The organism is Dyadobacter linearis (assembly GCF_907165045.1).
GTDB classification, from domain to species: domain Bacteria; phylum Bacteroidota; class Bacteroidia; order Cytophagales; family Spirosomataceae; genus Dyadobacter; species Dyadobacter linearis.
Window position 1 is genome coordinate 1,208,994 of sequence record NZ_CAJRAU010000001.1, and the last position, 57,671, is coordinate 1,266,664.

The window sequence follows — 57,671 nt, forward strand, 5'->3', positions numbered from 1 at the left end:
CGCTGGGTGGTTTGCGCCGCACTGACCAAGCTCAACGAACTTTGGCCAAACCCAAAATATGTGGCGCGCATTGAGCAGTGGCTCGGCGAACATATTGATATTGACGCGGACGGACAGTACAATGAAAAAAGTACATTCATTTATTCTTCACTTTCAGACAGGATCCTGATCACCGTGGCGAAGGGAATGAACAAACCGGAGCTGCTGGATAATGTGCGCAAGAACCTGAATATGACGATGTATTATGTGCACCCGAACGGAGAAGTGGTCACCGACGCTTCCGGGCGCCAGGATAAGGCGGTAATAGGAACAATGGAAAACTATTATTATCCCTACCGCTATCTCGCTATTAAGGACAAAAACCCGCAATACGCTGCGATGTGCAGGATGATAGAGAAAACAGCCGGAGATAAAACGGGCTCATTCATCGACTATTTCCTGAATGATCCTTCACTTTGGGCAGAGTTGCCGGCAGAAAAGCCCTTTCCGGTAAGTTATGTCAAAACGTTCCCGAATTCGGGTCTGGTGCGGATCAGGCGAAACAATCGTGATAGCACGTTGATCGCCAATAATCCGGTGTTTTTCACTTTTATGAAAGGCAATGCAGTTTTGCAGGGAGTGCGATTTGCCTCTTCATTTTTTGGAAAAGGTCAGTTTCAATCTGAGAAAGTAAATGAAAAAGGAAATACCTGGGAATTGATCCAGAAACTCGATGGCCCCTATTACCAGCCTTATCCCAAAGAATCAATCGCCCCTGATGGTGATTGGGAAAAAATGCCGAAAACCTACCGCCCGCAAAGTGAGATCCAGCTTTTGGAAACTAAGGTGACCATTTTGGAAACTGAAGACGGAATGGCGATTGAAATCACGACCAATGGAACAGAGCGCGTACCTGCTGCGCTTGAACTGATATTCCGACCCGGCGGCGAGTTGCAGGGAGTAACAAAGATCGAAAACACGAAAGATGCGTGGCTTCTTAAAGAAGGTACCGGGACTTATCGTTTCAACGATGATGTGATATCGTTCGGGCCGGGGCTGGCTTTGCATAAAAATATAGCATTAAGGGGCGCACTGCCGATTATGGAAGCTCCGACGGTTTTTATCACAGGCTTTACCCCTTTCAAACATGTGATTCGTTTCCGATAAATATCACTTCAACTCATCTATTAAAAACCTGAAAAACAGCTACTTTATGTGATCGATATTCATTAAATTTGATTACGCGCCTCTCCCCTTTCCATACAGTTCCGGATTTTAAATTCTCTTGCTATGTTGAAAAGGACTTCTATATTCCTTCTGGTGCTTTTTTCACAGATCTGTCTGGCTAATCACCTGCTTATTCCGATGGATAAGTCACAAACCAATCACCTGAAAGCGTACGGACTTGCGTATATTTTGCTGAAAGGGGATATCGACGTAGAGTGGCTGCTGAATTATCGCGGAGGCAGTTTCAAAGTCCAGTACAGCAAGTCGATTGAAAACGAATGCAAGCTGCGGGCGATATCTTATGAGATCATTTCGGAAGCCGCAAGTGCGCAGTTGATCAACGAGATCAGCAATCCGAATATCAATATGGATGTGGTCAAACTGCATAAAGCGGCCAAAATTGCAGTATACTCTCCTATTAAGATCAGCCCCGCCGAGTTTGAAAATACCGACGCAGTTTTGCTGGTTTTGAAATATGCTGAGATTCCGTTTGATGTAATTTACGACGAAGAAATACTGAAAGGTGAGTTGCCGAAATACGACTGGTTGCATTTGCACCACGAGGATTTTACGGGGCAGTTTGGCAAGAACCTCCGGCGGACTTCACAGGAGGATATCAAAGCGCAGGAAGCGATCGCCAACCGGTTTGGCTTTACAAAAGTACCGCAGATGAAACTGGCGGTTGCCAAAGCGATCAAGGAGTTTTGTGCGGGTGGCGGTTTTCTATTCGCAATGTGCTCCGGCGCGGAAACTTTTGATATTGCCCTGGCGGCGGAGGGTATTGATATTGTAGATAACCTTGATGGCGACGGCGTTGATCCGAATGCACAGTCGAAGCTGGATTTCGAAAAAACCTTTGCATTCCATAATTTCAAATTGCAGCTGGACGAATATGAGGGAATGAATTTTTCCGATATTAATTCCTCGGCAGGCAGGTACCGCGGCTGGGGCGAGAGCGACGTGTACTTTTCACTTTTTGATTTTTCTGCTAAATGGGATGTGATCCCGGCAATGCTGGTGCAGAACCACGAAAATCTGATCCGGGAGTTCTTTGGACAGACTACCGCATTTTCCAAGAATACTGTCAAGCCCAGCTCGCTGATCATGGGAACCAGCAGCTCCTCAGACCGTTATATATATGGAGAACTTGGCCGGGGACAATGGACGTTTTACGGCGGCCACGACCCGGAAGGCCGCGGAGGCGGAGGCCGCAGAATGCCTACCGACTTAAATTTATACCCGAATTCGCCGGGTTATCGGTTGATATTGAACAATATACTGTTTCCTTCGGCGAGGAAGAAGAAACGTAAGACTTGAAAAGTGGAAGGTTGGCTTTTCCTCGATTTTAATAGCTTTGTCAAAAACAACATACTATGCAAACGGTAATTAAAGACATTAACCAACTAGATCTAAACGGTACCTACACATATGCAGATTACCTGCTATGGCAGTTTGAAGAACGTTTAGAGCTTATCAAAGGCAAGATATTCAAGATGTCGCCCGCACCCTCCCGGACGCATCAGACGATTTCAGCAAAATTTCATCTCGCAATCGGAGGCTTTTTCAAGGCCCATTATTGCCAGGTATTTTATGCTCCCTTTGACGTTCGCTTACCTAGTAAAAATCAGGATGTTTCGAACGGGAAAATTTACACTGTTGTACAGCCTGACCTTTGTGTTATTTGCGATGAAGCTAAATTAGACGAGAGAGGCTGTCTGGGCGCGCCGGATCTGATTATAGAGATATTGTCGCCAGGCAACTCTCGCAAGGAAATGGATAACAAATTTTCTCTTTATGAAGAATGTGGTGTCCGTGAGTACTGGCTGGTTGAGCCTGCTGAAAATGCGGTTTTTGTATATATTTTAAATGAGGAAGGTAAATATATCGGTCTTCAACCCGCCATATCACAGCTAACCTCCACCATCTTTCCAGACCTCAAAATCGACCTGGAAGAGGTTTTCAGATAATCATAACCTGGCTAGCCGTGCAACTACTTTGCGGTCAATGCTGTTCTTGCCGGTATCATAACCTACCTGCCGGTCAACAAGCTTGCCTTCCGAATCGAGCAGAATCCACACTGGGATTGATTGGAGATTATACTTTTTATCCAGCTTGATCCGCGAAGAATCGGCAAGTGCCAAAAATTGCGACCAGGGCATATTTTCCTTTTCCAATGCTTTCTGCCAGGCGTTTTCGTCGTCGTCGATGGAGATACTGACGATATTCAGCTTGTCTTTGTATTTGCTTTCCAGCGTTTTTATCTGCGGGATCTCTTGTCTGCACGGGCCGCACCAGCTAGCCCAGAAAACTACCAGCTTATGTTTTTTGTCAGAATTTAAAACGCTGGAAGTAAGACTATTGTCCGGCTTTTTCAAAACAATATTTGAGGGAAAAGCCGGACTTGTGGTAGCGAATTTTAAATAGGAAACCAGACTTGAATGCGCATGTGATGTTTTCAGATCCTCGTCAAATAGTGCGAGCAACGTTGCTAATTCTGATTCTGCCAGCGCAGATTTGCTCCGATTGAGCAGAGCCAGCAATTCGATGGAATTTGAATATTTTTTAACAAGATCCCTATTATAGGTCCTGTTTTTCTCCGTCTGTTCAGGAGTTGCCTTGAATGCGAGGTGCTTAAAGGCAACCTCGGTTTCTAAATTCGGCTTTTCAATCAATAGTCTGACTTTCTCGTTTTTACTGGCTACAAAATCCGGGGCGGCTTTGAATTTCATTTCTCCCCGCATCATGTAGAAAATGCTTTCGACAGTCTTGTCGAAATACGGATTTTTGATCCCGATTAAGCGATAGGGTTCTTTGGCATTGCCTGTTGCATAAACTATACTCGATGGAAATGCACGGAATTCCTTCACCGCACTCTTAGAAAAAGCGAATTTCCCATTTTTCACAACCGCAGAGTCCATGAACTGGCGGGTATGTACATTACCGAGATAGAGTTTTTTTCCTTCTAAAAATGAGTCGGAGGTAGCGAGGTCGCCTGTGATTGTGACTTTGTCGTCAGTAGATTTGGCGCAGCCTCCGAGGATGACGAGTGCAAGCAATAAAGCGAGTGACCACGATTTTGCGCGAGCGGGATTAGTTGCTGATGTTTCCATATGAGAAGTAGATTAAGGTGAATCAATCCATGCAATACCCCTCAAATATAACAAAAGTTACAAAAAACAAACTTAATTTTATATAAAATAAAATTATATATACTCAACAATCAGCTTGCCTGCATATTCAGAGGCGCCTGGGCCTCCTACTAAGTCTTTCAATTTCAAATAATCCTGAACCTGTGTGTCATGTTTTGCTCCACCGGGCAATATCGCCCGCAGCTCTTCTACGAGCAGTTTTTCATTCAGATCTGACTGGATTAATTCCCGTACGACTTCTTTTTCCATGATCAGGTTAACTAATGAAATGAAGGGAACCCTGATCAGTCTTTTGGCTATTGCGTAGGAAAAACCGCTTGTCTTGTAGCAAACCACCTCAGGCACCTGAAAAAGTGCCGTTTCCAATGTGGCAGTGCCCGAAGTTACCAATGCAGCCGCAGCGACGTGAAGCAGATCGTAAGTACTTTCATACACAACTATCGATTTACCCGAAACATCCACATTTGCGTATAGCGATTCGGGCAAATTTTTTACACCAGCTATCACAAACTGATATTCAGGGAAATGCGGCTGAGCTTTCAGCATAATATCCAGCATACTCACAATTTCCTGATGCCGGCTACCGGGCAGTAATGCGATAACAGGCCGGCCTTCTTCCAGATTATTCTTTTTTCTAAAATCAGGATCCGGAGTAAAGCTGGTAATTGCGTCCATTAACGGATTACCTACGTAATCGACCTTGTAATCGAATTTTTTGTAAAAATCGATCTCGAATGGAAAGATCACGAACATGTGATCTACATTCTGTTTGATCTTCCAGGCGCGTTTCTGGTTCCAGGCCCACACTTTTGGGGAGATATAATAGAAGACTTTGATCCCTTTTTGTTTGGCGAAGGCAGCGATACGCAGGTTGAAGCCGGGGTAGTCGATCAGGACCAATGCGTCCGGTTGATATTGGAGAATATCCGCCTTGCATTTTTTCAAAAACCCGGAGATCTTGTGGAGGTTCATCGCTACTTCCAGGAACCCCATGAAAGCAGTGTCTTTATAGTGGGTAACGAGGTCTAATCCTTCGGCCTGCATTAAATCTCCACCCCAACCCCGAAAAACAGCGTCTTTATCGTTTGCCCTAATCCCTTTGATAAGATTGGAGCCGTGTAAGTCGCCCGAACGCTCTCCGGCAATTATGTAGTATTTCAATGATTGAGTTATTGAATGACCGAATGAATGAATTAGTGAATGAGTGAATCCTCCCTTTCCTCCTTTCTCCCTTTCCTCCCTAACTCCTACTCCCCGTAGTACTCGACAAAGTTCTTGGGGGTCTCAATCAATTTAATATAATGCAGCCGGGAGTTTGGTGCTACATTCTCGATAGCAGGGGCAAGTATTTTCCAGATTTCAGTCACAAAAATTTCGCAGGAAGCCATTTTACCTGCCATGAAATCTACGTCCAGGTTCAGGTTCTTGTGATCTACTTTATCTACAATCTTTTCCTTCACAATATCGCCTAGCACTTTGAGGTCGATCACGAACCCGGTGTCGGGATCGGGCTTGCCTTTTACAGTCACAATCAGCTCAAAATTGTGCCCGTGCCAATTATTATTTGCACAAGGGCCAAACACTTCCTGGTTCTTCTCTTCTGACCATGCCGGATTAAAAAGCCGGTGAGCTGCGTTGAAATGCTCTTTTCTGGTTACGTAAATCATAAAACTTCTTTGCACTTGGGGAATCGGATGCAAAATTACATTTTGTATCCGTAGTTTTGCAGTTCAACAAGCGTATCAGTAAAAAGAATCCTTTTAACATACATTCTTCCCATGATTATCGTAACAGGTGCAGCCGGATTTATCGGTAGCGGATTGATTAGCCGCCTCAATCAGGACGGCTTTCAGAGCATTATCGCAGTGGATGATTTTTCGAAAATTGAAAAAGCAGAAAACCTGGAAGGTAAGACTATCAAGGAAAAAGTGGAGAGGATTTCGCTGTTTGAATGGATCGACGCCAACAGCCGTGATATTGAGTTTATATTCCACATTGGTGCCCGTACTGATACGACGGAATTTGACAAAGAAATTTTCGATGAACTGAATGTCAACTATTCCAAGTCGATTTGGGAGAAGTGTGTAGCCTATCAGATTCCGTTGGTATATGCTTCGTCAGCAGCCACTTATGGATTGGGTGAGAATGGATACGATGACGATGAATCAACATTAGATCAACTGAAACCGCTGAATCCGTACGGAGATTCTAAAAATGAATTTGATATCTGGGCATTAAAGCAGGAAAAGAAGCCTTTTTTCTGGGCTGGACTTAAATTTTTCAACGTATACGGTCCAAATGAATACCATAAAGGCAGAATGGCCTCGGTTATCATGCATGCATTTAATCAGATTAAGGCTACGGAGAAAATGAAACTTTTCCGGTCCCATAACCCCGAATTTAAGGATGGAGAGCAAATGCGCGATTTCATATACGTAAAAGACCTGATCGACGTCTGTATTTTCTTCATGCACCACCGCAAAAATTCAGGTATCTACAACCTGGGAAGCGGACAGGCGCGTACTTTTAAAGATCTGGTGACCAACACGTTTGTTGCGATGGACAAAACACCGGACATTTCGTATATCGATACGCCGGAAGATATCCGCGACAAGTACCAGTATTTCACCGAAGCAAATATGAGCAAACTACGCGCGATCGGCTACGATCGTCCATTCAGTACGCTGGAAGAAGGTGTTTCTGATTACGTGAAGAACTATCTGGCATCCGGGAGTTATTTGTAAGTTGTTTTACCCCTAAATCCCCTGAAGGGGACTTTTGCGATTCTGCAAAGTCCCCATCAGGGGATTTAGGGGCCTGGCAGGATAAGTCCACATTTTTGCGTATTTTTGGCCCCCGATTAAACTCAATAACACTTCTCTGTGTTACCTAATTACCAAACACAGCGTGATAAATTTAAGACTATGAGCAAAGAAGATGAATTGTTGGAGGAAATCACCAGTTCGGAATATAAATATGGATTTGTAACTGATATTGAGGCGGATGAGGCTCCTCCGGGGCTGAACGATGATATTGTCAGGTTCATTTCTGCGAAGAAAAACGAACCTGAATGGATGCTTGCTTGGCGTTTGAAAGCTTATCATTTATGGCTCACAATGGCGGAACCCAAGTGGCCTAATGTTCATTATCCAAAAATCGATTTTCAGGCAATTAAATATTATTCGGCGCCTAAAAAGAAAAAACAGGTTGACAGTCTGGATGACATTGATCCGGAATTGCGCGACACTTTTGAACGTCTTGGGATATCTCTCAACGAACAGAAAAGACTTTCAGGCGTTTCAATCGCCGTAGATGCGGTGATGGATTCTGAATCCGTTTTCACAACGTTTAAAGAATCGTTGAAAGAAAAAGGAATTATTTTCTGCTCCATCAGCGAGGCTATTCGTGAACATCCGGCATTGGTTCAAAAATATTTAGGATCGGTTGTTCCGCCAAAGGACAACTATTATGCTGCATTGAATTCAGCTGTATTCTCCGATGGGTCATTTGTGTATATTCCAAAAGGTGTTCGCTGCCCGATGGAACTTTCCACTTACTTCCGTATTAATGCGGCCGGAACTGGGCAGTTTGAACGTACACTCATCATTGGCGACGACGATAGCCACGTGAGCTACCTCGAAGGTTGTACTGCTCCAATGCGCGATGAAAATCAGTTGCACGCTGCGGTAGTTGAGATTTTTGCACACGAAAATGCGAATGTCAAATATTCGACCGTTCAGAACTGGTACCCGGGTGATAAGGATGGAAAAGGTGGCATTTATAACTTCGTAACCAAACGCGGACTTTGCGACGGTCGGGGTTCTAAAATATCGTGGACACAGGTTGAAACTGGTTCTGCGATTACGTGGAAATATCCGTCTGTGATCCTGAAAGGTGATAATTCGATCGGTGAGTTCTATTCAGTAGCTGTGACCAACAATATGCAGCAAGCTGATACCGGCACGAAAATGATCCACATCGGTAAAAACACCAAAAGCCGGATCGTTTCAAAAGGTATATCTGCCGGTAAAAGTCAGAACTCTTACCGCGGATTGGTACAGGTTTTCAAAAGAGCTGAAAAAGCGCGTAACTTCTCGCAATGTGATTCCCTGTTGCTGGGAGACAAATGCGGGGCGCATACATTCCCTTATATTGAGGTCAACAATCCTTCGGCCACAGTAGAGCACGAAGCGACGACTTCGAAAATCGGCGAGGATATCCTTTTTTACTGTAATCAGCGCGGTATTCCTACCGAGCAGGCGGTTGCATTGATCGTTAACGGTTACGCCAAAGAAGTTCTTAACCAGCTTCCGATGGAGTTTGCAGTTGAAGCGCAAAAGCTACTGGAAATCAGCTTGGAAGGAAGCGTAGGGTAACCATAAAGTCCGGAAATTTCTGCATTAATACACAAAAAGCCTTTGATCTATCATAGGCTTTTTGTATTTTATTGACCTTTCTAAATACAATACATCAACAAGTACCCTTTACATGACGCATGTTCCGCAACTAATTGTAGACCTCTCTCTAATACTCACGATGGCGGGTATCATTACCCTCATTTTCAAAAAGTTGAAGCAGCCGATCGTGTTGGGTTATATTTTGGCCGGATTACTTGTAGGTCCTAATTTTCACCTTTTCCCAACCATCACCGATATTAAAACCATCGAGATCTGGGCGGAGATCGGGGTGATTTTCTTGCTGTTCAATTTGGGTCTTGAATTTAGTTTTAAAAAGCTTGTCAAAGTCGGGAATACAGCCGCTATAACTGGTCTTTTCGAAGTTACCATGATGCTGATCACCGGTTTTGTGACCGGCCAGCTGATGGGATGGAGCAAGATAGACAGCCTTTTTCTAGGAGGTATTATTGCGATTTCGTCCACTACAATCATATTTCGCGCATTTGACGAACTGGGCATGAAAACCCAGAAGTTCACCCGTGTTGTATTAGGTATCCTCGTAATTGAAGACCTCACAGCGGTATTGCTGATGGTTCTGCTGTCCACATTGTCTATCAGTCAGCAATTTGCTGGCTACGAGCTTCTGCAATCCATATTAAAGCTATTCTTCTTTCTCACGATCTGGTTTCTGGGCGGCATATTCGTTTTCCCCACGCTGCTACGGAAGTACCGGAATTTAATGAATGATGAAAGTGTATTGATCACCTCCGTGGCACTTTGCTTTGGAATGGTCTTCCTGGTTACGCAGGCCGGGTTTTCTGCTGCATTGGGTGCGTTTATAATGGGATCGATATTGGCAGAAACCACGCACGCAGAAAAGATCGAGCATTTGCTGAAACCCTTGAAAGATCTGTTCGGCGCGGTATTCTTTATATCTGTAGGAATGCTGATCAACCCAGGACTGCTGGTTCAATACGCAATTCCGACGATGATTTTGGTTTTTGTTGTGATTTTGGGTAAAACCATGTTTGTCACGATGGGCGCGGTGATCTCGGGGCAGCCTCTCAAAAAATCAATGCAATCTGGAATGAGCCTTTCTCAGATCGGCGAATTCTCCTTCATTATCGCGACGCTGGGCGTTTCACTCAACGTAACGAGCGACTTTCTCTACCCTATTGCAGTCGGCGTGTCGGTGATCACCACATTTACAACGCCTTATATGATGAGGGCTTCCGAACCATTTTACAACTGGTTTGACCGGAAATTACCGGAAAAATGGAGGCACTATTTAAACCGTTACAGCACAAGTACTGAAACGATCACGCAAACCACGCACTGGCAGGAAATATTGAAATCCTATGCGCAAACTGTTGTCTTGAATTCGGTGGTGGTTATAGGGATCATATTAGCCGCTTCCCGCCAGCTTGCCGATCAGCTGCACAGGCTGGTACCTGAAAACTACATCACCAATTCGGTACTTTTCGGGATCACCTTTCTGCTGATTTCACCATTTTTATGGGCACTTATTTTCAAAAGATCTAACCGAAAAGCATATTCGGCAATCTGGCTGAGCCGAAAATTCAGTCGCGGGCCGTTGCTATTGCTGGAACTGTCTCGCGTACTTGTTGCTATCCTGCTAATGGGCTTTCTGCTGAGCTCGTTTTTTGCGACACCTACTGCATTGGCTATCGCCGGTGGTATTATGATGTTAGGTTTTGCTATATTTTACAGAAGGTTGCAACTGTTTTACAGCAAAATTGAAGACCGGTTTTTGCAAAATCTCAATGCGCGGCAATTGGAAGGCAGCGGAAAATCTAAGAGGATATTGCTTCCCTGGGACGCACATTTCGCCTTCCTGGAAGTTAGCGCCGATTCCAGTTTAATAGGCAAAACGTTGCAAGAACTAAAAATCAGGGAAAATTTCGGTATTAATGTGGTGTTGATCGAAAGGGGTAGCAAAACGATCTATTTACCCAAACCTACCGAAGTCCTATATCCCTGCGACCGCATTGAGGTCATCGGGACGGATGATCAGCTTGATATGTTCCGCGGACATGTGGAGATCAGCACGGGCGGAGACGTTTACCTGGCGAATGAAGATACTATTGTATTGGAGCGGATCGAGGTAAAAAATGAGTATAATATCAGGGGGAAAAATATTAGAAACAGCGGGATACGTGAAAAAACCCGGGGTATGATCGTCGGTTTGGAACGTAATGGCGAGCGAATTTTAAACCCTGATTCGTCAATGATCATTGAAAATCAGGATGTACTCTGGATCGCCGGAGACCGTGAACTGATCAAAGAATTTGTAAACACCAAAAGCAGCAGCGAGGAGACAATATCGCCCGTTAATTCCTGAGCAAACCTTGCAGTCCGCCGGTGTGAACAGCCACTATTGTTGAACCTTCCGGAAAATGCCCCTTACCGATCATATCAAAGAGTCCGTAGAACATTTTGCCCGTATATAACTGCTCCAACTGAATACCGAACCTGGTCTTAAAATCAACAATAAAATCGAGAAGCTCAGCATTGTATTTAGCATAACCTCCGAAATGGTATCCGGTTTGCAAATCTAATGTGCCTGTTTTTGCCGTTTCCCGGGTCAAATCCATAATATCGGCTTTCAGAAAGTCGCCTCCTTTTAGAGCTGAAAATGCCACTACATTAGCACCAGCTGATAGTAGACCTGCCGTAGTTCCACCCGTACCTGCTGCTACGCCATAATAAACCGGCGAAGTCGGCAGCTGTACTTCTACTTCTGCCACTAATTCCGCAACTCCCGGCAGCGCCAGTGTGGTTGTTCCACCTTCCGGGATGATGTAGGGAGATCCAAACCTGCTTTCAAGCGCAGACAAATATTCGGCAGAATCCCGTAACCTGTATTCTTCCCTGGAAACGAAATGCAGCCTCATTCCTTTTTGTCTGCAAAATTGCAAAGTCGCGCTTTCTTGCGCCGGCTTCTCTCCTCTTACTACACCTATTGTTTTTAAACCCAATTCCTTCCCCGCAGCTGCCAGCGCATATAAATGATTGGAATAAGCGCCTCCAAATGTTAGTACCGTGTCCTTTTTACACGCCAAAACATCCTGCAATACATATTTAAGCTTCCTCCATTTGTTGCCCGAAACCTCCGGGTGAATCAGGTCGTCGCGTTTCACAAAGAGTCGCACAGCTGCTTTTTCAAACAATTGATCGTGCAGTTCCTGCAAAGGTGTGGGCGGAGAAGGAAGAAGTAAATCCACTAAAATTGGTAATTTTGTTGCTTTCCAATCGAATGCAAATGTCCGAAGACCTTATTGAAATTACGTCAGACGAAGACGACCTTTTTGAACATTACCGGATTGTAGCCGACAAAGGTCAGGGTTTGATCAGGCTTGACAAATATCTGAGCCTTCATGTAGCAAATGCATCCAGGACAAAAATACAAAATGGGATCGAAGCGGAAGCTGTCAGGGTAAACGGACTTCCTACCAAAGCGAGTTACAAAGTCAAGCCACTGGATGTAGTCACGCTCGCGTTGCCCCAGCCGCCGCGCGACACGGAGATCCTGCCTGAAAATCTTCCATTAAATATCATTTACGAAGACGACGTCCTGCTGATTGTAAATAAACCAACAGGAATGGTCGTGCACCCAGCCTTTGGCAACTGGACAGGGACATTGATCAATGGGTTAGTCTACCATTTTCAGCAGCTGCCTACCGGCCGTAATGGCGAAGGAAGGCCGGGGTTGGTTCACAGGATCGATAAGGATACGTCTGGATTACTGGTGATTGCGAAAACGGAATTTGCTATGTCGTTTCTGGCTAAGCAATTTTCGGATCACACCATCGAGCGAACTTATTACGCGCTGATCTGGGGTGAGCCCAAGGAGCCGGAAGGTACTATCGCCAGCTTCATTGGCCGCAGCGCCCGCGACAGGCGCGTGATGGACGTATTGCCTGAGGGCATCCATGGAAAGCACGCTGTGACCCATTATCAGGTTATAAAAAGCCTGCGTTATGTGTCGTTGATCAAATGCAACCTGGAAACGGGGCGGACGCATCAGATTCGGGTTCATATGCAGCATCTTGGCCATCCTATTTTCAATGATCCGACTTATGGGGGAAATAAAATTCTGCGGAGTGTATCAAGCGGAAATTATAAGAATATGGTTGAAAGTTGCTTTGAGCTGCTGCCCGGCCAGGCATTGCACGCGAAATCGCTCGGCTTTATTCACCCCACTTCCAGACAGTGGGTGCAGTTTGACTCTAATCTGCCCGAGAATTTTCAGGCAATCGTCGAAAAGTGGGAAAACTATTTAAACTACACCTAGAAACAGGTAAATTTTTGATTCGAAGTTGTTTTTAATAAAAAGCGATATGATATGACGGTTTCAACCAGGCACGGAAGGGAAGATGATATTCCAGCAATTTTTGAATTGGTAAAAGAATTGGCAGTATACGAAAGGGCATTGAATCAGGTTTCCAACAATGTGGAAAAAATGACCAGGGACTATCATGAAAAATTGTATGATTTTTTTGTAGCCGAATCTGATTCCAAAATCATTGGCTTATCTCTGTACTATTTCCGCTATTCCACCTGGAAAGGCAAGCGGTTGTATATGGAGGATATTATTGTAACCGAATCAATGCGTGGAAACGGAATCGGTAAGATTTTGTTCGACGCTACTGTGAGTGCTGCCAAAGAAACAGGCTGCACCGGAATGCTCTGGCAGGTTCTGGATTGGAATACCTCGGCAGTAGGCTTCTACCGCAAGTATGGTACCAACTTCGACAATGAATGGATTAATTGCAGTCTGGATTTCTGACAGGCTACGCTTTTCATTTGAAGAAAAATCCTATTTAAGCAGATCGGGCCGCCGCTCTCTGGTTCTCTCAACAGCCTGCTCGTAACGCCATTCTTCAATTTTGGCTTCATGTCCTGACATGAGAATGTCAGGCACTTTGCTGCCCTCGTAATCTGCGGGCCGGGTGTAAACAGGCGGTGCGAGTAAATTATCTTGAAAAGAATCTGTGAGCGCAGAAGTTTCATCATTCAACACGCCAGGTAATAGTCTGATAATAGCGTCAGCGAGCACGGCCGCGGCCAGTTCGCCGCCAGAAAGCACATAATCCCCGATACTAATCTCTTTGGTAACAAAAAGGTCTCTCACACGCTGGTCTACGCCTTTATAATGCCCGCAAAGCAAGATCAGATTACCTTTTAATGAAAGCTGGTTTACCGCACGTTGCTGCAAGAGTTCCCCGTCCGGAGTCAGATAGATGATCTCGTCATAGTTTCTTTCAGCTTGCAGCGCCTGAATGCATCGCGCGATGGGCTCGATCTGCATAACCATTCCCGCACCGCCCCCGAAAGCATAATCGTCAATCGTACGGTGTTTGTTCGTAGAGTAGTCCCGAATATCGTGCACATTCACTTCCACAAAACCACCTTGTTGCGCTCTTTTTAGGATAGAATGCGCAAAAAAGCTTTCAAGCAGGTTGGGGACACAAGTTAATATATCAATCCGCATCGTCAGGTGTATTAGCTGCTGAATCCTTGTCCAGATATACATCCAGCAAGCCTTCGGGCAGGTTAACCAGCAATTGCTTGTTCAGTTTGTCCGCCTTTAAAACGATTTCAACTGCTGTCGGAATCAGTATTTCAGTACCTTGATAATCCATCGCGATCAAATCTTGTCCGTTCAGCGAATATACTTCGCGGATAATACCAAGTTCACCGATAGTCTGATCCACGACTGTATACCCTTTGATCTCGTGGTAATAGAAATCTTCCTCTCCAAGTGGTTCCAGGTTTTCCAGCGGCAGATAGAGCGAACTTCCTACCAAAGCCTGAGCCTTCGCCATTGTATCCACATCTTCAAAAGAAACAATAGCATTGCTTTGCTTTTGAAGGTTGATGTCTTGGATAAAGTACGGAACCAGCTCTCCTTTTATTTCAACATAAACAGATTCCAGTCCATCATAATCATCGGGATAATCCACATCCAGAAAAATGACTACGTTACCCGCCGTGCCGTGGGTCCTGACGATATATCCCAGTAAAAAACAATTATCCTGTGTCATGGATAATAAAGAAATAAGGATGAATATAAAAAAGTATGAGTCTGCACGGAATTACCGACAGACCCATCAAAAGCATTGAAGCAATAATTATTCCGCAGATTTTTCCGGAGTTGTAGCAGCAGGTGCTTCGGTTTCGGTTGCAGCTTCGGGTGCTGTTTCAGCTTCCGTTGCAGTTTCAACTTCCGGTGCAGTTTCAGTTGCGTCAGAAACTTCTCCTGCAACTTCGTCCTGTACTTCTTCAACCTCTTCAACTTCACTAACCGGCTCAACAGGAGGCGCATTTTTCTTAGCAATCGCTTCTGCACGAGTTTGGCTCACTTTACGTTCTGCATCCAGTTTCGCCTGCTTTTCAGCATTTTGTTTCTGAGACATTGAATCAGCCGCGGTAGCTTTACGGTCTGTTTTAGATCCCTTCCACTCTTCGAAACGTGTATCTGCAACTTCTTGTGTGATTGCACCTTTCAACACACCAACTTGCAAGTGTTTACGTAACAAAACACCTTCGTGTTGCAAAATTGAACGTGCTGTGTCAGTTGGCTGAGCTCCTTTCAAAAGCCAGTCAACCGCTTTGTCCGATTCCAAAACGATGGAAGCAGGATTTGTACCTGGGTTGTAGATACCCAATTTTTCGATGAAGCGACCATCACGTGGTGCTCTGGCATCTGCTACTACGATATCGTAGATCGCTTTCTTTTTGCGTCCACGACGCGCTAACCTAATTTTAACTGCCATTTTGAATTTGTTATAGCGGGAACTCGTCCCTTGATTAAACAGGGTGCAAATGTAAGAAATTATCTCCATTTTTAATATGGAGGCATAAAAAAAGGGAAGACATTGCTGTCTTCCCTTTGTATTTTTTTCCCTCCGGACTACCTGCGGAAACCAGCAGGATATGTAGAGCGGATCGAGTTGTTTGGCAATATTTTGATTTCAACACGACGGTTAGACTGCAAGCCTTCCACTGTTGTATTCTCTGCGATCGGGCGATATTCACCGTAGTATTCAGCGATGATACGGCTTGGATCTGTCAGACCTGCACGAACCAGGAATCTTTTCGCTGCATCAACCCTGCGACGTGAAAGTGAAACGTTATAGCTATCAGAAGCACGTGCATCTGTATGACCTACAAGTACGATACGGCAGTTAGTACGCATGTTCAACAGCTCAACTACTTTGCTCAATGTTTCTTTCGAAGGATTGCGGATAATTGCTTTGTCAGTGTCAAATTCGATGTTACTGAACAATGCTTCGCACTCGTCTTTCGGCAGGTTGTTTTTGATAGCGTCTCTGATGATCTTATCGATATCCAATGCAACACCACCACCTGAAACAATGCTACCAGCAGGAGTATTAGGTTCTTTGTCGAACAAATCTGCCACACCGTCACCATCAGTATCTGTGTAAAGACGCGGATCAACCGGCTTAGGCATGTTCGCTTTTGCGATTGAATCTGCATCTTCCATAGTTGGGTTGTATGGAACAGGTATCAATTGCTGAGGATTTGCCCAGCGTAGGTGATAACGTCCGCTGGCTGCATCGTATTTACCGCCTTTTGCTCTTACTGCATTTTTACCCAGTTTATAAGTTAATGCAAGAGAAAGCATTCCGTAAGCATCGTTTCTTGAATCTCCTTTTGCAAACGTCCAGATACCATCTTGTTTCACGTAGTCACTCAAACCACCGACAGTAGCATCTAGTTTTTCGGTATTTACAAAGTTATGCGTGTAATCAAGGCCAAGATCAAATCTAGGAGTCAGCTCATAATGCAAAGTAAAACCAGCTGGAACAACCCATTCACGAGTGTACACAGAACCATTACGCTCCCATTTACCTGCTGTTTTAGAACTGTTCTCGGTATTGGTTGAGAAGCTACTTGAAACACCAGTTGTAATATTAGTATAATCTACATCCGTGTGATAATAGATGATACCTGCACCCAAATGAGCGTCAAACTTCCATCTTCTCAGCTTGTTATAACCTAACAGAAGACGACTTACATTCATTGTACCATCCAATGTTACCTGAACAAATGACGGGCTGTTGAATGTAGCACTATAAGTATGATTTGTAATAGAGCTCAGGTGATTGTCTTTCGCTCCCTGCAGACGTCCGTTGTATCCTACAATCTGCACACCGAAAATAGGCGATAACTGCTTATTAATCGAAAGGCCCCAGCCACCGGTGAGTTCTTCTCTATCCCCGCGCTTGAAGCCACTGTATTGCGATAAATCTCCGAAGAATTTGGTAATCCCTCCATATCCGGTAATGGACCAGGTATTCATTTTATTGGGTCCATCATACGTTCGATTTTGAGCGAACGTATCAAAACTCAGCAGGGACAAACAAAGGAAAACAAAGTAAAGATTCTTTTTCTTCATGGGAAACACGCGTTATGTGATTCAATATTGCACTGTAAAATAAACTCAAAAACAAGAAAAAAGGGTAAGCCTATAAGCCGGATTCTGTTCCTTTTGAGCATCTAAACACCCAAAAGACTCCTACCATTTATCCAAAATTCAGGTCACCCTGAATCTCTAACGATCTACCCGTGTCAGCGTTTCGAAAAACGGAAGCGAGTAGCCTCACTAACCAACACCTATTTGATCTTTCAGCCCGTAAGGTTTACCCTGCCCCGTCTGTCACCAGCCGGGCGGTGGGCTCTTACTCCACCGTTTCACCCTTACCTCGGTATATAAAAAACATGCCAAGGCGGTATCATTTCTGTGGCACTGGCTGTCAACAGGCCGTTTCCAATCTGTTGCCTTCCCGTTAGGAAGTACGGTACTCTATGCTGCCCGGACTTTCCTCTTCGATAAAATTACCGCAGCGGTAGGACAGCTCACTCCTTTCCTCTGACCACAAAGCTAACAAATACTTTCTTTTGATTAGCAGTCAATATACTATAAAAAGTAAAAATTTATGGTACAGATACGCATTATTCCATTGGTTTTCTGTCAGATTCCCTTCATTCCGTCGACCTTCAAATTCACTTTTCCGTGTGCAAAAACGACTGAATATAAATGTTTTGGAGTAAGATAAACTTTGTCCGGCTGAATGTCCGAAAGCGTTCCTTTTAGTGTGACTCCGTCTGTAACCTTGTAGTTACCAAGCGCTTTCTGAATTGTCTTTTTCGCTTCGGTGATTTGGTCGCCTACCGGAAAAGTCATTTTCTTCTCCATCATCCTGCTGAACTGCCCCTGCAATAACCAGCCCGCCGTACGTACAATCGTATTTCTGGTTTCGAGGTCATAATCAAGACCTTTTAAAGACAACTGCTGGGTCAACGGATCATAATAAGGTATGCCTTTTAGATAAATATAACCCGAAATGCTACCGGCAAGCCCCGCTTTGATCACCAGCTTGTCATTCTGACCATACAATTCAACAGAAGTAACATTGACTTTATATTGTCCACCTAGAAATGAAAAAGTCTCCCCGGCCATTTTCGCAGTAGCGAGCCGGCCCGCATCCTCATAGGAAACCAGACTAATCAACCCTACCTTAAAATCGTCCGTTACTTTTGGGGTTATCTGTAAGTCAGGCAGTTTTTGAACCGCAGTTACGGTTGGTTTGCTAGCGGAGGTGATTGTTTGGGTATACCCTTTAATACCAAGTACCGCCCGAATCACACCGTTTTTTGCCAGTAGCGGCGTCATTACCACGCTGGTTGGAACTACTACGAGCCAGGTATCATATTCTTCAGCAAGCATAACCGGCTGCCGCACAATGTTCCAGGCCAGTTCAGCATTCTTTTTCAGTTCAAGATTATTGGCTACTTCCTGGTCAATCGCTTCCGTGATCTTGTCAAAATTTTTATTCAGCATCCGGCTCGCCATACTTTTAATAGGAATATTCAGCCCTGCCACCTTCACGCTCGGGTCGGAGATCCAATCATAACTATCTACGTAAGTTTCCGATTTAACCTGCCAGTTTGGAGAAATCCCGATTTTGGAAATCAGTCGAATACGGATTGAGAACTCGGTATCTTTATAACCCGACATCGTAATACCAAGCGGACTGATTTTGTAGCCCGCGCTAACCCAGATCTTTAATGGGACTTCAAAAAGAAAAGAAGAATCAATCGCCACTACACGGATCGGGCTGATCTTCCAAACCTTCGCTTTCAGGTTATCATTATCCTCGTCTTCGTAACTGTTGTCCTCATAAATCAGCCCCTTGATTTTCGCATTGATCTGATTCTCAATTTCCTTCACCGATAATTCGATCGGCACATTCATCACCGACAAATGCTTCTCATTCTGAATTGCCTTATCCGAATACATATATTCTTCCATAGGTGCTTGAGGGGAGGTACTTTTAGGTCGGCACTGCCACTGGCTACAGACAATGGCTGCCAGACAAAAAACATATAATATCCTGGCCAGCAGGTTACTTGATTTTGACGAGGGTCGCACCGTATCCGAATTTGTCTTTTAACGCATCTTTAAAATAAGCCACATGCTTGTTCTTGCTCAGCCGCCGGTGCAATTCATTTTTTAGCGCCCCGCTACCCGCTCCGTGAATGAATGTAATTTCCTCCATTCCATTTGCAATCGCATTTTCAAGATTAGCTTCAAATGCGCTAAGCTGAGTTTTTACAATATTTTCATTAGAAATCCCGGCGGTATCGATCACCAGTTTTTCAATATGCAGATCAACCACCTCATTCGGTTTTTCCAGCTTCAAAGGTTCTGCGCCTGCTCCTCTCAGCATACTCTCTTTCAATGCAGCCGAAAGTTCTGTGTCTGGAAGTACCGGTTCTTTTTTCAGATTTTCTTCGTCGAGCTGATAAATAAATGCTTCCTTTTCCAGTACAGGCGCTTTTCTCTTGCTTTTGTAAAAAGATTGGGCGCGGCACTTTATTTTTTTGGTTAAAGATTGAGGAAACAAATGCTTTCCTTCCCTGAAATACAAAACATTCAGCTCAAAAACAGGCCACTCTTCAAAATCCTTCATCAAAACCTCAGCGAGTTTCTGCGACTGTCGAGGCTGCAAAGTACCCGCGCCCAGCCCGGTTTGCACCTGATTTTGAATGGACGAAGCCGTGAAAGGCAGGATCCAGTCGGTATTGTTAATAATATGTACCGTCAGTGATTTATCATTAATTGATACAAATGCGAGGTAAATACCTTTCTCGGCAAATGGTGCATTGCGCGGAACGATCACGTCTGACTTGGCTGTAACCTTTCCTGTATCCGGCCCCTTTTGCATCCTTTGCGACTCGACGGGCGAAATAGTAACTACTTCGTTGCGCAGCACAGGAATCCTGAAACCATCTTCAATTTCAATTTCAACTACATTTCCCGGTAAAAAAGCATAAATAATGCCTTCTTCCCGCCCATGTACTAGTCTTACTTTATCTCCAATATTCATATTTAAATGATTTATAAACCAGTTCTTCCGGGCTTTCAAAAATAGAAAGGTTTGAATCCCACGCCGTTTCTGCTGAATTGCAGTGCCGGAGCAGGTATCTTCAAAGAATTGGCCAGGAAGCCGATAGTACGAACAAATTTATTCTTGGTTTTGATCTTCGTCAGGTCAATATCGACTGACAAGTAATATTGCCGGTAAGGCCGGTAGCCCATTTTCTTACTCTGACCTACTTCGGCCGAAACCATGTTATGTATCCCGTAACCTACTGAAAAGCAAAGCCACTCCGGCCAGCTACTACCCGGAAAAAACGATTTCGGGCTCGCGGATAACCAATAGGTTTGTCCATTATAATCTTTCAGCCACCGCTCCGACCAGCTTTTCCCAAGCAACTCAGGCCGCACCCGGGCCAGCGAAGTTGCATGAAATGAAAATTTAGGATGGATGCGTACTTCGTCCCACAATGCAACCTGCCCGAGGTACAGTGCCGACCCGGCGATATTCCCGATCATATCGCCGGGTGAAAATCCGTAATCTGGTGAAAATCCGTCGAGGATTTCAATAGGAGTTTGAAAAATAATCCCTGAAACTGCGCCGTAGATGAGCATTTGCTTCTTGGATATCCCCGTTTTCTTATAAAGTGCGGCAGTATGTCTTGCGATCTGGAACGATGTGTAAACGTGCCCCATTTTGTCCATTTGAAGCCACTCGCGGGAATCGTCCTGGATTGTGAAGTTGGTCAATGGATGTTTGTACCAGGATTTGCTTAATCCGTAGATCGTACCCAGGTACAACGCAGATTGGGCCGCGAAAATCCCGCGCAGCATTGCGTAATTGGGACGTTTGATTTCTGTCGAATCGGCGTAAATACTAATTGAAACCGAATCTGTATCCTGCGAATAAAGGGGGTGAAAAAAGCAAGTAAGAACGACGAGAAAAACCAACTTTCTAATATCCGCCATGGTACTTTCTTAATCCCCATTCAGCGCCCAGCAGCAGTATCAGCAAGAAAAACAGCCATTTCATATAAATCAGCTCCACCATTTCTTCTGAACTGTCCAGACGATCAGCGGGGCGGTCGCTTTTTAATTTTTCAACATAAGAGGCCAGCGATGTGGGCGTGATCATTTCACCACCGGAGCGACCGGCCAGCTCGCGCAGCATTCCAAAATCAGCAGTTGTATTATTCAATTCCAGATCCACATTTTTAACAACAAATTGTCCCGCAGACTTCTCCTGACCTGCCCTAAGCGACGCAGAAGCCACATATCGGTACACCCCTTCCTGCAAACCGGTTATATTAAACCTCGGCGATTCGTTGGAATGCGTGTAGGTAAACTGTCTGGTCTTACCCTTTTCGTCCGTAATATCTAGCTTCACTTCCTGCCCGTAAATCGGCTCGTAAATGTCGTTGTAAATTTCAGTTTGAAACGAAACCTGCTCTCCCGCTTCAAATTCATTATTGGTAGGGTAAACCCGGAATTTGCGTTTGTCTTCCCGCAGCGAAAGTATCTGGATCAGTTTCTGAAAAAGGTTATCAACTACCTCTTGCTTATTCGTTTGCGCAAATTCCTCCTGCCGCCATTGCCACAATCCCTCTCCTGCTAACACAGCAATTTTGTTGTCGCTGCTGGTATTCAAAACAAGCAAAGGTTTACTGGTATTCAGTGTCCCCACCTTTTGAAAAAGAATGGTTTCAGTGCCCGAGGACAGGTTATATTCACCAAAAGGAACTGAAAGAGGTGGCAGCCTTTCGAGTAATTTCAAACTCTCCTGATCAAAATTAAGCTGCTGGAATGCAGGATTAAATCGCGCGGTAACCTTATCTAGCTGATTGTTTGAAGTATTGATGATCAGAGAACGATTGAGCGAATTCGCCAGCGGCACGGCAGATTGGTTGCCTAGTATAAAAAATAAAGGTGTTTTCGCGTCGATAAACTTCTTGATCTGAGCGTTACCCAGTCCAAGTACATTAGGGATCTGATGCAGAATTACCAGATCATAAGGTTTCGTAGCTGCGGGAGGATTTGACGAAATAGAGAGGATATTCACATCCACTTCGTAATTCTCATTCGCCTCGATCACACTTCTTAAACTTTTAATATCCGGATGCGGCGCCAGCGCCATAAGCAGTATTTTCTGTTTCCCGTCAATAATATCTATGTAAACATCGCGGCGGTTATTTCGCTTCGACGTTTCGCCGGATACCTGCCCTATTTCGAGGGTAAAATGCTGTACTCCTTTTTGATTAGAGGTGGCTTTGAAGTCAATCGCTTTGAAAAAATCTGCCCGGTCTATCGCTACAGTCTGGCTTTCCAGTACCCGCCCGTTTTGTTTGAGCGTCACCGTAGCTGCCTTACCCGCGAGCCCGTTCGCAGCAATTTCAGCCCGGATCGGGAATTCGTTCCCGAGGTACGCGATCCTGTTATTGACCACATCTTTAATGCGAATATCCAGATCGGGCACCGTGTCGCCCACTGCCAGCGGGCTTACTTTGAAAGGAAAATTATTATAAGCCGGCGAAACGCCCTGATTGACAATACCGTCGGAAACCAGGACCACGTCCGTCAGATTCCGACCTTCAAAATTGCTCCTTATGTTTTGGAGCATGCCGGTCAGGTCTGTTTTGTTTTTATTAAATAGAATAGAATCGGGTGAAACTCTCCCGGGAGTGCTGCCTAATGTTTCAATACTAACCTCAAAACCAGATGCATTCAGCTGCTCGGTAGCATTCGCCACCTCCTTCATTACTGCCTTACCATATTTCCCAACCGACTCCGAATCGTCGATCGCAAAAACGATCTTGGCTTTATCCACCGAAGTCTCCGTTTTCCGAACAAGCGGACTTAGCAGCAAAAAGCATATGATCGCAACCGTAATTCCGCGAAATGCAGCTAGAATATAATTCCACTTTTTACCCCAGGAAGCAGTCGGCTGATACAACAGAAACGCGTACAAAAGCCCCGCCGCAACGCAGAAAATGAGAAACCAGTAAGGAGTTTGAAAGATCAGTTCGGACCGCATGTGCTCGGAGTCAATAGCTGGCAATGTTACAATATACAATGAAACAGCCAGCTATTCTACTAACGCAAAAAGACACTATGTTAACATACCACCATCAACCTGAATCACCTGGCCGGTAATGTACCTGGACAGATCTGAGGCCAGAAAAACGCATGCATCAGCCACTTCTTCAGGCTGACCGCCCCGCTTCATCGGGATAGATTGCTTCCATTCTTCCACCGCTTTTGACTCCACTGCACCCGTCATTTCAGTTTCAATAAAACCCGGAGCAACTGCATTGGACCTGATATTCCGCGAGCCCAGTTCAAGCGCGATAGACTTGGTAAAACCGATAATACCCGCCTTGGAAGCCGCATAGTTGGATTGACCCGCATTGCCGCTGATCCCAACCACAGAAGTGATATTGATAATAGATCCGCTTTTGGCACGGATCATACTTTTAGTAGCCGCTTTGGTTAGATTAAATACAGATTTAAGGTTGATCCTGATCACAGTATCCCATTGCTCCTCGCTCATGCGCATCAAAAGTCCGTCTTTGGTCACACCCGCATTGTTGATCAGCACATCGAGCTTTCCGAAATCGGCAACTACATCGGTTACGAGCTGGTCAGCAGCCTGAAAATCAGACGCGTCGGAACGGTAACCTTTTGCTTTTACACCAAAAGCTTCGAGCTCCTTGGTCAGCGCTTCGCCTTTCTCAACACTGGATAGGTAAGTAAATGCAACATCAGCTCCCTCCTGAGCCAACCTCAAAGCAATGGCACGACCAATTCCTCGGGAAGCTCCGGTCACTAATGCAACCTTGTTTTCTACTATTTTCATAGATGATTTATAAATCTGTCAAAAAGAATAATGGTTGGCAAAAATAGGGTTTTAGATATTACTAAGTGAAAATCGCCGCTATTTTACTGAGAAAGCCGGGCGCCAGGGCGCTTGGGAACGACTATTTTCAAACCTAATCAAATGGATAGCTGTTGTCTTTTCACATTAATAACTATACAAACTTCAACCATGTCAGAATCATCAAAAACCGCACTGATCACCGGCGGCTCAAAAGGAATAGGGTTCGGGATCGCTCAGGTACTTATTAAAGAAGGAATCCGGGTGGCCATAACCAGCCGCTCAAAAGAAAACGCAGACCAGGCTGCCGCCGAGTTGAACAAGATCAGCGAAGGTTTCGCGATCGGGATAGAATCGGATGTAAGAAGCTATGAATCGCAGCAAAAAGCCGTACAAACTGTGCTCGACCAATGGGGCCAGCTGGATTATTTCATTGCCAATGCAGGTGTCGGGCATTTTGCTCCTATTGAAGAACTTACCCCGGAGCAGTGGCAGGAAACAATCGATATCAACCTGACCGGCGTGTTTTTCAGCGCAAAAGCTTCGCTAGCCGCATTAACGAGCACAAAAGGATATTTTATTTCAATCGCGAGTTTAGCAGGTACCAACTTTTTCGAGAACGGAGCTGCCTATAATGCAAGCAAATTTGGATTGGTAGGTTTCTCTCAGGCAATGATGCTGGATGTCAGAAAAGCGGGAATCCGGGTTACTACCATTATGCCGGGGTCTGTGGCGAGCGAGTTCAATAACCACCAGCCTTCCGAAAAAGATGCGTGGAAAATTCAGCCGGAAGATATCGGACAAATCATTTCCGATCTGATCAAATTGCCTGCAAGAACATTGCCGAGCAAAATTGAGGTAAGACCGTCGATGCCTTCGAAGTAGTCAGATTCTAGAACATTTCGGATAAATCCAAACCGAAAACAGCATTCCGCCAGCGATTAGAAGTAGTAGCGGAATTTTATACAAAATCAATAAGGTCAGCCCGACGAATCCAAAGAGAAATACTTTCAGCGGATCTTCGGGCAGACCTTCTTTTTTGTAAAAAACCAGATGTGTTATGGTTAAAATCGTCAATCCCAGTAAGTACAGCTGCATAATTTCACCCACACTTAAAGCTGCATTGCGAACTGCTGCGAGCGTTTCCGGCAAGATAATAATGGCATGAAAAGCGACGATGCGCACAAACCTTCGAAAGGGCGACACCGGCATAGACCGTCCCCAGAGGCACACTTCACTTTCCCATTTAAAAAATTCCAGCGAGATCCCGAAATTGAGCAAATAAGCCAGCGACAATCCGATAGCCGGCAGCCGGAGATCGTAAATGTCAGTTGAATAGTACAGCATCGTGCCCGTAGCCACTAACACCGGTCCCAGTTTTCCAACCAATAATGTAATACCCCGCTCCCGGAACAGCCACTCAAACGCCCAGTAGAGCCACAAAGCCGGTCTGGGAAAAGGCCATTTAATGCCCCCTACCCCGGATTTCACTATATAATTCACCGGATTTCGCAGCCGCCATTCCGCAACGTACGCAAGCAAAGCGCTCAGCAGCAGGTAGTAAATGAATATGGGCCAAACGTTACGGGTGGCCTTTTCAGATACTGCAATGGAAATCAGGTAGATACCATAATATAGAATAGGCTGCAAAAAAGCGAAACCCATGAAGGAGAGTCTTTTAATCCGAATTAATGAAGGCCAGAGGCGCGCTTCGTAGATGAATGTGTATTCGGGCAGTTTCCAGAGTTGTGATAAAAATTGCGCACATAGTAATGCATAAATCAACCAGATACACAGCAAATAGAGCATTCCGTAAGAGCCGGTCAGAAAAAACAGGGCGAATGCACGGTGCTCAGCGCCTCCCAGGAAACCAAACAGGATACCCAGCAAAATCAGGAACATGCCGGCCCGCCGCCTGAAAAATTCGTAGACAGTGGAACTGAGGAGCATTTTCATGAAAGAAAAAGCGGAACCAGCGTTTTATCGCGCAATGCAAAGCTTTGCGTGATTTCCAGACCCTCCTGCTGAAAAGGCTGGTGCGACGAAAGCAGAAATGTAACGCCGGCAGCATGATAAGTCCTGATTATACCGAACAATGCTTCCCGCGCCTGTTTATCAATAGTAATTAGCGGCTCGTCTAGGATAATGATCTTTGGATTACCCAGAAAAGCGACAGCAAGCGAAACCTTCTTGACCATTCCACTGGAACAGCTACCGAAAGTGTTTTTCAAATAATTGATTCCAAGTTGGGAAATCAGCTCTTCCGCCTGTCCTTTAGGCGCTCGTTTGGCTTCGGCGACAAATCTGATCAGATCCTCAGGCGTTAAAAAAGAAGGATACAGAGGTTCCGCTTCACCCAGATTTAATAATAACCTGTATTCGACCGGATGCTTTTTCAGATCAAACTGACCATCGATCAGTACCAAGCCTGTGAAAGGCAGCATACCCGATAACGTCCTGAAAAGCGTCGACTTACCCGCGCCATTTTCGCCTTGAATCCAGTAAATCCCGTGATGAATATGAAAATGTGGGATTACAAGAATTTCCAGATCAGCGTATCGCTGGTGAAGTTCACGGATTTCCAGAACCATTTACAGTTGGGATTGAAATGACTTGGTCTTGGGATCATAGCCGAACTCATCGATGAGCTGCTGCAAGGCTACCGACTCTTCATATTTGTAAAGATCTTTGTCAAAAAGCGCATTGTGACCCGCATTTTTCAAACTGATCCAACTGTGGGTTGCGTAGGGATCGTAATCAAAATGCACAAATGAATGGCCCAGGTTATTCATATCTGCAAACCATTTGACACCCACATCAAGCCTGTCGTAACTTCCAAACGCGGAACCTTTTCCGGCAGGTAACGTGTCTTTCCTGGTTTTTTCCAGATCAATCATCGCCACATATTCATTCAGCCTGCATTCGGGAAGCGGCCAGGGTGCCTTCGGATCCACGACTTCTGTATACGTTGAGGTACGTGCCTGCGGATATTCAGCCGAAATTTTCATCAGTTCCTCGTAACCGGGTTTGTATTGCGTATACATTTCCGAGTGACAGAGCTTGGCAGCGTATGCCGGACATACCCAGCACTGTCCAATCCTCCCGATACCCGAAGCCGGGCCAATACCTTCGAGATATTCCTTGACAAGATCATCTTTGAAATAAACGTCATTATGAATAACCAGCAGGTATTTCCGGTTAGATTTCTCCCATGCATACTGGTACCGGATCGCGCGCCTGAACCATTTGAATTTGAGCAAAAAATCGAATTTGAGATTTTTCGTCCAAAGCCAGAAACTGGGTTTATAGTAGATTATTTTATCACCGAAATGTTTGAAAATGAACTGAAAATTAGAAGGTTCCGGTTGTTTGGCCTCTTCAACGAAATAGATCTTATTGATCCATTCCCCTGAAGTTTTCATGAGAGTAAGCAAAGTAATTGCAGTCTGATAAGGCTTTCCGTAAGCATTTATCGCAACGTCGACACTGGCTTTCTGAGGAGTCATGGAGAAACAGCGCTTATTATTTATTAATATCGTAAAGGGTAATGATCGTAGTTGGTAAGTTCAAATTTCCGGGAAATCCCGGTACAAACAAAATCGCCTGCCCGGGATTAATTATAAGGTATCAAATCGAGGATGAAATTTCGTATTTTCATTTGTCATGACATTCACGGGAAGTATATTTGAAAAATTTTAATTTAATTGGAAGGTATTTTTAAAAATATTAGAAACTATTCCTGACACGTGAACCTATGAAATCCAATCGCAGATCCTTTCTCCGCCTATCGGCTTTTGCATTACCCTTTACCAAAATGAACGAACTGTTTGCGAAAGCGCCAGCAGCCAATATGCCGCTGGTAATTTCGACCTGGGACAGCGGCCAGATCGCGAACGGAGGTGCGTGGCCGATCCTGGAAAAAGGCGGAAAAGCATTGGATGCAGTGGAACAGGCGGCTATCGCAATGGAAAATGAAATCAACTGTTGCGTGGGATTAGGCGGAAATCCAGACCGCGACGGGCGGGTGACATTGGATGCCTGCATTATGGACGATAAGTTCAACTGCGGCTCCGTAGCATTTGTCGAGCGCGTCAAACACCCGGCTACATTGGCGAGAAAGCTGATGGAAAACACGCCGCACGTATTTATGGCGGGAGAAGGTGCGCAGCAGTTTGCAGTAGCGAGCGGGATGAAGCTGGAATCGGGTGAGTTGTCGCCTGACGCTGAAAAAGCTTACAAAGAATGGCTGAAAAAGGCTGAATACAAGCCAATTATCAATATTGAACATCAGCAATCTAAACCAAAAGGACACGGACCATTTGCGCCGAGCCACTTTGACGACGGTTCGGTGAACCACGATACCATGGGAACGCTGGCATTGGATTCCTCGGGTAACCTGTCGGGAATGTGTACTACCAGCGGAATGGGCTTCAAAATGCGCGGCCGCATCGGTGACTCCCCTATTATCGGTTCGGGATTATATGTTGATAATGAAGTAGGCGCCGCCACCGGCTCGGGTCAGGGAGAAGAAGTGATTCGCGTTTGCGGTACACATACTATTGTGGAGTTAATGCGAAACGGTGCTTCACCGACCGAAGCCTGCAAGAAAACCATCGAGCGCATTGTAAAGATCAATCCTGAAAAAGCGAAAAGTTTCCAGGTAGGTTTCATCGCGATCGCCAAAAACGGAGAAGTGGGCGCCTATTCGCTGCAAAAAGGTTTCAACTACACGGTAACAGACAAGTCTGGCAAAGCGAAGGTAATTAATGCAAAAAGCCATTTCTCCTGATCCGAGGGAATTTTCACAGCCTAACATATTAGTAATCCATTACTTTTTCTTGAAATGAATTTAAAGTCAAAAGCATTGCTGCTCGCAGTTTTGCTAGCAGGTAATTTTTCGTTCGCACAGCAGCATTCCGAGCAGGACCATTCCAAATACGTAGCGCCGACCGACCCGCTGGTGCAGCAAAAGCTCGCAAAATGGCAGGATGTAAAATTCGGTCTTTTAATGCATTGGGGCACGTATAGCCAGTGGGGAATTGTGGAATCGTGGTCACTTTGTCCCGAAGATGAAGGCTGGTGTGAACGAAAAGGGCCGCATTCACACGATTGGTACGAATACAAAAAAGCTTACGAGGATATTGCCAAGACATTTAATCCGGTCAAATTTAACCCGGAACGCTGGGCCCAGGCGGCCAAGAATGCGGGAATGAAATATGTGGTTTTCACGACCAAGCACCACGACGGTTTTGCGATGTTTGATTCCAAATACACTGATTATAAGATCACGAATACGCCATTTAAAACAAACCCGAAAAGCAATGTGACCAAAGAAGTGCTGTCTGCATTTCGTAATCAGGGTTTTATGACGGGTACGTACTTTTCAAAACCAGATTGGAATACTGAATTTTACTGGTGGAAATATTTCCCGCCAAAAGACCGGAATGCTTCCTACGATCCTAAGAAACGTCCCGAGCTTTGGAACAAGTTCAAGGATTTCACCTATAATCAAATCGAGGAGTTAATGTCAGACTACGGTTCAGTTGACATTCTCTGGCTCGACGGTGGCTGGGTTCGTCCATTGAATACCATCGATCCGAATATCAGCTGGCAGAAAAGCATTCCTTACGAGCAGGATATCGATATGGCGCGCATTGCAAAAATGGCTCGGTCGCACCAGCCGGGTTTGCTGGTTGTGGACAGAACGGTTACGGGTGAATTTGAAAATTACGTAACACCGGAACAATCTATCCCCGACCATTATATGTCGATACCTTGGGAATCGTGCATGACAATGGGCGATTCATGGTCTTACATTCCGAAAGAGAATTTTAAATCAACCCAAAAGCTGGTGCATACGCTGGTCGATATTATAGCAAAAGGCGGTAACCTGCTATTAAATGTAGCGCCGGGACCCGACGGAGAGTGGCACGAAGAGGCTTACACAAGGTTGGAAGAAATGGGCAAATGGATGAATGTAAATGGAGTGGGTATCTACGAAACCAAGCCGCTCGCACCATACCGGCAGGGAAAATGGGCTTACACTAAAAAAGGTAACACGACCTACGCATTCTATTTGGCCGAAGCCGGCGAAAAGCTTGGTACCAGCCTGAAACCGGAAGGATTGACGATGCCAGCGAATGCGAAGATCACATTAGCAGGAAACAAGAAAGTGCTAAAAATGAAAGGTGGCTCAATCGAAATCCCTGCTAAAACAGCAACTGAAATTGGAGTGCAGCCTGCTTATTTGTTTGTGATTAACTGACAAAATCAGTTATGTACATCGCTTGTTGTGACGCATTGGATAAATCTTATCTTTGCTTAAACAACACACTACAAATGCTGGATTTTGAGATTGACAAACTAACAAATTCAATTGAACACGCACTTACAAATCAGGTTTTCCAAACGCAGCTGGTGCGCGTGTTGTCGGACGCGCGTTTAAACAAAAAAAACTGGGTATTTGATTGGAAACTGGAATTATCGGATCCAGCGAGAAGAGTTTATAAACTTGTAACTGTTGCCGAACCTAACCTGGTCCATGGTTTGATAAGCATTGGTTTCAACGAAGACCACGTTTATATGCACCTACTGGAGAATGCTGCTTTTAACAAAGGGCATTCAAAATTGTACCGGGGAGTTGCAGGAAATCTCGTAGCGTTTGCCTGCAAGTCAAGCTTTGAGCACGGTTTTGATGGAATTGTCGTTTTTGAATCAAAGACCAGCCTGATTGATCACTACAAGCAGACCATGGGTGCAAAAGTCCTGGCAAGAAACAGGTTGTTTATTGATACATTGGAAGCTAGTATGCTTGTTAAACGATATTTCAAATGAAACCAGACTTCAAAACACTAGATAAAGCTGATCTCGAAGTAGTCAGTAAAACACTAAGTAAGTCAGACTTAGAGGAAATTTCTACTTTGCTAAGAGTTAAAAAAGCTAAACGTATTTTGGCTATTACTCCGTTGAAAAATGCCAGATCTCCCCAGAAGCACTAACTAATATTCCTTTCTGCAAATAATAGCAATCCCTTTAAAATGATCAGACATTTAACTGCGCTACTCCTCTTAACCCACGCGCTATCTTTTGCCCAAACTCCGCCAAAACCTTACGGCGCTACTCCTGCTCCAAGGCAGGTACTTTGGCACCAAACCGAGGTTTACGGGCTGATCCACTTCACTCCTACTACTTTTGAAAACAAGGAATGGGGTTTCGGGGATGCGGATCCGAAGTCATTTAATCCCAGCGATTTCAATGCAGAACAGATCGTACTGGCAGCAAAAGCCGGCGGGTTAAAAGGAATTGTATTGGTAGCCAAACACCACGACGGATTTGCGCTCTGGCCTACCAAAACTACAGAATATAACATCACAAAAAGCCCGTTCCGCGATGGAAAAGGTGATCTGGTGAAAGAAGTTGCCGATGCAACCCGCAAGCACGGACTAAAATTTGGTGTGTACTGCTCGCCCTGGGACCGTAATAATGCGAAATACGGAACGCCCGAATACCTGGCGATTTACCGCGAGCAACTGCGTGAACTGTATACCAATTACGGAGAACTTTTCATGTCGTGGCACGACGGCGCCAACGGAGGCGACGGGTACTATGGTGGTGCGAAGGAAAAACGCTCTATCGACAATACAACTTACTACCAGTGGGACTCGACCTGGACAAACCTTACCCGCAAATTACAACCTAATGCCAACATTTTCAGCGATATAGGCTGGGATGTACGCTGGGCTGGAAATGAGGACGGAAGTGTAAATGAAACCTCCTGGGCCACATTAACCCCAAAACCTTCGGAAGGTCAGAATGTAGCTGTACCAGGCCAGGCAAATGCGACTGAAAACCCGGGCGGTACCCGAAATGGGAAGTTCTGGATCCCGGCAGAATGCGATGTTCCGCTGCGCAAAGGCTGGTTTTACCACCCGAATGAAAAACCGAAAACGCCCGAAAAGCTATTTGATCTTTACCTGAAAAGCGTAGGTCGCGGCGCGGCGCTGGATCTTGGACTCGCGCCGGATACCCGTGGACAATTGCACGCCGACGATGTGGCTGCGTTGAAAGCATTCGGTGACCACGTTAGCCAGACTTTCGCCACCAACCTGGTCGGCAAGGCTACTTCCAAGGCTGTCAATGTAAGAGGGTACAACTCTATTTACAGTGCTAAAAATATCCTCGACGGAAAGCCGGAGAGCTATTGGGCGACGGACGATGATTTCAAAACACCTGAGGTGATCATGGACCTGAGCCAACCGATTGTATTTGACATTATCAGCATTCAGGAGTTCATCAAGCTCGGCCAGCGGATCGAAGAATTTGCAGTCGATGCGTGGCAGGATAACAACTGGAAGGAAATTCACAAAGGTACCAGCGTCGGGGCGAAAAGAATTGTGAAACTGGAAGCACCGGTCACTACACAGAAGGTCAGATTAAGGATCACGAAATCGCCAGTGAGCATTGCGATCAGCGAATTCGGGTTGTATAAAGACTCGGAATAGAATTGAAAAAGGGTTGCCGAAAGACAACCCTTTTTTTGCACTTACTCTTTGGTCAGCCGCGCTAATCTCGCGTACATCTCCACCATCGCGCCCTGGTCGATCAGCGTCTTTTCGGATTTCCTGCCCATCAGATTATTCTCATCCCGTTCCTCTTTCCAGATCCTCTCCGCATCATCGACGAAAAAGCTAAAAATGCTTTTGTCCTTATTTACCTTGTAAAGCGCCTCATATCCCCGCAGGAGCACCACATTAAACCAGTAATTTCCAGGCAGTTTATTATCTACATAAAAGAAATCACGCGCGGCGCCGGCAATTTGGTTCGCCTCTTTCAGATACTTGTCTTCTTTGGTAATTTCATATAGTAACACATTAGATTGCAGCATAGTACCTGTATTATAAGTGTATTTGGCTGAATCAATTTTCATATCCGGGATCTTGATCGCGTCCCAGTAAGTACCGTCTGGCGCGCGCAGATGTTTGTTTGTCCAGGCGTAAAGATCCAGTGCTGTATTCAGGTATTCCGGCTTTTTGTTGATCTTGTACAATTGCAGCGCCACCAGGATCCCAGGCCCGTTTGAGCAGGTATTCTTGGTATTTTTCTCATCTTCTTTCCAATACAGCCCGCCGCCGGATTTTTGATCATAGCCCGTCATCATAAACGTGTAAATCTCTTCGGCCAGCTTAAAATAGGATGGATTTTTGGTCCGTTCGTAAGCATCGAGCGCCGCTATTGCGATCCATTGATTATCGTCATAAAACCGGGAATCCTTTTGCTCTTTGGTTACATAAGCCTGATAACCCGACGCGGGCGGATTGTTGTTTTTGTATTTCGCTATTGCATTCAAAACCGGTTTCAATAACTCCTTTTCAGAAAGAGTCGCCTCCGCTTCATTTTCGGCTTGCATTAATGCACAGAGCGGCCAGAGATATGAATGTGGCTTTTCATTCTTTCCGTTCGTTTCAATGTACAAGCCTGTTTTTTCATTATAAAATACCTTGTTGATATTCGCATTGATCATCTTGATCCGCTCCTGATAATCTGCTGTTTGCTGTGCATGCCCAGCCAGGAAACACAGACTAAAAAGTAAACACATTACACCTGTTCTTTTCAAACGCATAGTTAAATCGGTTTGGTAATATCCTTTAAACAACGCGGACATATTATTTTACCATCAGTGACATGTCAATTTTAGGTTTTAGTATTCACTTCTGCAAAGTTCGTTTATATCGCATTTAGGAAAATAAAACAATTTTATTTTGATATTCTAAGGATCTGCGAAACACTATTTCATCAAGCTAACACATCACCTATATTTGATTCAGCAAGTGTCCAGAGCCGACGCAATGATTTTCTATTCACCATAAACCACCAGCCTATTCAATAAAAAAGGTGAATGATGTCGCCACATCACCCACCCGAATTAATCCCCAACCAGATTGTGACCGAATTGCTGCCCCGAAAGGAGCGTGGGATTTTGTTTGCCAATTTTTATGAACTAACAAAACGAACAAAAGTATGAAAAAAACCTTTTACCGGCGGAGCCGCCTTCCTAAAAATTTGAGAATCAGGCTCATACAAGTATTAACTATTCTCCCGCTGACAGGCATTTCGCTGAATGGAGCATTCGCAGCCGAAGCAGCAATTAACAGAACCATAGCATCGGTCCGCGGGCAATATGCAGACATTACGATCAAGGGAAAAGTAGCAGACGCAGCCGGCGCCACCATTCCCGGCGCGACGGTTTTATTGAAAGGAAGCTCCTCAGTAGGTACCACCACCGACGTCGACGGCGCCTTTACACTTTTGATCCCGGACGGTAGTACAACGCTGGTCGTTTCTTCGATCGGCTATCTGACCCAGGAAGTGAACATTGCGAACAAGTCGCAGATTGACATTGTACTGCAATCGGATGTAAAAGCATTGAGCGAAGTAGTCGTAACCGGTTATTCATCTCAATCCAAAAGAGATATTACCGGCGCCGTTTCGACAGTGGACGCGACTGAGCTGACCAAAGTTGCGGCTCCTAACGTAGCCCAGCAGTTACAGGGACGTGTGGCCGGGGTAACCGTTACTTCCAACAACACGCCCGGCGGTGAAGCCACGGTCCGCATCCGCGGTTTTGGTACGATCAACAACAACGATCCTCTGTACGTGATCGACGGTGTTCCTACCAAAGGCGGCCTCAACAGCATTAACCCGAACAATATTGAGTCGATGCAGGTTTTGAAAGATGCCTCCTCCGCTTCCATTTACGGTTCAAGAGCTGCCAATGGGGTTATTATCATCACTACTAAAAAAGGAAAAGCGGGTGCAGCGAGGTTTACATTTAACTCTCGCGCAGGTTTGCAAACGGGCAAAGTCGATCTGGACCTGATCAAGGATCCGCAGCAATTCGGCGACCTGTTATGGACGCAGCGCCGGAACGCAGGTGTATTGACGAATGGAAACCCGTCGCACCAGCAATATGGTAACGGGCCAAGCGCAGTGGTTCCTGATTATATCCTTGCTGGATCAAGCTACGGGCTTTCTGCGGGCGATCCAAAAGTAGATCCGGCGCTGTATAACTACAACCGCGCAGGTTTTTATCAAATTGTAGAGGCTAATAAAGAAGGTACCGACTGGCATAAGGAAATACTCCGGCCGGCTGCGATCCAGGAATATAACATTGGCGCAACAGGTGGTACTGAAACCGGCCGCTACGCGATCGCATTAAACTATTTCAAGCAGGACGGGGTATTGATCCATACTTCTTTCAATCGTTATTCGCTGCGCTCCAACACAGAATTTACGTTTAAAAAACGAATTCGCTTGGGTGAAAACCTCGAAGTGAGCTACACGGAAAACAAAGGTTATTATGCCAACAACGGCACTGCAAGTACGCTGAATAACCAGGATGGTAACCCCGTTGGAAATGGATATCGCATTCCGTCTATCATTCCGGTTTATGATATCATGGGCAATTTTGCTGCGACGAGAGCCGCTGGTCTTGGACCTGCTACCAACCCGGTTGCGCAGCTGGCACGTACTAAAAACAACCAGACCAACAACTTCCGCGCATTCGGTAATGCTTACATGGAGATCGATATCCTCAAAGATCTGACTGCTAAGTCAAGCATCGGTATTGATTTGACTGCATTCAATCGCGTAGGTTACACCCTGCTTGACCTCGAAGAAGCTGAAATCGAAGCTGCAAATGCATTGACGAACGAAAATGCGTACGATCTTAATTGGACGTGGTCAAATACATTGAACTACAACAAAAACATCGGCGCTGATCATAAGATCAACGTTTTGCTTGGAACGGAGGCGATTAAAGGCACCGGACGAAATTTCAATGCGACCCGGACTACATTCTTCTCCGAAGATCCGCAGTATATGTTCCTGAGCTCAGGTACAGCAGGTATCAACAATGCAGGCGGCGGTTACGAATGGGCACTTTTCTCTCTTTTCGGAAAAGTAAATTACTCATTCAAAGACCGTTACCTTCTGGAAGCGACTGTCCGCCGCGATGGTTCTTCGCGTTTTGGTCAAAACAACCGTTACGGAACATTTCCAGCATTCAGTGTGGGTTGGAGGTTATCGGAAGAAGATTTCCTGAAACCACTTACCTGGCTGGATGATCTGAAACTGAGAGGTGGCTGGGGACAAACCGGTAACCAGGAAATTGGTAACTACAATGGTTTCAGCACTTACCGTTCCAACTTAGGCTTGTCTTCTTACGCAATCGGTGGCGGCAACAATGCAGTTGAGCCAGGTTTTGACACAGAAGCATTCGGTAACCCTGATGCGAAATGGGAAACTACAACGCAAACGAACGTCGGTTTGGACGCGACTTTCCTGAAAGGGATGTTCAACTTAAACCTTGATTTGTATAACCGTACTACTTCGGATATGCTTTATCAGGTGGCACTTCCGGCAACCCAGGGTGTAGCTACGATCCCGTTTGTAAACGTGGGCGAAATGAACAACAAAGGAATTGACCTGGCTTTGGATTTCAACAACAAAGCACTCGACGGCGACCTTACTTACTCGGTAGGAGTTAATTTTTCAACCTATAAAAATGAAGTTAGGAAGCTGAACAACAGCTCCTCGGCAGTACTTCTCGGACCTGCGATCCGCAGCTATACCTGGACCCGCTCAGTTGCTGGAATGCCGCTTTATTCATTCTACGGTTTACAAATTGATGGTATTTACCAAAATCAAGGTGAAGTGGACAAGGGACCAAAATATCCTGGCTACGCAGCTGTGGGTAAATACAAATACCACGATACCGACGGCGATGGTACCATTACCGACAACGACCGCAAGTTCCTGGGTAACCCCCACCCTGACTTCACTTACGGTATCAACCTGAATGTAGGTTATAAGAATTTCGACCTTTCGGCTTTCTTCCAGGGTGTAAAAGGAAACGATATCATCAATATGGTGAAACGCTGGGTTGACTTTAATAACCAGGCTGGTAACAGAAGCTTGCGCATGCTGAATGATTCATGGACTCCTGAAAATCCGGATGCAGTACTTCCTATTCTGGACGCAAACGATAGCCGCAGCCAGCAACCTTCGAGCTACTTCATTGAGGACGGTTCTTATTTCCGCATGAAAAACCTGACGCTTGGGTATACTTTACCAAGTACTGTTTTGTCAAAAATCGGGTTTGAAACTGCGCGCGTTTACGTACAGGCTCAAAACCTTTTCACGATCACCAAATACAGCGGTATCGATCCTGAGGTTACTTCTGTGGGTTCAACGCCGGGAAGCACAGTGCTGGGTGTGGATCAGGGAAATTATCCTAATTCCAAAATGTACCAGATCGGTATCAACTTCGGGTTTTAACAACAGGGACAAAACTTTTTATCTGTGAATAATAAGCTAATAGATATGAAAAAGAGCATATTAACTGCAATGGTCTGCGTGGGAATGCTGACTTCCTGCGGCAAAGAGTTTCTGGAAACCACACCACTTGGTGTTGGGAATGAACAATCACTTTCAAATAAAGCGGGCGTAAATGCGGTACTGATCGGAGCATACAGTTTGCTCGACGGTGTCGGCGCCGGCCCGGTCAATACTTCTTCGGTAAGTAACTGGATCTACGGTTCCATTGCTTCCGACGACGCTTACAAAGGTTCCGATGTGGGTGACCAGGCGCAGATCACGACGATCGAGCGTTACATTCCACAGGCGGATATTGGCGCTTACAATGATAAATGGATCGCGGTTTACGACGGCGTTTCCCGCGCCAATAACACGATCAAGCTGATCGGCCTGGCTACCGACATGACCGACGCAGAAAAAACGCAGGCATTGGGCGAAGCGCGTTTCCTGCGTGGCTGGTACCATTTTGAAGCCAAAAAGCTCTGGAACATGGTTCCTTATGTGGATGAAACAGTAACTGACTACATCAATCTTCCAAATGACCAGGATATCTGGCCAAAAATCGAGGAAGATTTTGAGTTTGCGGTGGATAATGTTTCAGCAACGAAAGCACAGGCAGGTCGCGCCAGCAAATGGACTGCGAAAGCTGCATTGGCCAAAGTGCACATGTACCAGCGGGATTACCTGGCTGCGAAACCACTTTTGGATGATATCATTACCAATGGACCTTTTGCATTGGTTACCAGCTTTCACGACAATTTCCGCATTGCAACTGAGAACAACAGCGAGTCGATTTTTGAGGTACAAATGTCGGTGGGTGACGGCGGAAGTGGCCAGAATGGTAGCTGGGGAGATAACTACAACTTTCCTTACGGATCGGCGCCGGGCGGCTGCTGCGGGTTTTTCCAGCCTTCTCAAAACCTTGTGAATGCATTTAAAACAGATGCAGCGGGTTTGCCTTTGCTGGATACTTTCAATGATGTAGATGTGAAAAATGATGAAGGGCTTACTTCGTCGGATCCATTCACTCCTTACGAAGGAACCCTTGATCCAAGACTCGACTGGACTGTGGGCCGCAGAGGCTTACCGTTCCTGAACTGGGGTACACACCCAGGCAGAAACTGGATCCGCGACCAGGCTTTCGGCGGTCCATATACGTTCAAGAAGTTCTTCGCTTATAGTGGTGAAAATGCAGGTGCTGAATCGCCTCGTGCGAATGCAAACAACTACCGTGCGATCCGATTTGCGGATGTACTCTTAATGCGTGCGGAAGTAGCAGTGGAAGAAAATGACCTTGCTACTGCTCTGAAACTGGTTAATCAGGTAAGAATGCGCGCGGCAAATGTGGTAGTGATGGATGCAAGTGGAAAACCTGCGGCCAACTATCTTGTGAAGCCTTATCCAGCTTTTGCTACTCAGGATTATGCAAGAAAAGCAGTTCGTTTCGAGCGCCGCGTGGAGCTTGCTATGGAGGGTCACCGTCATTTCGACCTCGTTCGCTGGGGCGTCGCTGATAGCGTGCTAAACGCTTATCTGGCGAAGGAAAGCGTAAAAAGAAGCTACCTGAAAGGGGCTACTTTCGTAAAAGGAAGAAACGAATACTTCCCAATCCCACAAGCGCAGATTGACATTATGGGAGCAAATGTTTTGAAGCAGAATCCTTAGTTTTTATTGCCACGAATGCACCGCAGCGGCGGCCGCGAATAAGGCACGAAGTCATTCGTGTTAATTCGTGCATTCGTGGCATTAAAAATGAAAGCTACCTCCCATAATGAAATCGGCAGCGGACAATGATGATTAAATCTTTCTCAACTTTATAGACCAGGCGATGTTCTTCGTTGATGCGTCTTGACCAATGACCTGAGAAATTCGAGCGGAGCATTTCCGGTTTTCCTTTTCCCTCAAACGGCGTTCTCAGGCATTCTTTGATAAGCTCATTGATTTTTTTCGCGATACTCTTATCTGATATTTGCCACTCCAGGTAATCTTCCCAGGCGCCTGTCTCCCAGGCGAGCATCATGGTTCGATCAGGTCCCGAAAGATGAACTTGCCATTTTTAACATCTTCAATCGCTTTCAGCAAAAGCTCCCTGTTTCTGGGATCGCTCATTAAGTAGTCAGTAGTGTCCATTTGGGCAGGCGATTTCTTCTGAACTCTAGCAGTTCTTAAAAAATCCCGGATCGCTCGTCTATCCCTTTTTGGCGGCATTGTAAGTCTTATCATAATGAAGATTTAAAATGTAAAGTATGTGTCATGAAATGAGGAACCAGGACAAATATAGAAAAATATCACTTACCTCTCCCGCACCGACGATCCCCTCACAATTAGCTCCGTTTTCAAGATCTTCCGCTCGTGCACAGGTATTTCCTCTGTATCGACCAGCTCTAAAATCCACTCCGCAGTAGCCTGGCCCATCTCCATTGTCGGCTGCCTGATCGTGGTCAGGCCGGGTCCAATGTACGCGGACTCGGGATTATCGCTGAAACCTACAACCCCAAGATCTTCCGGGATCCGGATGCCCTTTTCTCTCGCCATCAACATAATTTCTATTGCCGCCGAATCATTTACTGCGAAGATTGCATCAGGCCGCTCTGCCAGATCGAGCAGGTATTGACCGTAAATTCTTGCTTTTTGCTGAGTTAGCATTCCCTGAATTACCATGTGGTCTTCAATGCTTTTTCCGTATTTCTCCATCGCTGCCTTGTAACCTCTTAATCGCTCACGGCTCACCAGCAAATTGAGCGGCCCGCCAAGGTGCGCCACTTTTTCATATCCATTGAGCAACAAATGCTCCACTGCCATAAAAGCAGACTCAAAATCATTCACCACCACTTTCGGTACGTCGATCTGCTCACATACCCGATTGAAAAGAATGAGCGGTATCCCACGTTTCTCAAATACCTCTAAATGGTCAAAATTGTTGGTTTCCTGTGTTAGTGAGATCAGCAGCCCGTCTACCCGATTGGCCAGCATTGCCTTTGTATTGGAAATTTCTACCTGGTAGGACTCATTACTTTGCATGATCGTCAGGTTGTAGCCTGCCTTTGTCAGCACCTCGTGCGCACCGATGATCACATTGGGAAAGAACGGATTGTGGAACTCCGGTACGATCATGCCGATCGTATTCGTGCGGCTCTTCACCAGATTATAGGCCAGCTGATTAGGTTGATAGTCGAGCAGCGCGGCAGTATCCAGCACAGCCTGCCGGGTTTCCGGACTGATATCCGCATGTCCATGCAATGCGCGTGAAACTGTCGAGTTGGAAACGCCAAGCGTTTTGGCAATATCAATGATCGTCGTTTGATGCCGTCTCCTCTTTTGCTGAACTGCCGCAGAAACGTCCTTTTCCTGGATTGTAAAATAATAGTTGCACGGCTTGCACAGGAATCGCTGCTTGCCTCGTACATACCCCGCCTTCATAATTCCTTCAACCTGTCCGCACTTCACGCACTTGATCATTTCAATTGTACTATTTAAATAAATAACCTCCAAACCAGCCTATTCGCATCATTATCGAAATCACAAGGCAAAAATAAAGAATTATCATATTATTAACTTATAAAACCATATATCGGCAACGTATTCGCAAACGTTCCCGATAGTTTTTGATCAATTTTGAGATTAGATAAGGTTTAAATGGCCTTGATTCCGCCATCCCTGCTCGTTAATTTCATTCAAAAACGCTCAGATCACACCGAATTGCAGGCCGCATTTCACATTCGCGTGTCGCTTCAATACTAAAGAAATCTGACCTGAATTGAATTATTCCGTTATCCACTCTAACCCTATATTCTTTAATATGCAGAAAAAAATACGCGTTTTGCTTGGGCTCTTATGCTTGTCGCTGAGCCTCGCACAGATCACTTACGCCCAGTCAGGCAATGTCTCGGGAAAGGTGAGTGACGAAAAAGGGGAAGGCGTCCCCGGAGCCAGCGTTACCGTTAAAGGCACGCAGGTGGGAACACTTACCAACGTCGACGGTACTTACTCCGTCGATGCGCCGGCAAATGCTACTTTGGTTTTTTCATTTGTAGGTTACCTGAAAGAAGAAGTCGCCATCAACAACCGCTCAACCGTAGATGCCGTTTTGAAAGTTGATACAAAATCATTGGAAGAAGTGGTCGTGGTAGGCTATGGAACGCAGCGAAAAGTGGAGACTACTGGTTCGATCGCCTCGATTAAATCGGATGAACTCACGCAGTTACCTATTACTAACGTAGCGCAGGGACTTCAATCCCGCGTTTCGGGTGTGCAGATCAACCAAAACTCCGGCTCACCCGGCGGTAATATCAGTGTGCGGATCCGGGGAACAAACTCCATCAATGGAAATGCAGAGCCGCTTTATGTGATTGACGGAATTCAGATCTCAAACAGTGGCGGGATTAATGATGTGAGCCCGCTTTCTACCATTAACCCCAATGATATTGAATCAGTTGAAGTTTTGAAAGACGCTTCTGCCTCCGCCATTTACGGAGCCCGTGCAGCCAATGGGGTTATCCTCATTACGACAAAACGTGGCAAAGCAGGAAAAACCAACGTATCTATCGAAAGCTATTACGGTGTGCAGCAGGTAACCAAAAAACTGGATGTGCTCAACGCAGCCGAATTTGCGCAGCTCGAAAATGAAACATTCAAAAACAAAGCTTATCCCGATCCGGCGGGCCTGGGAGAAGGTATTGATTGGCAGGACCTTATCTTCCAGAAAGCGCCGATCCAGAATCACCAGCTAACGATCAGTGGCGGTACTAAAAAAACACAGCTGTCGATTTCGGCCAACTACTTCGATCAGGATGGGGTGATTATTAATTCAGATTTCAAACGGTTCACCTACCGCCTTAATGTCGATCACAATGTCAGCAAAAAACTGCGCGTGGGTACCAGCGTGATGGGAAGTTTTTCCAATAACAATGGGATTGATGCCGGCAGTACAAGCGTTGGAGACGCGGGTGTTGTAACCGGAACCGTGCTCGGAGCGGCAATAGGTGCCCCGCCAACTTTGCAGCCTTACAAACCCGACGGTTCTATATTCCCGTTTGCGGAACAGGGTAACGGACAATATCGCGAGGTAATTAATCCATTGAATTACACTTCCATCTTGCAGAAGCGCAATTTCAAGCGCGCATTGATCAACCTTTATGGAGAATATACAATCCTTCCCGGACTTACCTACCGTGCATCTTTCAATGCAGATCTAGATTCCAGAATTTACGATACATACCTGCCGATTTCCATTATAGCCGTAAAAGACCGTAATGATAATTCAGGAACTGCTAATAAATTCAATTCCAACTTTTTGGGTCTGCTTCATGAAAGCGTGCTTTCCTACGGTACCAAAATCGGTGATCACCACAGCTTGAAATTCACAGGTTTGTTCGCTACCCAGGTTGAGAAATATAACAACAATCAAATCAGTGCGAACGGTTTTCCCAACGATGCAACCAGAAATGAAGCACTTCAGTTGGCATTGAACAGGACGGTATCGAGTTCCCGGAACATGCAGCGGCTGGATTCTTACATGGGCAGGGTTAATTATGGTTTCAAGGACCGATATTTTGTGGACGTTACTGCCCGTGTAGATGGTTCGAGCAAGTTTGGAGCCAATCACAAATACGGATTTTTTCCTGCAGTATCGGCAGCATGGCGACTTATTGAAGAGCCTTTCATGAAAGATGTGAACTGGCTATCGGACCTGAAACTGCGCGGTAGCTACGGTATTACAGGAAATGCAGGCGGAATTGATCCATATCAATCTTTGGCGACAGTTCAGTCTGGCGGCGGCTACGACATCAATCATACGTACTTCACTGCTATTCGTCCTTCCGGAATTTCAAACCCTGATCTGCGCTGGGAGAAATCGACACAGACCAACATCGGTATTGATGCTAGTCTGCTTAATAACCGCTTCTCTCTAATTGTCGATTACTATATCAAGAAAACCGAAGACCTTCTTTATATCAAAACTCTGCCGCTTTCATCAGGTTACAGCAGCATTACGGGAAACTACGGTTCGCTGGAAAACAAAGGACTTGAAATCGCAGCAAGTGCAAACCTGCTCGACGGACCGGTAAAATGGAGCATTAATGGAAACCTGACCATTAACCGGAATAAAGTACTGGATCTGGACGGCGGAACAACTGACGAAAGATTTATCACTAACTATACGGTACTAAAAGTGGGTCAGCCGCTTGGTGTATTCAAAACTTACGTTTTTGACGGCATCAACCAGACCGGCGAAGCCATTATACCAGGTTACGACGGCAGACTTGGGGGGCACAAGGTGAAAGACCTCAATAACGATGGCGCTATCAATTCAGCAGATCAGATCATTACGGGTAATCCAAATCCGAAGTTCATTTACGGTTTCTCTACAAATCTTACCTTCAAAAACTTTGACCTGAGCGCCTTTTTCTCAGGAACAGAAGGAAATGACATTTACAACGTCAGCCGCCTTTCATTCGAGAACCCACTTGGCCAGCGCAATCTTTTCCAGGGTGTAGAAAACCGTTGGACACCTGAAAATCCGAGCAACCAATATGTAAGTCCGGCAGTAGCTGGCCGGTTGCCGATTTCTTCCTATGCGGTGGAAGATGGTTCGTACCTGCGTTTCAAAAACCTGATGCTGGGCTACACCCTCCCGACGATCAAAGGGATCAGCAGAATCAGAGTTTATGTGAGCGGCAACAACCTTTTCACATTCACGAAATACAGCGGCTTCGATCCGGAAGTGAACACTTATGCCAATTCCAATACAACAATCGGAATTGACAACCTGGTTTACCCACAGTCGAAATCATTCCTTGGAGGCATTCAGCTTACTTTTTAAGCCCTAAATTTTGAATTATGAAACTTTCTAAAATAGCATTCAAGAAAATACTTCTGCTCGTCGCGCTTGCGCTGGGAACCGGCTCCTGCCAGTTAGACGAAGAAATTTACTCTTCAATTTTCGTCGAATCCTTTTACAAAACAGCTTCGGATTCTGAAAAAGGCTTACTGTCCGTTTACGATGCATTGGGCGGTCTTTACGGCGGCCCGGCAGCAACGATGGTACCGGATTTCAGCGCAGACCAGATTTACCCGAGAGGTGTTGTGGGCCGTAATTCACTCACCCTGTTCACCGTAGAACCCACTTATACCATTCAGAAAAGTGCCGGTCGCACCAACGAATCTCCTCAGCAGCTCTGGATTTCTTCATATAGTGGAATCGAAAGGGCTAACTGGATCATTACCAAAGTTCCCGACGCAACAATGGATGAAACGCGTAAGAAACAGATCTTGGGAGAAGCTTATTTCCTAAGGGCATTTTACTTCTGGACGCTTGCCAAAAACTTCGGAGATGTGGTGGTAAAAACTGAACCCAGCGTAACGGAAGCAGAAGCGTATGCACCAAAAAGCGCAATGGCGGATGTTTACAAACAGATTTACAGCGACCTGGATCAGGCAGGGCAAGCGGGGCTTGCCTCCTATCCTGCCAATGAAAAGGGCCGCCCTTCCAAGGAAGCAGTAGATGCGCTTTATGCCAAAGCTGCCCTTTACAATCAGGATTGGGCAAAGTCGCTGGAAAAGGCAGAGACTGTCATCAATTCTGGCAAATATGGTCTGCTGCCTAATGTAATTGATGTTTTCAGTTATCTGAAGGAAGATGAAGCGCGCCGTGAAAATATATGGGCTTATGAAGCGGATCCTATCACGCCAGGGAACGGGCACCAGCTTACCAGTCTGGCCGGACCAGTCGGAAGTGCGGGAGTTGAATATGCAAAAACATCTTACGGCTCCATGTTCGCCTACATGTCGTTCTTCAACTCATTCGATCCAAAGGACAAGCGCAGACAATTACTGGACACTACTTTTATCGATAAATCGGGAAAATGGGTTCCTCAGCGGAGCATTACACCTATTACTACCGACGCTGTTTTGATTAAAAAATACCAGGATCCCGTTTCCAGCACAGGTTTGATCCCGAACATACCTATTCTGCGGATGGCGGATGTTTACCTCATTGCAGCAGAAGCAGAGGCGCGTTTGAACGGACCTTCCGCGAAAGCTTACGAGTATATCAATGCAGTCCGCACAAGAGCCGGCGTCGCTGAGCTGGCAAAAGGACTGACCAAAGATGCGTTTATTGACGCTGTCATTCAGGAAAGATCATGGGAACTGTTTGCCGAAGGCGACCGCTGGTATGACCTCACAAGAACCGACAAGTTCCAAACCGTGATTGCCAAAGCAGTGAATTCGGTGTATCCGACGCGACCAGTTCAGCCAAAAAACAAATACTTCCCGATTCCGCAGGACGAGATTAATGCAAATCCGCAGCTGGAACAGAATGCGGCTTGGAAGTAGGGTTCAATTTTGAATGATTGAATGATTGAATGAGTGAATGAGTGAATGAGTGAATGAATGAATGATTGAATGACTGAATGATTGAATGATTGAATGACTGAATGAGTGAATGACTGAATGATTGAATGACTGAATGATTGAGTGATTGAGTGATTGAGTGACTGAGTGACTGAGTGACTGAATGAGTCAATGAGTGAATGGGCGCTGCCGTGTTATTGAATCATCGCAATCCGGCCGCAGAGCGGCCCCCTGTTTCTAGAATCGCAAAGGCCACAAACAATGTCGAGCTCCGGAGGAGCTTCCTGTTAACGACGAAAACGCTTACTGGCTCAGGCAATAAACCCGGCACCAGCGCAAACCAATTTTACCAAACCAATGTGAATACAATATGCTAAGTGTCGCTTTCTTCCTATCACTTTTTCTGAATAACCCCTCCTTCGTTCCTAAGAATGAGAAGGTGAAGGAATTCAGGATTGTGGAGAATGACACTTTGACTTACACATTGAAACTCGCGCTCGACGACAAAGGCCGGCCGCAGTATTTTTTCAGGAATATCTTCACACCGGTTTGCTATACCAATGAATGCAAACCGGTGTATATCAATTTTTACTGGGATTTACTGGGTAATTATGTACGTTTTGATCTTCCCAAAAACAAGGTGCTCACGAAGGTCGATCACGACGAGTTTAAGGAAGAGGATTACCAGAAGTTGCAGGACATTCTCGCGCAGCCCAACTCCATTTTCGCCGAGTTAAAAATGGAAGATCTGATTGCAAAAGGCACCGAAGACCTTACAGACTCCGTGGATGTGAAAGCCGGTGCTACATTGAAGACCATCAAAAATCAGGTGATCGACGGGGCCGTTTACACCTGCTATACGCTTTGGCAAATCGCTTACGGAAAGGCGGTACCCGAGATGCGGAAGATCATTGAAAGCTACACCGACGATAAGTTGCTACACAGCTTCCTGACCAGCAACAATTACCATTATCAGTATTGGGCAATGGAGAAAGTGGTGAGCAAGGATGGAAATGTGCAAAAAGCATTTGAAGCAGATTTGCAGCAGATCATAGCCGGCAAAAACATTTTTACTGCCAAACATGCCTTGCAACATGTGAACAATCGCTTTTTCGAAAGCGAAGCGAGACAGACCTGGCTCTGGGAAAGTTATCAGAAATCTGCCTATCCATTGCAGATCACGATATTAAAGAAGCTGGCAAACATCCCGCTGACTAACTCCCTCATCAACAATCTCAAAGCCGCATTACCCAATGCAAACCAGGAACAAGCTTCGCTAATCAATCAAATACTAGCAAAAAACTAATTCATGAAAACAAATAACAAATTCCTAAACCCATCAAAAATCCCCGGGCTTAAGCCCGGGGCAATTGATTTCTTATTGCAACTCTGTTGGCTAACGCCAACGGGAGAGACAGATCTTTTATTCAATTCCCGTCGGCTTCAGCCAACGGAAAATACTATTGAGAATACTATTGAAAAGACAAGGGGAAAGATGGTTGGATGTACAATGATATTACTCTTGTTTCTCTTCTCTCTTTCTGTCTCTGCTCAAAATCATGTATTCGTCGAAACAGAATCTTTCACCGACAAAGGCGGCTGGGTGATTGATCAGCAATCTTTTGTGGTAATGGGCTCGTCTTACCTGATGGCGCACGGTATGGGGCGGCCCGTCAAGGATGCAACTACGACTATTCAGTTCCCTAAAACAGGGAAATACCGGATGTGGGTACGCACAAAAGACTGGGCGCCATTCCCGAAAGGCCCGGGAAAGTTTCAGCTCCTGCTCGATGGGAAAGCTGTCGGTCAGGTATTTGGTGAAAGTGGGTCGGATGAATGGAAATGGTATGATGCCGGGCAAATGGACCTGAAAGCCGGACAGGTTAACATAGCTATGAAAGATCTGACGGGCTTCAATGGCCGTTGCGATGCGATTTTATTTACTGATGATTTAAAATTTACCCCGCCGAACAAGCTGGAAGAACTAACTGCATTCCGCAAAAAGCTGCTGAACCTGACCGACAAACCTGTTGAAGCCGGCCAGTATGATCTGGTGGTAGTTGGCGGAGGGATCGCCGGGACTTGCGCTGCGATTTCAGGTGCGAGAATGGGGCTTAAAGTGGCATTGATCCAGGACAGACCCGTTCTGGGAGGTAATAACAGTTCTGAAATCCGCGTGCATTTAATGGGCGACGTAGATAAAAACCATTACCCGAAACTCGGCCGCATTGTGCGCGAAATGGACAATGGTGATCCCGGAAACGGAAATCCTGATGCAAAAGAATATGGTGACGCACGCAAGATTTCAATCGTAAAAGCCGAGCCTAATATTTCGCTGTTCCTAAACACGCATGTTTATAAGGTTGAAAAAGAAAACGATATCATCACGGCGGTAGTGGGCCGGGATATTGCTACGAATAAGGAAACGCGTTTCGCAGGCTCCTTCTTTTCGGATTGCACCGGCGACGGAACGATCGGTTTCCTGGCTGGCGCGGAGTTCAGAATGGGACGTGAGAGCAAGGCTGAAACAGGCGAATCGCTGGCGGCAGAAAAGGCTGATGATTTTACCCTAGGCACTTCCAATTTATGGGCTTCCTTACCTCGCGACACCGTTTCGTCCTTCCCCGAAACACCCTGGGCAATCCAGTTTTCGGACGAATACCACATTGACGAACCCAAGGCTGACTGGCAGTGGGAAACCGGTTTTGGTAACTTCAATACCATTACCGACGCCGAGAAAATCCGCGATCACAACTTACGTGCGATCTACGGAAACTGGTCTTATCTGAAAAAGAACAAAGCTGCAAAATATGGCAAGCACGAGCTGGCTTGGGTGGCTTACATTGGTGGAAAAAGGGAATCAAGGCGCATTATTGGCGACCATATCCTGAACCAAATGGACATTCAGGAAGGCAAGTTTTACCCTGACGGTTCAGTAACTGCTACATGGACCATCGACCTGCATTTCCCCGACGCGAAGAATAGCAAATACTTCGAAGGTCAGGAGTTTTTTGCAGGAACAAAACACATTAAAGTTGCACCTTACACGATCCCTTACCGCTGTTTATACTCCAAAAACATCCAGAACCTGTTTATGGCAGGGCGGAATATCAGTACCACGCACGTTGCCTTCGGCAGCACGCGGGTAATGCGTACCTGCGGCATGATGGGCGAAGTAGTGGGCTTTGCGGCATCTTTGACTAAAAAGTACAGAACCACACCACGCGGCGTATATGAGCAACATTTGCCAGAATTAATGGGGATCCTAAAAGGAGAAACCCTTGCCCCGCAGCCTTGAGTAACAAACTGATCTGATGATTTTGAAAATTCCGGTTGCGCTTTTTTTAATGCTATTTCAAATGCTCGTTCCTGCGGTGAATCCAAAAGCCGCCCGGAACGAGCCGATGATCTCCATTTCGGGCGAGGCGCAGGGTACTACTTATCACATCAAATATTTTGATAGTCAAAACCGGAATTTCAAATTACAGATTGACTCCATTCTCGCAGATTTCGACAAGTGCCTTTCCTTGTACCGTAAAGATTCAGAGATAGTTGCATTCAATAATGGTACTGGATCTCATCGATTCAAATCAGCCCATTTTTATCCCGTTTTACAAAAATCCCTGGAAATACACGCAGCTACAAACGGCGCCTTCGACCCTACTATCATGCCACTGACGGAAGCCCTGGGATTTGGTGCAAAGCGAACCAATCCCGAGCTGGCGAATGTAGACTCACTGCTTCAGTATGTTGGTTTTGAGAAAATTAACTTCAACTCAGATTCGATTTTTAAGGCAAATACAGGAGTCAGGCTCGATATGAATGGGATTGCGCAGGGGTACTCGGTAGATGTGGTGAGTACATATCTCAGAAGCCGGGGTATTGACCGGTTTATGGTGGAGATTGGTGGCGAAGTGGTGTGTTCGGGAAATAAAAATGAGAACATTCCCTGGATAGCGGGGATTGAACATCCGCTGAAACGCGGGCAACTGTTTGCGACTGCGAAACTCACTGATCTGGCAATGACGACAGCTGGTAATTACAACAATCATTTTACAAGAAATGGCCGCGTTTTCAACCATATTATTAATCCAAAAACAGGTTCAATGGAAGAAACATCGCTGCTGAGCGTGACCGTTTTTGCCAAAGACGCGATGACCGTCGATGGTTACGACACCGCCTTTTTTGTAATGGGACTGGAAGCGACAAAGGAATTTTTATCAAAACAAAATCACCTGGAAGCTTACCTGATCTATACCGACGAAGAAGGGAAAATTAGCAGTTATGTAACTAACGGAATAAAGGATTTTATCAGAGAAATACCTAACCCATGAAATTAATCACGACGATATCAATGGCTCTCCTAATCTCAGGAGCAGCTTTTGGACAGAAAAAGTACCCGAATAGTCTCAGTAACGAGCACATCAAAATAGCATGGCAAGGAGCCGCGAACGGTACATTTCCGATCGCTGTTTTGCAGGTCAAAAAAGATGGAAAATGGATCGACGGGCCCAAGCCTTCCGGTGAATACACTTTACTGTATTCTCCGACAAAACCTTCTCCTGAACCTACCGAAAGCTTTGAAAAAACGACCGGTGGAAAATTTCCGGAAGAAACATATACCTACCAGCGCGAACAATGGAAGGAAAGTATCAACGATGTTTCGTTGAATAAAGCCGGTCAAGCGATACATTTTATGCCGGGTAAAATGCTAATTAAATCAGATGCGATCGAGTTTTCCAGGGAAACGGAGGTAGCGAGTATTACCAGCAACTGGCAACTCGACCCGAAAAATCAGACGGATGTATTGGTTAAAATGACGATTAGAGCCAAGGTGAAAGGTTTCTTTTCAATGGCCACTCCTACTCTCGGTACCGTTGCCAAAGAACAACTCGCGTGGACTTCGGTACCAGGCTATTTCCAGGGAAATGCATTACAGAAGAATTTTGCGCTCGCTTATACATACGGTCACGGCGTGCCCGACCGTCCGGTGATTTACCGCGAGCGTTGTGCGAGTACATTGAGCCCGCTGGTAACTACCAAAAATGGCGTGACTTTATCAGTAATTCCGGAGCCCGGACTGGCACGGGATCCCTGGAAAAAAGACAAGATCACGCAAACTGACTGGCATATCGGCTTATCGCACATGAACCGGAAAGGTCAGCTTGCGCCTACTATTTACTATCCTGTTTTGGGTGAAGAAAAATCAGAACTGAATGCAGGTGAAGAATTTACCTTTTCTTTCAGGTACAGCATTATCGCGGGCGATTGGTTTCAGGCGATCAAACACGCGGCCAATGATATATACCAGTTCGACGAAACGCTGGCTCTCCGCAAAAGCAAACAATCACTGACAGATCGCATTGAAAAAATGCATTTGTATCTCACTGACCCCAAAACTTCACTTTGGAATATTGAAGAATTTAAAGGAAAACAAATAGGCGCGCAATCGTACCTCGGCGGCGTGGTAGGTTCGCAAAAAGATGCCATGAAAAATTCGGATTATGGCGCGATGTGGATGCTGGCCCACGCGACCAACGATCCCGAGCTGACTAACAAAGTGCTTCCTCCCGCCGAAAATTTCAAGCTTGTGCAGCAGCAAACCGACGAAGGCTTTTTCAAGGGATCTGTGGAAGGTCAGTATTATCTGGCTAAGAAGAAAAAGTTTGTTGAAGAATGGGGAGAAGTCGTTGAACCAATGGCACTTACTTATTATGTAATGCTGGATATCGGCAACATGCTCCTTTTTGAACCAGATAACCAGGAGCTTAAAACGCGGCTGAAATATGGCGCTGACAGGCTATTGAGCTGGCAAAAATCCGATGGAAGCTGGGCAGTTGCTTACGATCGCAAATCAGAAAAAGAGACATTTAAAGACATTAAAGATGTGCGTCCCACTTTTTACGGAATGATCGTTGCTTACCGCATTTTAAAAGATGATAAGTACCTGAAAGCCGCGCAAAAAGGAGCTGACTGGTTTATCAAGAATGCAGTAGAAACCGGCTCTTTCCTCGGTGTTTGCGGCGATGCGCGTTATGCACCTGATTTCGCTACCGGGCAGTCGGCGCAGGCTTTATTGGATCTTTATGATTTGACCAAAAACAAAAAATACCAGGACGCGGCTGTTACCTGCGCCAAGATTTACACTACTTCCATTTACACACATCCTATCGCCAATCATACTCCTAAAACGGTCAACGGAGTTGCTCGGGAAGACTGGGAAATCAGCCAAACTGGCCTCAGTTTCGAGCACGGCGGCATTTTTGGCTCGGCTACACGCCACGGCCCTATTCAGCTGGCGAGCCACGCGGGGATGTTTATCAGGATGTACAAACTAACCGGCGAGCAGATTTTCGCAGATATGGCGCGCTCGGCTGCAATCGGCCGCGATGCATTTGTGGACAGCAAAACCAGTGTTGCTTCTTACTACTGGAATGCGATGAACCGCGGCGCCGGCCCGTACCCGCACCACGCCTGGTGGCAGATCGGCTGGATCACGGATTACTTATTATCGGAAGCGGTGTTGAGATCCAATGGAAAAATCAGCTTCCCGAGAGGCTTTGTCACCCCGAAAGTTGGTCCGCACCAGACTTATGGTTTCGAGCCGGGAAATGTGTTTGGAGATAAGGCGAAGCTGGTGATCAAAGCCGGGCTGGCCACACCGGATAATGCTGCTATCGAATGCATTACCGCGCAATCGACCTCAAAAAATAGTATTTACATTATCCTGATGAATAACAGTTCCTCAGCAACGGATTTTGCATTGAAGATTGATGAATCCAAAATCGGCGATTCCAAAAAAATCAGTGCAATGAAATGGCTGGAAGACAATCAACCTGCAAAGATTGATCAGATAACAATTGCCCCATTTTCACAAAAAACAATTGAAATCTCATTTTAACCGGTTTCCGTCGCCTGAAGGCGGCGGCAATTGATTCTTGATCCAAAAATCAATATGACAATCAAGAAATTCTATCCCATTTCCGCCTGAAGGCGGCGGCAATTGATTCTCAATCATAAAAATCAATACCCGTTGACTTCAGTCAACGGATAATAACAAATGAACAGCAACATCGATACCATCGTCATCCTTGTCTTCTCGGTCGCCTGAAGGCGGCGGCAATTGATTCTCAATCATAAAAATCAATAACCGTTGACTTCAGTCAACGGACAATAACAAATGAACAGCAACATTGATACTATTGTCATCCTCGTCTTCTCAGCTTTTGTGCTTGGAATCGGGATGCTTTTTGCCCGGACGGGGCGGAATTTGAAATCCTTTTTTGCCGGAGGGGAGGCGGTTCCCTGGTTTATCGGGGGGCTGTCCTTATTTATGAGCTTTTTCTCGGCAGGTACATTCGTTGCATGGGGCTCGATTGCTTACAAACATGGCTGGGTGGCGATTACCATTCAGTGGACAATGTGCATTGGCGCATTAATTACGGCACTTTATCTGGCTCCGCGCTGGAAAAGAACAGGTGCATTGACTGCCGCTGAATTCATTCGCGAAAGGCTCGGGTTGCCGGTCCAGAAGACTTATATATTCATTTTCACACTCGTTTCTGTTTTTATCAAAGGCTCCGTTTTATATCCGGTCGCCAAGCTCGTAAGTGCCTCGCTGGATCTTCCACTAGTACCCTGTACCATTGGATTGGGGCTTTTTATGATTGCTTATACTGCAGTTGGCGGACTGTGGGCCGTGATGGTGACAGATATCCTGCAATTCGTGGTATTGTCAGCCGCGGTCTTCATCTTGCTTCCACTGTCTTTTGACAAAGTGGGCGGCTGGGAAGGTTTCACACGGAATGTGCCGGACGATTTTTTCAATTTATTAAACGGTGAATATACCCTTGGTTTCGTCGCCGCATTTGTCATTTATCACATTTGCTACATTGGTGGAAACTGGACGATGGTGCAGCGTTATACCAGTGTCGACAGTGAGAAATCGGCTAAAAAAGTGGCGTGGCTTTTCGCCGGCTTGTACCTGATCAGTCCGATCATCTGGATGCTGCCGCCAATGATTTACAAGGCGATTAATCCGGCATTAACCGGTTTGGATACTGAAAATGCTTATTTGATGATTTGTAAGCTGGTGCTGCCTCCGGGCTTATTGGGCTTAATGCTTACCGGAATGTATTTCTCCACTTCTGCCAGCGCCAATACTGCATTGAATGTCGTTTCGGCGGTTTTCACAAATGATATATACAAAGGTATGGTCAACCCGACGGCCACCGACAAACAGCTGATCCGTGTGGCGCGTGGTTCTTCGTGGTTTTTTGGTTTGGGAATGATTGGCATCGCATTGCTGGTTCCGGCGGCGGGCGGGATTGTCGAAGTGGTTTTGAGTATCTCTGCAATCTCGGGCGGGCCGTTGCTTGCGCCGCCGCTTTGGGCTTTGTTTTCTAAAAGGCTGAATGCAAAAACGACACTCTGGATTACCGGTATCGGCCTTCTTGTCAATCTGTTTTTTAAAATCCTTTCACCAATGCTGCTCGATTTCAAGCTTTCGCGGGGAATGGAAACGATCGTGGGAGTCGGGCTGCCGCTGCTGCTTTTGCTCGCTTATGAACTTTGGGCCAGGTCGAAGAATCGCATTGCAGCCGAATATTTGACCTATCTCGAAACCAGGGAACAAAAACGCATTGATGCATTGGAAATCAATGGAGAAGAGGCAATTGAGATCAAACGTCAGAACCGTTTTGGCTTGCAGGTAATAGCTGGCGCGCTGCTATTCACAGCTGCTATGCTTTTTATACTAAGCTTTTTAACAACCTCAGGAGCTCTGATTACAGGGATAGTTGCCGTTGTGGTTTTACTCTCTTCCTTAATCCCATTTGTAGCGTCGCGAAAAGTTACCGTCGACGTGATGTTACCAGTTCAAGAAAATCATCCGCACGAATGACCTTTTACCTAATTCAATCTGAATTCCTTAACGCTTTTTATGAACAATAAATTTAAAACTCTGCTTCTGATCATTGCTTGCTGGATCTCACAGAACAGTTTCGCGCAGTACCATATTAAGGATCCCGGCGCTATATCGCTGAATGGAAACTGGATGTTTGTGCTCGACCCGGCCGAACTTGGAATGTCGAATCAGTGGTACAAAGAAGGCGTGGCCAAGCCTTCGCGTCAGGACATAGTAACCGTGCCGCATTGCTTCTCGGCTGATCCCCGTTATGAATTTTATACCGGAACAGCCTGGTACCGTAAGTTCTTTCCCTGGAAGCCCACCTCCGGCAAACGTGTGATCCTGCATTTTGATGCGGCTTTTTACAAAACGTATGTTTGGCTCAATGGACAGAAAGTCGGCGAGCATGAAGGTGGTTACACGCCATTCAGCTTCGATGTAACTTCATTGTTAAAGGAAGGTAATAACGAGCTGGTGGTTGCTGTCAACAACAATACCTGGAAAACGAATACCATTCCGGGGGTAAAGGATAACGGTGATGTGGTTGACGCGTTCGTCGGTTGGGTGAATTACGGAGGGTTGATCCGGCCTGTGTACCTGACCATCGAGCCGGAGGTTTATGCCGAAAATATCAAGATTGAAACGACGCCCGATCTTGCCAAAAATACTGCGAGCATCACCACAAGAATTCGCGTGAAGAATGCATCGACGAATGCAGCTACACCCAAAATTAATTTTATTGTATTTCAGGATAAGAAACCTGTTGCATTGAAATGGAAAACAAAACCCACTACCATCCCGGCTGGCCAAACTGCGCTCATTGAGGCCGAAGCCAGCATTTCCGCTGCAGAGGTAAAGCTCTGGGATCTTGACCAGCCAAATCTCTACGAACTGAAAGCAACAGTCGGTACTGACTCGATCGGCTCGCATTTTGGAATACGGAAAATAGAAATACGGGACGCGCAGATCCTGCTCAATGGGAAACCGCTGAAAGTGGGAGGCGGAAACCGGGTACTGGATTATCCAGGCCTTGGTTCAATGGAGCCGGACTGGCTGGTTGAAAAAGATTTCCGGCTAATGAAAGAAGCCGGGATGGAGTTTCAGCGGTTGACGCATTATACCCCCACTGAATATTATTACGATCTCGCCGATAAATATGGCATGCTGATCATCACCGAAGTGGGTAACTGGCAGCTCACCGGCAAGCAAATGGACAATGATTCGATGCGCGCCAATTTCAAATCACAGTTCCGCGAAATGGCTGAACGCGACTGGAACCACCCGAGTGTGATCGCTTATAGTGTTGGTAATGAATACCTTTCCGATAAGCCAGGCGGCCAGCGATGGACAAAGGACATGATCGCATTTGCGAGGGAGGTCGACCCTACCCGGCTGTATACTTTTGCCAGCATGCAGATCAATACACGGCCCGCAAAGCCGGAGGATGAAGCCAGCCAGTATGTGGATTTTGTATCGGCCAACATTTATGGCGGGCACGCAAAAACACTCGATCATATTCACAAATTATATCCCGATAAACCCGTATTCATCAGCGAGTGGGGCACGCGTTCCGACGGAAACGGCGGCGAGGCATACCAGGCGCAGCACATCCGGGACGTTATTGCCGAGGTTCGCAAAAGACCTTACGTGGCTGCTACTTCCTGGTGGACTTACAATGATTACCGCAGCAAATTGTTTGGTACCAATGTAAATGGTTTCCGCCCCTGGGGAATCGTCGGTCCCGATCGCTCACCTCGCCGCGCCTATAAAGTGCACCAGGATGAACTATCACCGGTGACGATTGAAAAAGTAAGCTATAAGTCAGGTGAGCAAGGAGCTAATACACTGACGATCAAGGTGACAGCCCGCGCAGATTTCCCAGCCCGGAGAATTTCCGGCTATTACATTCAAACTTCAAACACAAAGGTCAGTATGCCTGAACTGAACCCTGGCGAAAGCAAAGAAGTGGCTATTCCGGTTCTGGGCTTTGAAGGAAAAACACATATCTCGATCTATAAACCAACGGGTTTCCTGACAGTGGAAGCTGAATTCGCATTGGAATAAGGCGCCTCGCTTTGAACCAGTGACATAAAAATCTAACAAAATGATACAAGAAGAAGCTTCCGCGAAAAGAACACCCAAAACCATTGAATCTGCGGCTGATCTGGTGATTGTAGGAGGAGGATTGACGGGTACCTGCGCGGCTATTACTGCGGCGCGGGCGGGAATAAAAGTGACATTGATCCAGGACAGACCGGTTCTCGGCGGAAACTGTTCCAGCGAAGTCCGGTTGTGGATTTTAGGCGCTACCTCTCATATGGGAAACAACAACCGCTGGGCGCGGGAAGGTGGCGTGATTGACGAGATTATGCTTGAAAATATCTACCGGAATCCTGATGGTAACCCACTCATTTTTGATACTGTTTTGCTTGAAAAAGTGATTCAGGAGATCAATATCACGCTGCTCCTCAATACTGCAGTTTTCGATTTGGACAAAAAAACAGGTAATGGAAATGAAAGTGACGAGATAGAGGCAGTGCATGCATTTTGCAGCCAGAACAGCACGAAATACAAAGTCTCTGCACCATTGTTTTGCGACGCGTCGGGTGACGGGATTGTGGGCTTTCTGGCAGGTGCCGCATTCAGAATGGGCGCGGAATCAATGGAGGAGTTTGGTGAAAAATTTGCGCCGGATAAAGCCTACGGTGAGCTGCTGGGGCATTCCATGTATTTTTATTCCAAAGATGCTGGCCGCCCGGTGAAGTTCATCCCTCCCTCCTATGCATTGCAGGATATTACGGAAATTCCGCGTTATAAGACCTTTAATCCCAAAGATTTCGGCTGCCGGCTCTGGTGGCTGGAATTCGGCGGTCGGTTGGATACGGTGCATGATACCGAAAAGATTAAATGGGAACTTTGGAAGGTAGTGTACGGTGCGTGGAACTACATTAAGAATTCGGGTGAATTTCCAGAGTCGGAA

Annotated in this window: 45 protein-coding genes and 1 other RNA gene (2 of these 46 cut by a window edge); 25 read left to right on the plus strand and 21 right to left on the minus strand. The window is 45.8% G+C overall.

The annotated features are described in order from the left end of the window. The 3 genes from KOD92_RS04975 to KOD92_RS04985 all read left to right on the plus strand — a co-directional run. Positions 1-1,146: the 3' portion of a hypothetical protein gene (locus KOD92_RS04975; protein ID WP_215232388.1), read on the plus strand. Its footprint begins 564 nt before the window's first position; 1,146 of the gene's 1,710 nt are visible here — the last part of the coding sequence; its start codon lies off the left edge, out of view; its stop codon occupies positions 1,144-1,146. A 123-nt stretch (positions 1,147-1,269) separates the two neighbouring features. Next, positions 1,270-2,523, plus strand: a complete 1,254-nt coding sequence (locus KOD92_RS04980) for an asparagine synthetase B (RefSeq protein ID WP_215232389.1) — start codon at positions 1,270-1,272, stop codon at positions 2,521-2,523. A gap of 56 nt (positions 2,524-2,579) precedes the next feature. Further along, positions 2,580-3,173: a Uma2 family endonuclease gene (locus KOD92_RS04985; protein ID WP_215232390.1), complete on the plus strand. Its 594-nt coding sequence runs from the start codon at positions 2,580-2,582 to the stop codon at positions 3,171-3,173. On the opposite strand, the gene KOD92_RS04990 is transcribed toward KOD92_RS04985, so the two are convergent. The 3 genes from KOD92_RS04990 to KOD92_RS05000 form a co-directional block, all read right to left on the minus strand. Continuing rightward, positions 3,174-4,316: a TlpA disulfide reductase family protein gene (locus KOD92_RS04990; RefSeq protein ID WP_215232391.1), complete on the minus strand. Its 1,143-nt coding sequence runs from the start codon at positions 4,314-4,316 to the stop codon at positions 3,174-3,176. It lies immediately after the preceding gene. A 93-nt stretch (positions 4,317-4,409) separates the two neighbouring features. Beyond that, a complete protein-coding gene (gene lpxB / locus KOD92_RS04995) occupies positions 4,410-5,516 on the minus strand; it encodes a lipid-A-disaccharide synthase (protein ID WP_215232392.1) in 1,107 nt (368 codons plus the stop codon). Positions 5,517-5,602: 86 nt separating this feature from the next. Continuing rightward, a complete protein-coding gene (locus tag KOD92_RS05000; RefSeq protein ID WP_215232393.1) occupies positions 5,603-6,022 on the minus strand; it encodes a 6-pyruvoyl trahydropterin synthase family protein in 420 nt (139 codons plus the stop codon). Between the two features lie 111 nt (positions 6,023-6,133). Between KOD92_RS05000 and rfaD the strand changes: the two genes are divergently transcribed. The 3 genes from rfaD to KOD92_RS05015 all read left to right on the plus strand — a co-directional run bounded on the left by rfaD (position 6,134) and on the right by KOD92_RS05015 (position 11,114). Continuing rightward, positions 6,134-7,099: an ADP-glyceromanno-heptose 6-epimerase gene (gene rfaD, locus KOD92_RS05005; protein ID WP_215232394.1), complete on the plus strand. Its 966-nt coding sequence runs from the start codon at positions 6,134-6,136 to the stop codon at positions 7,097-7,099. A 180-nt stretch (positions 7,100-7,279) separates the two neighbouring features. Continuing rightward, on the plus strand, positions 7,280-8,731 hold the full coding sequence (sufB, locus tag KOD92_RS05010; RefSeq protein WP_215232395.1) for a Fe-S cluster assembly protein SufB: 1,452 nt from the start codon (positions 7,280-7,282) through the stop codon (positions 8,729-8,731). Positions 8,732-8,843: 112 nt separating this feature from the next. After that, positions 8,844-11,114 (plus strand): cation:proton antiporter domain-containing protein, encoded by a 2,271-nt coding sequence (locus KOD92_RS05015; RefSeq protein ID WP_215232396.1) that lies wholly within the window; start codon positions 8,844-8,846, stop codon positions 11,112-11,114. On the opposite strand, the gene KOD92_RS05020 is transcribed toward KOD92_RS05015, so the two are convergent. After that, positions 11,104-11,997: a 1-aminocyclopropane-1-carboxylate deaminase/D-cysteine desulfhydrase gene (locus tag KOD92_RS05020; protein WP_215232397.1), complete on the minus strand. Its 894-nt coding sequence runs from the start codon at positions 11,995-11,997 to the stop codon at positions 11,104-11,106. The two genes, KOD92_RS05015 and KOD92_RS05020, sit on opposite strands and share 11 nt — an antisense overlap. A gap of 38 nt (positions 11,998-12,035) precedes the next feature. On the opposite strand from KOD92_RS05020, the gene KOD92_RS05025 reads away from it, so the two are divergent. Together KOD92_RS05025 and KOD92_RS05030 are read left to right on the plus strand one after the other, a co-directional pair. Further along, positions 12,036-13,067: an RluA family pseudouridine synthase gene (locus tag KOD92_RS05025; RefSeq protein ID WP_215232398.1), complete on the plus strand. Its 1,032-nt coding sequence runs from the start codon at positions 12,036-12,038 to the stop codon at positions 13,065-13,067. Between the two features lie 51 nt (positions 13,068-13,118). Further along, a complete protein-coding gene (locus KOD92_RS05030; protein ID WP_215232399.1) occupies positions 13,119-13,562 on the plus strand; it encodes a GNAT family N-acetyltransferase in 444 nt (147 codons plus the stop codon). Positions 13,563-13,592: 30 nt separating this feature from the next. Here the strand turns inward: KOD92_RS05030 and trmD are convergent, their stop codons facing one another. The 10 genes from trmD to fabG form a co-directional block, all read right to left on the minus strand. Beyond that, positions 13,593-14,267 carry a tRNA (guanosine(37)-N1)-methyltransferase TrmD gene (gene trmD, locus KOD92_RS05035; protein WP_215232400.1) on the minus strand — a complete coding sequence of 225 codons (675 nt, stop codon included), beginning with the start codon at positions 14,265-14,267 and terminating at the stop codon, positions 13,593-13,595. Further along, the gene (gene rimM / locus KOD92_RS05040; protein WP_215232401.1) at positions 14,257-14,820 is read right to left on the minus strand and encodes a ribosome maturation factor RimM; all 564 of its coding nucleotides are present in this window, start codon (positions 14,818-14,820) and stop codon (positions 14,257-14,259) included. Before rimM ends, trmD begins: the two co-directional genes overlap by 11 nt. 87 nt (positions 14,821-14,907) lie before the next feature. After that, positions 14,908-15,621, minus strand: a complete 714-nt coding sequence (locus KOD92_RS05045; protein WP_406566155.1) for a 30S ribosomal protein S16 — start codon at positions 15,619-15,621, stop codon at positions 14,908-14,910. A 68-nt stretch (positions 15,622-15,689) separates the two neighbouring features. Continuing rightward, positions 15,690-17,102: an OmpA family protein gene (locus tag KOD92_RS05050; RefSeq protein WP_229254528.1), complete on the minus strand. Its 1,413-nt coding sequence runs from the start codon at positions 17,100-17,102 to the stop codon at positions 15,690-15,692. Between the two features lie 153 nt (positions 17,103-17,255). Next, an RNA gene (gene rnpB, locus KOD92_RS05055) (RNase P RNA component class A) lies at positions 17,256-17,666 on the minus strand. A gap of 108 nt (positions 17,667-17,774) precedes the next feature. Next, positions 17,775-19,115: a DUF4403 family protein gene (locus KOD92_RS05060; protein ID WP_215232402.1), complete on the minus strand. Its 1,341-nt coding sequence runs from the start codon at positions 19,113-19,115 to the stop codon at positions 17,775-17,777. 94 nt (positions 19,116-19,209) lie between these two features. Continuing rightward, positions 19,210-20,193: a Smr/MutS family protein gene (locus KOD92_RS05065; protein ID WP_215232403.1), complete on the minus strand. Its 984-nt coding sequence runs from the start codon at positions 20,191-20,193 to the stop codon at positions 19,210-19,212. Positions 20,194-20,228: 35 nt separating this feature from the next. Then, entirely contained in the window at positions 20,229-21,152 is a 924-nt protein-coding gene (locus KOD92_RS05070; protein ID WP_215232404.1) for a DUF2279 domain-containing protein, read from the minus strand. Continuing rightward, on the minus strand, positions 21,139-23,214 hold the full coding sequence (locus KOD92_RS05075; RefSeq protein ID WP_215232405.1) for a VWA domain-containing protein: 2,076 nt from the start codon (positions 23,212-23,214) through the stop codon (positions 21,139-21,141). Before KOD92_RS05075 ends, KOD92_RS05070 begins: the two co-directional genes overlap by 14 nt. Before the next feature lie 75 nt (positions 23,215-23,289). Then, a complete protein-coding gene (gene fabG / locus KOD92_RS05080; protein WP_215232406.1) occupies positions 23,290-24,036 on the minus strand; it encodes a 3-oxoacyl-[acyl-carrier-protein] reductase in 747 nt (248 codons plus the stop codon). A 189-nt stretch (positions 24,037-24,225) separates the two neighbouring features. Here fabG and KOD92_RS05085 point away from each other — a divergent pair, with 189 nt between their 5' ends. Further along, positions 24,226-24,939 (plus strand): SDR family oxidoreductase, encoded by a 714-nt coding sequence (locus KOD92_RS05085; RefSeq protein ID WP_215232407.1) that lies wholly within the window; start codon positions 24,226-24,228, stop codon positions 24,937-24,939. On the opposite strand, the gene KOD92_RS05090 is transcribed toward KOD92_RS05085, so the two are convergent. The 3 genes from KOD92_RS05090 to KOD92_RS05100 are packed head-to-tail and all read right to left on the minus strand — an operon-like array spanning position 24,940 to position 27,560. Next, positions 24,940-26,010 carry a hypothetical protein gene (locus tag KOD92_RS05090; RefSeq protein ID WP_215232408.1) on the minus strand — a complete coding sequence of 357 codons (1,071 nt, stop codon included), beginning with the start codon at positions 26,008-26,010 and terminating at the stop codon, positions 24,940-24,942. Continuing rightward, entirely contained in the window at positions 26,007-26,645 is a 639-nt protein-coding gene (locus tag KOD92_RS05095; RefSeq protein WP_215232409.1) for an ABC transporter ATP-binding protein, read from the minus strand. Before KOD92_RS05095 ends, KOD92_RS05090 begins: the two co-directional genes overlap by 4 nt. Beyond that, a complete protein-coding gene (locus KOD92_RS05100) occupies positions 26,646-27,560 on the minus strand; it encodes a hypothetical protein (protein ID WP_215232410.1) in 915 nt (304 codons plus the stop codon). Between the two features lie 248 nt (positions 27,561-27,808). Here KOD92_RS05100 and KOD92_RS05105 point away from each other — a divergent pair, with 248 nt between their 5' ends. From KOD92_RS05105 to KOD92_RS05125, 5 genes are all read left to right on the plus strand, one after another. Continuing rightward, positions 27,809-28,843: an isoaspartyl peptidase/L-asparaginase family protein gene (locus KOD92_RS05105; RefSeq protein ID WP_215232411.1), complete on the plus strand. Its 1,035-nt coding sequence runs from the start codon at positions 27,809-27,811 to the stop codon at positions 28,841-28,843. A gap of 54 nt (positions 28,844-28,897) precedes the next feature. Further along, positions 28,898-30,319 (plus strand): alpha-L-fucosidase, encoded by a 1,422-nt coding sequence (locus tag KOD92_RS05110; protein ID WP_215232412.1) that lies wholly within the window; start codon positions 28,898-28,900, stop codon positions 30,317-30,319. A gap of 74 nt (positions 30,320-30,393) precedes the next feature. Continuing rightward, positions 30,394-30,888, plus strand: a complete 495-nt coding sequence (locus KOD92_RS05115) for a hypothetical protein (RefSeq protein ID WP_215232413.1) — start codon at positions 30,394-30,396, stop codon at positions 30,886-30,888. Next, entirely contained in the window at positions 30,885-31,052 is a 168-nt protein-coding gene (locus KOD92_RS05120) for a hypothetical protein (RefSeq protein ID WP_215232414.1), read from the plus strand. The genes KOD92_RS05115 and KOD92_RS05120 overlap by 4 nt, the downstream gene beginning before the upstream one ends. A 39-nt stretch (positions 31,053-31,091) precedes the next feature. After that, positions 31,092-32,555 (plus strand): alpha-L-fucosidase, encoded by a 1,464-nt coding sequence (locus KOD92_RS05125; RefSeq protein ID WP_215232415.1) that lies wholly within the window; start codon positions 31,092-31,094, stop codon positions 32,553-32,555. Between the two features lie 41 nt (positions 32,556-32,596). Here KOD92_RS05125 and KOD92_RS05130 read toward each other — a convergent pair whose 3' ends face one another. Continuing rightward, positions 32,597-33,673, minus strand: coding sequence for a glycoside hydrolase family 76 protein (locus KOD92_RS05130; protein ID WP_215232416.1), 1,077 nt, complete (start codon positions 33,671-33,673; stop codon positions 32,597-32,599). Positions 33,674-34,071: 398 nt separating this feature from the next. Here KOD92_RS05130 and KOD92_RS05135 point away from each other — a divergent pair, with 398 nt between their 5' ends. Beyond that, positions 34,072-37,389 (plus strand): SusC/RagA family TonB-linked outer membrane protein, encoded by a 3,318-nt coding sequence (locus KOD92_RS05135; RefSeq protein ID WP_215232417.1) that lies wholly within the window; start codon positions 34,072-34,074, stop codon positions 37,387-37,389. 45 nt (positions 37,390-37,434) lie between these two features. After that, positions 37,435-39,093, plus strand: a complete 1,659-nt coding sequence (locus KOD92_RS05140) for a RagB/SusD family nutrient uptake outer membrane protein (protein ID WP_215232418.1) — start codon at positions 37,435-37,437, stop codon at positions 39,091-39,093. 94 nt (positions 39,094-39,187) lie between these two features. On the opposite strand, the gene KOD92_RS05145 is transcribed toward KOD92_RS05140, so the two are convergent. From KOD92_RS05145 to KOD92_RS05155, 3 genes are all read right to left on the minus strand, one after another. Further along, complete coding sequence (locus KOD92_RS05145; RefSeq protein WP_215232654.1) at positions 39,188-39,445, minus strand: Txe/YoeB family addiction module toxin; 258 nt, start codon at positions 39,443-39,445, stop codon at positions 39,188-39,190. Next, positions 39,445-39,651 carry a type II toxin-antitoxin system Phd/YefM family antitoxin gene (locus KOD92_RS05150; RefSeq protein ID WP_215232419.1) on the minus strand — a complete coding sequence of 69 codons (207 nt, stop codon included), beginning with the start codon at positions 39,649-39,651 and terminating at the stop codon, positions 39,445-39,447. The genes KOD92_RS05145 and KOD92_RS05150 overlap by 1 nt, the downstream gene beginning before the upstream one ends. Before the next feature lie 69 nt (positions 39,652-39,720). Continuing rightward, entirely contained in the window at positions 39,721-40,887 is a 1,167-nt protein-coding gene (locus KOD92_RS05155) for a LacI family DNA-binding transcriptional regulator (protein WP_215232420.1), read from the minus strand. A gap of 340 nt (positions 40,888-41,227) precedes the next feature. On the opposite strand from KOD92_RS05155, the gene KOD92_RS05160 reads away from it, so the two are divergent. The 9 genes from KOD92_RS05160 to KOD92_RS05200 all read left to right on the plus strand — a co-directional run. Further along, positions 41,228-44,251 carry a SusC/RagA family TonB-linked outer membrane protein gene (locus KOD92_RS05160; RefSeq protein ID WP_215232421.1) on the plus strand — a complete coding sequence of 1,008 codons (3,024 nt, stop codon included), beginning with the start codon at positions 41,228-41,230 and terminating at the stop codon, positions 44,249-44,251. A 17-nt stretch (positions 44,252-44,268) separates the two neighbouring features. Then, entirely contained in the window at positions 44,269-45,765 is a 1,497-nt protein-coding gene (locus tag KOD92_RS05165) for a RagB/SusD family nutrient uptake outer membrane protein (RefSeq protein ID WP_215232422.1), read from the plus strand. Between the two features lie 388 nt (positions 45,766-46,153). Then, on the plus strand, positions 46,154-47,089 hold the full coding sequence (locus KOD92_RS05170) for a hypothetical protein (protein WP_229254529.1): 936 nt from the start codon (positions 46,154-46,156) through the stop codon (positions 47,087-47,089). A gap of 204 nt (positions 47,090-47,293) precedes the next feature. Beyond that, positions 47,294-49,081, plus strand: a complete 1,788-nt coding sequence (locus KOD92_RS05175) for an FAD-dependent oxidoreductase (protein WP_229254530.1) — start codon at positions 47,294-47,296, stop codon at positions 49,079-49,081. Positions 49,082-49,097: 16 nt separating this feature from the next. Next, positions 49,098-50,117 carry an FAD:protein FMN transferase gene (locus tag KOD92_RS05180; RefSeq protein ID WP_229254531.1) on the plus strand — a complete coding sequence of 340 codons (1,020 nt, stop codon included), beginning with the start codon at positions 49,098-49,100 and terminating at the stop codon, positions 50,115-50,117. Positions 50,118-50,137: 20 nt separating this feature from the next. Further along, entirely contained in the window at positions 50,138-52,684 is a 2,547-nt protein-coding gene (locus KOD92_RS05185) for a glycoside hydrolase family protein (protein ID WP_229254532.1), read from the plus strand. 279 nt (positions 52,685-52,963) lie between these two features. Continuing rightward, positions 52,964-54,685, plus strand: a complete 1,722-nt coding sequence (locus tag KOD92_RS05190; RefSeq protein WP_215232425.1) for a sodium:solute symporter family protein — start codon at positions 52,964-52,966, stop codon at positions 54,683-54,685. Positions 54,686-54,724: 39 nt separating this feature from the next. Next, complete coding sequence (locus KOD92_RS05195) at positions 54,725-56,755, plus strand: glycoside hydrolase family 2 protein (protein WP_215232426.1); 2,031 nt, start codon at positions 54,725-54,727, stop codon at positions 56,753-56,755. 40 nt (positions 56,756-56,795) lie between these two features. After that, positions 56,796-57,671: the 5' end (the start) of an FAD-dependent oxidoreductase gene (locus KOD92_RS05200; RefSeq protein ID WP_215232427.1), read on the plus strand. Its footprint extends 1,410 nt past the window's final position; the window shows 876 of its 2,286 coding nt (coding positions 1-876); its start codon is at positions 56,796-56,798; the stop codon falls past the right edge of the window.

Coding starts and splice junctions, on each gene's coding strand:
- KOD92_RS04980 (WP_215232389.1), top strand. CDS start 1,270: ATGTTGAAAAGGACTTCTATATTCCTTCTGGTGCTTTTTTCACAGATC.
- KOD92_RS04985 (WP_215232390.1), top strand. CDS start 2,580: ATGCAAACGGTAATTAAAGACATTAACCAACTAGATCTAAACGGTACC.
- KOD92_RS04990 (WP_215232391.1), bottom strand. CDS start 4,316: ATGGAAACATCAGCAACTAATCCCGCTCGCGCAAAATCGTGGTCACTC.
- KOD92_RS05000 (WP_215232393.1), bottom strand. CDS start 6,022: ATGATTTACGTAACCAGAAAAGAGCATTTCAACGCAGCTCACCGGCTT.
- rfaD (WP_215232394.1), top strand. CDS start 6,134: ATGATTATCGTAACAGGTGCAGCCGGATTTATCGGTAGCGGATTGATT.
- sufB (WP_215232395.1), top strand. CDS start 7,280: ATGAGCAAAGAAGATGAATTGTTGGAGGAAATCACCAGTTCGGAATAT.
- KOD92_RS05015 (WP_215232396.1), top strand. CDS start 8,844: ATGACGCATGTTCCGCAACTAATTGTAGACCTCTCTCTAATACTCACG.
- KOD92_RS05025 (WP_215232398.1), top strand. CDS start 12,036: ATGTCCGAAGACCTTATTGAAATTACGTCAGACGAAGACGACCTTTTT.
- KOD92_RS05030 (WP_215232399.1), top strand. CDS start 13,119: ATGACGGTTTCAACCAGGCACGGAAGGGAAGATGATATTCCAGCAATT.
- trmD (WP_215232400.1), bottom strand. CDS start 14,267: ATGCGGATTGATATATTAACTTGTGTCCCCAACCTGCTTGAAAGCTTT.
- rimM (WP_215232401.1), bottom strand. CDS start 14,820: ATGACACAGGATAATTGTTTTTTACTGGGATATATCGTCAGGACCCAC.
- KOD92_RS05045 (WP_406566155.1), bottom strand. CDS start 15,621: ATGGAGATAATTTCTTACATTTGCACCCTGTTTAATCAAGGGACGAGT.
- KOD92_RS05050 (WP_229254528.1), bottom strand. CDS start 17,102: ATGAATACCTGGTCCATTACCGGATATGGAGGGATTACCAAATTCTTC.
- KOD92_RS05060 (WP_215232402.1), bottom strand. CDS start 19,115: ATGGAAGAATATATGTATTCGGATAAGGCAATTCAGAATGAGAAGCAT.
- KOD92_RS05065 (WP_215232403.1), bottom strand. CDS start 20,193: ATGAATATTGGAGATAAAGTAAGACTAGTACATGGGCGGGAAGAAGGC.
- KOD92_RS05070 (WP_215232404.1), bottom strand. CDS start 21,152: ATGGCGGATATTAGAAAGTTGGTTTTTCTCGTCGTTCTTACTTGCTTT.
- KOD92_RS05075 (WP_215232405.1), bottom strand. CDS start 23,214: ATGCGGTCCGAACTGATCTTTCAAACTCCTTACTGGTTTCTCATTTTC.
- fabG (WP_215232406.1), bottom strand. CDS start 24,036: ATGAAAATAGTAGAAAACAAGGTTGCATTAGTGACCGGAGCTTCCCGA.
- KOD92_RS05085 (WP_215232407.1), top strand. CDS start 24,226: ATGTCAGAATCATCAAAAACCGCACTGATCACCGGCGGCTCAAAAGGA.
- KOD92_RS05090 (WP_215232408.1), bottom strand. CDS start 26,010: ATGAAAATGCTCCTCAGTTCCACTGTCTACGAATTTTTCAGGCGGCGG.
- KOD92_RS05095 (WP_215232409.1), bottom strand. CDS start 26,645: ATGGTTCTGGAAATCCGTGAACTTCACCAGCGATACGCTGATCTGGAA.
- KOD92_RS05100 (WP_215232410.1), bottom strand. CDS start 27,560: ATGACTCCTCAGAAAGCCAGTGTCGACGTTGCGATAAATGCTTACGGA.
- KOD92_RS05105 (WP_215232411.1), top strand. CDS start 27,809: ATGAAATCCAATCGCAGATCCTTTCTCCGCCTATCGGCTTTTGCATTA.
- KOD92_RS05110 (WP_215232412.1), top strand. CDS start 28,898: ATGAATTTAAAGTCAAAAGCATTGCTGCTCGCAGTTTTGCTAGCAGGT.
- KOD92_RS05115 (WP_215232413.1), top strand. CDS start 30,394: ATGCTGGATTTTGAGATTGACAAACTAACAAATTCAATTGAACACGCA.
- KOD92_RS05120 (WP_215232414.1), top strand. CDS start 30,885: ATGAAACCAGACTTCAAAACACTAGATAAAGCTGATCTCGAAGTAGTC.
- KOD92_RS05125 (WP_215232415.1), top strand. CDS start 31,092: ATGATCAGACATTTAACTGCGCTACTCCTCTTAACCCACGCGCTATCT.
- KOD92_RS05130 (WP_215232416.1), bottom strand. CDS start 33,673: ATGCGTTTGAAAAGAACAGGTGTAATGTGTTTACTTTTTAGTCTGTGT.
- KOD92_RS05135 (WP_215232417.1), top strand. CDS start 34,072: ATGAAAAAAACCTTTTACCGGCGGAGCCGCCTTCCTAAAAATTTGAGA.
- KOD92_RS05140 (WP_215232418.1), top strand. CDS start 37,435: ATGAAAAAGAGCATATTAACTGCAATGGTCTGCGTGGGAATGCTGACT.
- KOD92_RS05145 (WP_215232654.1), bottom strand. CDS start 39,445: ATGCTCGCCTGGGAGACAGGCGCCTGGGAAGATTACCTGGAGTGGCAA.
- KOD92_RS05150 (WP_215232419.1), bottom strand. CDS start 39,651: ATGATAAGACTTACAATGCCGCCAAAAAGGGATAGACGAGCGATCCGG.
- KOD92_RS05155 (WP_215232420.1), bottom strand. CDS start 40,887: ATGATCAAGTGCGTGAAGTGCGGACAGGTTGAAGGAATTATGAAGGCG.
- KOD92_RS05160 (WP_215232421.1), top strand. CDS start 41,228: ATGCAGAAAAAAATACGCGTTTTGCTTGGGCTCTTATGCTTGTCGCTG.
- KOD92_RS05165 (WP_215232422.1), top strand. CDS start 44,269: ATGAAACTTTCTAAAATAGCATTCAAGAAAATACTTCTGCTCGTCGCG.
- KOD92_RS05170 (WP_229254529.1), top strand. CDS start 46,154: ATGCTAAGTGTCGCTTTCTTCCTATCACTTTTTCTGAATAACCCCTCC.
- KOD92_RS05175 (WP_229254530.1), top strand. CDS start 47,294: ATGATATTACTCTTGTTTCTCTTCTCTCTTTCTGTCTCTGCTCAAAAT.
- KOD92_RS05180 (WP_229254531.1), top strand. CDS start 49,098: ATGATTTTGAAAATTCCGGTTGCGCTTTTTTTAATGCTATTTCAAATG.
- KOD92_RS05185 (WP_229254532.1), top strand. CDS start 50,138: ATGGCTCTCCTAATCTCAGGAGCAGCTTTTGGACAGAAAAAGTACCCG.
- KOD92_RS05190 (WP_215232425.1), top strand. CDS start 52,964: ATGAACAGCAACATTGATACTATTGTCATCCTCGTCTTCTCAGCTTTT.
- KOD92_RS05195 (WP_215232426.1), top strand. CDS start 54,725: ATGAACAATAAATTTAAAACTCTGCTTCTGATCATTGCTTGCTGGATC.